The 57,671-nt window shown below is 59.3% G+C and carries 35 protein-coding genes (2 of these 35 cut by a window edge); 13 read left to right on the forward strand and 22 right to left on the reverse strand.

Annotation, left to right across the window (positions count from 1 at the left end; all coding sequences use genetic code 11):
• The 13 genes from ccrA to EII23_RS01055 all read right to left on the reverse strand — a co-directional run.
• Positions 1–1,213, reverse strand: partial view of a crotonyl-CoA carboxylase/reductase gene (ccrA, locus tag EII23_RS00995; protein WP_221620350.1) — the 5' portion only. The gene continues 248 nt to the left of window position 1, outside the view; 1,213 of the gene's 1,461 nt are visible here — the first part of the coding sequence; its start codon is at positions 1,211–1,213; the stop codon falls past the left edge of the window.
• Positions 1,214–1,324: 111 nt separating this feature from the next.
• Positions 1,325–3,034, reverse strand: a complete 1,710-nt coding sequence (locus EII23_RS01000) for an ABC transporter ATP-binding protein (RefSeq protein WP_124791224.1) — start codon at positions 3,032–3,034, stop codon at positions 1,325–1,327.
• A gap of 20 nt (positions 3,035–3,054) precedes the next feature.
• On the reverse strand, positions 3,055–4,803 hold the full coding sequence (locus tag EII23_RS01005) for an ABC transporter ATP-binding protein (RefSeq protein ID WP_185702261.1): 1,749 nt from the start codon (positions 4,801–4,803) through the stop codon (positions 3,055–3,057).
• An 89-nt stretch (positions 4,804–4,892) separates the two neighbouring features.
• On the reverse strand, positions 4,893–5,654 hold the full coding sequence (locus EII23_RS01010; protein ID WP_185702262.1) for a thioesterase II family protein: 762 nt from the start codon (positions 5,652–5,654) through the stop codon (positions 4,893–4,895).
• A complete protein-coding gene (locus tag EII23_RS01015) occupies positions 5,647–14,331 on the reverse strand; it encodes a non-ribosomal peptide synthetase (RefSeq protein ID WP_124791230.1) in 8,685 nt (2,894 codons plus the stop codon). Before EII23_RS01015 ends, EII23_RS01010 begins: the two co-directional genes overlap by 8 nt.
• Positions 14,332–14,334: 3 nt before the next feature.
• Entirely contained in the window at positions 14,335–17,640 is a 3,306-nt protein-coding gene (locus EII23_RS01020) for a non-ribosomal peptide synthetase (RefSeq protein ID WP_124791232.1), read from the reverse strand.
• The gene (locus EII23_RS01025) at positions 17,637–22,034 is read right to left on the reverse strand and encodes a type I polyketide synthase (RefSeq protein ID WP_124791234.1); all 4,398 of its coding nucleotides are present in this window, start codon (positions 22,032–22,034) and stop codon (positions 17,637–17,639) included. Before EII23_RS01025 ends, EII23_RS01020 begins: the two co-directional genes overlap by 4 nt.
• Positions 22,031–25,510 carry a non-ribosomal peptide synthetase gene (locus EII23_RS01030; protein ID WP_124791236.1) on the reverse strand — a complete coding sequence of 1,160 codons (3,480 nt, stop codon included), beginning with the start codon at positions 25,508–25,510 and terminating at the stop codon, positions 22,031–22,033. Before EII23_RS01030 ends, EII23_RS01025 begins: the two co-directional genes overlap by 4 nt.
• Positions 25,503–27,170 carry a (2,3-dihydroxybenzoyl)adenylate synthase gene (locus EII23_RS01035; RefSeq protein ID WP_124791238.1) on the reverse strand — a complete coding sequence of 556 codons (1,668 nt, stop codon included), beginning with the start codon at positions 27,168–27,170 and terminating at the stop codon, positions 25,503–25,505. The genes EII23_RS01030 and EII23_RS01035 overlap by 8 nt, the downstream gene beginning before the upstream one ends.
• A 34-nt stretch (positions 27,171–27,204) precedes the next feature.
• Entirely contained in the window at positions 27,205–28,596 is a 1,392-nt protein-coding gene (locus EII23_RS01040) for an MFS transporter (RefSeq protein WP_260424538.1), read from the reverse strand.
• A complete protein-coding gene (locus tag EII23_RS01045) occupies positions 28,544–29,680 on the reverse strand; it encodes an ABC transporter permease (RefSeq protein WP_124791240.1) in 1,137 nt (378 codons plus the stop codon). The genes EII23_RS01040 and EII23_RS01045 overlap by 53 nt, the downstream gene beginning before the upstream one ends.
• Complete coding sequence (locus tag EII23_RS01050) at positions 29,680–30,633, reverse strand: ABC transporter ATP-binding protein (RefSeq protein WP_124791242.1); 954 nt, start codon at positions 30,631–30,633, stop codon at positions 29,680–29,682. The genes EII23_RS01045 and EII23_RS01050 overlap by 1 nt, the downstream gene beginning before the upstream one ends.
• On the reverse strand, positions 30,630–31,583 hold the full coding sequence (locus EII23_RS01055; protein WP_185702263.1) for an HlyD family secretion protein: 954 nt from the start codon (positions 31,581–31,583) through the stop codon (positions 30,630–30,632). The genes EII23_RS01050 and EII23_RS01055 overlap by 4 nt, the downstream gene beginning before the upstream one ends.
• Before the next feature lie 696 nt (positions 31,584–32,279).
• Between EII23_RS01055 and panC the strand changes: the two genes are divergently transcribed.
• From panC to EII23_RS13315, 4 genes are all read left to right on the forward strand, one after another.
• Entirely contained in the window at positions 32,280–33,128 is an 849-nt protein-coding gene (gene panC, locus EII23_RS01060; protein ID WP_124791246.1) for a pantoate--beta-alanine ligase, read from the forward strand.
• A gap of 9 nt (positions 33,129–33,137) precedes the next feature.
• A complete protein-coding gene (gene metK, locus EII23_RS01065) occupies positions 33,138–34,310 on the forward strand; it encodes a methionine adenosyltransferase (protein WP_124791248.1) in 1,173 nt (390 codons plus the stop codon).
• Between the two features lie 71 nt (positions 34,311–34,381).
• Positions 34,382–34,975, forward strand: coding sequence for a nitroreductase family protein (locus EII23_RS01070; protein WP_124791250.1), 594 nt, complete (start codon positions 34,382–34,384; stop codon positions 34,973–34,975).
• Positions 34,976–35,092: 117 nt separating this feature from the next.
• Positions 35,093–35,218, forward strand: coding sequence for a hypothetical protein (locus EII23_RS13315; RefSeq protein WP_260424539.1), 126 nt, complete (start codon positions 35,093–35,095; stop codon positions 35,216–35,218).
• A gap of 64 nt (positions 35,219–35,282) precedes the next feature.
• On the opposite strand, the gene EII23_RS01075 is transcribed toward EII23_RS13315, so the two are convergent.
• From EII23_RS01075 to nikA, 6 genes are read right to left on the reverse strand one after another with little or no spacing between them, the layout of a single operon-like run.
• The gene (locus tag EII23_RS01075) at positions 35,283–36,074 is read right to left on the reverse strand and encodes a class I SAM-dependent methyltransferase (protein WP_124791252.1); all 792 of its coding nucleotides are present in this window, start codon (positions 36,072–36,074) and stop codon (positions 35,283–35,285) included.
• Entirely contained in the window at positions 36,071–36,895 is an 825-nt protein-coding gene (locus tag EII23_RS01080) for an ABC transporter ATP-binding protein (protein ID WP_124791254.1), read from the reverse strand. Before EII23_RS01080 ends, EII23_RS01075 begins: the two co-directional genes overlap by 4 nt.
• The gene (locus tag EII23_RS01085; protein ID WP_260424540.1) at positions 36,882–37,709 is read right to left on the reverse strand and encodes an ABC transporter ATP-binding protein; all 828 of its coding nucleotides are present in this window, start codon (positions 37,707–37,709) and stop codon (positions 36,882–36,884) included. Before EII23_RS01085 ends, EII23_RS01080 begins: the two co-directional genes overlap by 14 nt.
• The gene (gene opp1C / locus EII23_RS01090) at positions 37,706–38,551 is read right to left on the reverse strand and encodes a nickel/cobalt ABC transporter permease (protein WP_124791256.1); all 846 of its coding nucleotides are present in this window, start codon (positions 38,549–38,551) and stop codon (positions 37,706–37,708) included. Before opp1C ends, EII23_RS01085 begins: the two co-directional genes overlap by 4 nt.
• Complete coding sequence (gene opp1B, locus EII23_RS01095; protein WP_221620351.1) at positions 38,548–39,489, reverse strand: nickel/cobalt ABC transporter permease; 942 nt, start codon at positions 39,487–39,489, stop codon at positions 38,548–38,550. The genes opp1C and opp1B overlap by 4 nt, the downstream gene beginning before the upstream one ends.
• 54 nt (positions 39,490–39,543) lie before the next feature.
• Entirely contained in the window at positions 39,544–41,109 is a 1,566-nt protein-coding gene (gene nikA, locus EII23_RS01100) for a nickel ABC transporter substrate-binding protein (RefSeq protein WP_124791258.1), read from the reverse strand.
• 124 nt (positions 41,110–41,233) lie between these two features.
• On the opposite strand from nikA, the gene EII23_RS01105 reads away from it, so the two are divergent.
• The 9 genes from EII23_RS01105 to EII23_RS01145 all read left to right on the forward strand — a co-directional run bounded on the left by EII23_RS01105 (position 41,234) and on the right by EII23_RS01145 (position 52,788).
• Positions 41,234–42,823, forward strand: a complete 1,590-nt coding sequence (locus EII23_RS01105) for an outer membrane homotrimeric porin (RefSeq protein WP_185702264.1) — start codon at positions 41,234–41,236, stop codon at positions 42,821–42,823.
• Positions 42,824–43,054: 231 nt separating this feature from the next.
• Positions 43,055–44,473 carry a [FeFe] hydrogenase H-cluster radical SAM maturase HydG gene (gene hydG, locus EII23_RS01110; protein ID WP_124791260.1) on the forward strand — a complete coding sequence of 473 codons (1,419 nt, stop codon included), beginning with the start codon at positions 43,055–43,057 and terminating at the stop codon, positions 44,471–44,473.
• A gap of 21 nt (positions 44,474–44,494) precedes the next feature.
• The gene (gene hydE, locus EII23_RS01115; protein ID WP_124791262.1) at positions 44,495–45,472 is read left to right on the forward strand and encodes a [FeFe] hydrogenase H-cluster radical SAM maturase HydE; all 978 of its coding nucleotides are present in this window, start codon (positions 44,495–44,497) and stop codon (positions 45,470–45,472) included.
• The gene (gene hydF / locus EII23_RS01120) at positions 45,456–46,736 is read left to right on the forward strand and encodes a [FeFe] hydrogenase H-cluster maturation GTPase HydF (RefSeq protein WP_124791264.1); all 1,281 of its coding nucleotides are present in this window, start codon (positions 45,456–45,458) and stop codon (positions 46,734–46,736) included. Before hydE ends, hydF begins: the two co-directional genes overlap by 17 nt.
• A 60-nt stretch (positions 46,737–46,796) precedes the next feature.
• Entirely contained in the window at positions 46,797–48,050 is a 1,254-nt protein-coding gene (locus tag EII23_RS01125) for a [FeFe] hydrogenase, group A (protein ID WP_124791266.1), read from the forward strand.
• Positions 48,051–48,062: 12 nt separating this feature from the next.
• Positions 48,063–48,443: an iron hydrogenase small subunit gene (locus tag EII23_RS01130; protein ID WP_124791268.1), complete on the forward strand. Its 381-nt coding sequence runs from the start codon at positions 48,063–48,065 to the stop codon at positions 48,441–48,443.
• 113 nt (positions 48,444–48,556) lie between these two features.
• Positions 48,557–50,653, forward strand: a complete 2,097-nt coding sequence (locus EII23_RS01135; protein WP_124791270.1) for a ribonuclease catalytic domain-containing protein — start codon at positions 48,557–48,559, stop codon at positions 50,651–50,653.
• A gap of 19 nt (positions 50,654–50,672) precedes the next feature.
• Positions 50,673–51,287: a glycerol-3-phosphate 1-O-acyltransferase PlsY gene (plsY, locus tag EII23_RS01140; protein WP_124791272.1), complete on the forward strand. Its 615-nt coding sequence runs from the start codon at positions 50,673–50,675 to the stop codon at positions 51,285–51,287.
• Between the two features lie 55 nt (positions 51,288–51,342).
• Positions 51,343–52,788, forward strand: coding sequence for a threonine synthase (locus tag EII23_RS01145; protein WP_185702265.1), 1,446 nt, complete (start codon positions 51,343–51,345; stop codon positions 52,786–52,788).
• 6 nt (positions 52,789–52,794) lie between these two features.
• On the opposite strand, the gene EII23_RS01150 is transcribed toward EII23_RS01145, so the two are convergent.
• The 3 genes from EII23_RS01150 to EII23_RS01160 form a co-directional block, all read right to left on the reverse strand.
• Positions 52,795–54,207 (reverse strand): sigma-54-dependent Fis family transcriptional regulator, encoded by a 1,413-nt coding sequence (locus tag EII23_RS01150; RefSeq protein WP_124791274.1) that lies wholly within the window; start codon positions 54,205–54,207, stop codon positions 52,795–52,797.
• 78 nt (positions 54,208–54,285) lie between these two features.
• Complete coding sequence (locus EII23_RS01155; RefSeq protein WP_124791276.1) at positions 54,286–55,227, reverse strand: glycyl-radical enzyme activating protein; 942 nt, start codon at positions 55,225–55,227, stop codon at positions 54,286–54,288.
• A gap of 62 nt (positions 55,228–55,289) precedes the next feature.
• Positions 55,290–57,671: the 3' portion of a glycyl radical protein gene (locus tag EII23_RS01160; protein WP_124791278.1), read on the reverse strand. 114 nt of this gene lie beyond the right edge of the window; only the last 2,382 of its 2,496 coding nucleotides appear in the window; the start codon falls outside the window, past its right edge — the gene reads right to left on this strand; it ends in the stop codon at positions 55,290–55,292.

Consider the following 57,671-nt stretch of genomic DNA (forward strand, 5'->3'; position numbering starts at 1 on the left):
GCGCCGCTTCATAATAGTTCGCCCCGTGCGAGCCGATGATCTTTTTTACTGTCTGCCAGAAATAGCGGTTGTCAAAAACATGATTGTACCCTGATGTCGAGCCGCAGGTGACAACCTTTCCGCCCGCCTTCGCCACAGCAACGCTGGCAGCGAAAGTGGACCGCCCTGTATGCTCAAAAACAATGTCACAATCCTCCCCATCGGTCAGCCGCCGGATCAAGGCTTTCAGGCGCAGAACCTGCCGCCCCTTCGTCCGGCCGCTTTCATCCAGAAAAAGGTCTTTTCCGGGCTCTCGCTCCAGCACAATAACGCGCTCGCACCCCAGCTTTCTGACCACGGCCGCTTTTTTTTCGGAAGAAACAATGCCTATGGGCACACCGCCTCCGTTGCGGACCATCTGGATTGCAATGCTGCCCAGACCGCCGGAAGCTCCCCAGATCAGGACATTATCCCCCTGCCGCATGCGGGCGCCGTTGTCCGAAACCAGCATACGGTAGGCTGTGGTCGTCACCAGATTCATGGAGGCAGCTTCTTCCCAGGACAAATGCTCCGCCTTGGGCAGCAACTGGTGTTGCTGGACGACCGTAAAATACGCAAACGCGCCGAAGTTGGTTTCAAAACCCCAGGCGCGCCCGTGCGGGTCCTGTACGGAATCGTAGAACACCGCCGGCTCGGAAACATCGTTCACCCCTCCATGAAGTGTCACGCGATCCCCCGGCTTCCAGTTGTGGACAGATGGGTGCGTGCGCACAACAACACCTGCGGCATCTCCTCCGATAATATGATAGTCTTGCTGATGCTTCTGATTCTCGACCCGCATCCTTGCAAAATCCGCAATATACGAAAAACCGGGCGCGGGCTCGAAAATGGATGACCAGACGTTGTTGAAATTCACGGCAGAGGCCATCACCGCCACCAGCACCTCGCCCGGCCCCGGCACCGGAACCGGAACTTCCTCATAGTGCAGGGCCTGCCGGGGATCCTTCTCGCAAAAGGCCTTGCCGGAAAACATCTCCTGCTCATCCCGGTGCAGCACGACCGCCGCCATGCTTTCAGGCAATTTCAGGTGGGAAAAATCATCGGCCGCGGCTTTGGGGTCCTCAACAAGCTGAACCAGATTTCGGTATTCCGGGGTCATCTCTCTCTCCAGGGCGGATATAAACTCGCGATTTTTGTACTCTGACAACAGGACGCATCCGGATTCCTCTTTCACGCGCCCTTCCTCTGAAGCCGTGTATTTTGAGTGATATGCGTGCTGTGCGCGATGCCCGTTTTCAGGTCCACACACTGTAAATGCCACATGCGCGCGGCAGCAATAGAGTCGCTATATGCCCTGTTGCAGTCCCCACAACCCTGCATACAGCCCCTCTGCCGACAAAAGGTCGGCATGCGATCCGTGCTCCACTATTTTCCCCTTTTCCAGCACAAAGATTTTATCCGCATCGTGGACGGTCCAAAGGCGATGCGCGATCACGATAACGGTTTTTCCGCGGCAAAGATTGGACAGCGCGCGCTGAACGGCCGCCTCATTTTCCAGATCGAGGCTGGACGTGGCCTCGTCAAGGATAAGCACCGGTGCGTCCTGCAAAATGGCGCGGGCAATGGCCACCCTCTGGCGTTCCCCGCCGGAAAGCACCACATCACCGGTTTCAAGTACGGTGTCATAGCCTTCGGGCAGTTGCATGACGCGCTCGTGGATGCATGCCGCTTCGGCCGCCTCAATGACCTTGTCCATGGGGGCCTCGGGCTTCCCGAGGCGGATATTGTCGGCAACGGACATGGGAAAGAGAAATACGTCCTGAAGCACCATGCTCACGGTTTTATGCAGCGTCGGCTCGTCAATATCCCGGACGTCCACACCCCCTATGCGCACCGCGCCCTGCTCCACATCCCACAATCGGGCAACAAGGGACGCCAGCGTGCTTTTCCCGGAACCGGAGGGTCCGACCAGCGCGGCCATGCTGCCGCTTTCGATGCGGAAAGAAACATTATGTATGACCTCGGCATCCCCATAACCGAACGACACGTTCTGCATGTCGACAGAGCCGTCCCGGGGAATCTGCCCCCGAACGGCTTGGGGCATAACCGGTTCGTCAAAAACTCTGCGGATACGGTTGAGAATCGAACCGACAAAACGCATGGCGGCCAGATAGATTCCAATATCGTTGATGCCCATGGCCAGCCGCAAGACCACCAGAATTTCCACAAAATAGGCAACAGCGCCGGCGCCCCCCCCAATAAACCGCAGGCTGGCGACCCCGATGGCCAAGGAAGCCCCGAGAAAAACCACAAGGCTGAAAATCAGCAGCGCCGGAGCTGGAGCCACTTCGGATTTCAGGGATTCGTCACGCAAGAGCTCGAAAGCACGCCGTGCGGCCGCAACGCGTTGGCCGCGGGGGTCAAAAAAACGAAGATCCCGTGCCCCGGTAACAATCTCCAAAGCATTCACCGCCGCCATCTGCCGGGACGAGGCGACTTTTTCCGACGCCCGATCCAGCAGCCGGTAGGCCAGAGGCACGCTCAACATGGCCAAGGGCATGGCCGCCAGCATGACCAGCGCGCAGGCCCAGTTGAGCCAGAGCAGCAACAGCCAGAGCAGAAGGGGAAAGGCCGTGCCCGCCACCACGCAACCCCAAATATTGGTTACAATATCCTGATACATGGTGAATTGCGCGGTTACAAGCTCGGCCCAGGCTCCGTCCCGCTGGGAAAGCACGCGTCCCAGCGGCAGCCTTGCAAGATGGTTTGCAAGACGGAGCCGCGCGTTTGAAACAACAGCGTAGGTTGCGTCAAAATTGGCGTTAAGCGCCTGTGTTTTCAAAAAAACCCCCAGGACAAAGCCAACAACGGACACGGCCAGCGCCACAGCAGAAGCAAAACCATTTCCCCCGCCAAGCACATAGGGCAGCCCAAGAGCGACCATGAACCAAGGCAGGGCATCCACACAGGCTCCCAGCGACCCGTACACGACTCCCTTAGCCATGTTGCCGTCACGATATTCAGACAAATCAAACCCGAGGTATTCCCGTATCACACCCGTTCTCCCTCTGCGCGTTACCCGCCGAGCCGCCACACGCTCGACTGTTTTTGCAGCGCCCAAAGTCGTTGATATATTGCGGAGCGCGCAAGCAGATCTTCATGCGTTCCCTTGTCTTTCAGACAGCCTCCCTCAAGAATGAGCGTCACGTCGGCATTTTCGATTTCATGAAGCCGGTGGGAAATCGCGAGCACGGTTTTTCCACCCATAAGCCTGCCCAGGCTGCGCGAAACGCCTTTTGCCGCAACGGGGTCAAGAAAGGCTGTGGCCTCGTCAAGAATCAGAATGGGGGAGTCCTTGAGAAAAGCCCGTGCAATGGCAATGCGCTGCTTTTCCCCGCCGGAAAGGCCAAAGCCCTTGTCGCCCACGGGAGTGTCCAGGCCAAGGGGAAGCCGCTTGAGCATTTCCGCGCAGCCAGAGGCTTCGACAGCGTGCATGAGCGCATCTTCCGTGGCCTCCGGCCTGGCCAGCAGAATATTTTCTCTGATAGTGCCGTGAAAAAGAAAGGCATCCTGAAAAACAATGCTGACAAGGCGCTGAAAAGCCTGCTGTGGAATGGAACGGATATCCTGCCCGCCGATGGTGACCCTGCCGTCTGACACATCGTCCAAGCGGGCCAGCAGCCTCGCCAGCGTGGTTTTTCCCGAACCGGACGGCCCGCTGACCGTTGTGATGCTCCCGGCGGGAAGCGTGAAGCTTATGCCCTGTAGCACCGGAATGTCCTTGCCTGTGGCGGATCGCACACTGTAGGAAACATTTTCGAAAACAACAGTGTTGTCCCCAGCCGGTTTTACCGCAGGCGGTTCAGCAAACACGGGCAGATCCCGCACCGCCTGTACATGCGCGGCCCCGGCCTGAAACGTGCGCAGTGCAGGCAGGCACATGGCCACCTTGGTAAGGGGAAGGAACATCATGCCGCCTATGGCCGTTGCGTACAGCAGGTCGGAGACTGCAAGGGTCTGCCGCGTAAAAAACCACAGGCCGCAGGGCAGGATCATCAGCAGGGGAACCGTCATGGACAGATTGAAAATGGAATAGGGTTTTGAGCAGGCCCTTGTGATGTCGCTCGCCAGTTTCCCGATGGCGAAAATGCTGTCCCTCACTTCATGGAGGGAGTCCGCCTGCCGGTTGAACGCCCGCAACGTAGCCAAGCCTCTGACATAATGGATCAGGGCCGAGGTGGCCCGCCCGTCCGCCGCCACCCAACGCGCGAAGGGTTCGGGCGCAGCCCGCACAATGCGCCCCTGGGCCCCCAGACCGAGCACAAGCATGCCCAGAGCAGCCAAGAAGAGCCGCCCGTCGATCCAGAACAGCAGCCCCATGCAGACCAGGGACAGGAACAGGCCCGAAATCGCGTCCGGAACAGTATGGGCCAAAATGGAGTTGAAACGCCCGACTTCGTCCATGACGGCGCGGCTCAACTGACCGCTTTTCCCCTCCACGGAGGCTGGCACAACATGACGCATCCGCTCCACAAGATCACTGCGCAAGCGGCACTCGGCCCTGAAGCCCGCCATGTGCCCGAGCACCGTCACACCCCCCTGCGCCATGAACCGCAGGATGACCGCAACGAGGACGCCTCCCGTCAGCCGGAGTATGGTCCCCGTTTCGGGCGAACCGCTCCGGGCCTCTTCTGCAAGACGCCAGATCAGGACAAAAGGAGCGACTTCAAGCAGCGCTGCCAGACAGGCGAGCAATATGGCCAGTGCCAGCTTTCCCTTGTCCGGCATTGCCGCCCGCCAGAAGATGTGCATGGGGTTTTGCATGTTCCGTGTCTTCGTTGGCATCACCGCACCTTTGCGTAAAAAATCGGGTTTCCGGCCTCTCCACAGAAACTGGCTGCCGACCCCTTCATTCAGGCCATCCCTTCGTGAAGAAATTCTTTCAGGCGCTCAAAAACCGCAGACATCACAACCGTGGGATGAGCCTGTATGAAAAAGTGCTCTCCCGGCAGCTTCAACATTTCCCATGAAGACGCGGCAAAACGCTGCCACTCCGCGACAATTTCCTCGGGAACCACCCGGTCGTCCCGGTAGGCAAGCGCAATCATCGGCGCGTGAACAGGACGAACGGGCTGGGGCGCCCACGTTTCCAGCACGGTATAGTCCGCACGAAGGATGGGCTCGAAAACCGACATCAGTTCCTCATGTTCCATGACCTCCTGCGGCAACCCTCCGGCTTCAAAAACAAGAGCCCTGAATTTGTCCTCCGGAAGGTTTCGGCAGGGGGGCAGCCAGTTTTTGTGCGGAGGCTCGGAAGCACTCACAAACAGGCATACCGGAGGGGGGAGATTTTCTTGCTGAATGCGTATGGCCCATTCGGCGGCAATGGTTCCTCCCATAGAGTGGCCGAAAAGCGCGTATCTGTGCCCCATCCATCTGGCGGCGGCGGAGTGCAGTCCGGCGAGCAGCGTGGGCATGTCCAGCAAAAGGGGTTCGGACATGCGCGTCCCGTGTCCCGGCAACTGAACGCGGCAAATGCTCACCCCCGCCGGGGCGTGCTCCTGCCATTGCCGGAACAGGGCCGCATGCCCGCCCGCGAAATGAAGGCAGAACAGAATCACGTCGCCCTGCTCCGGTTCCCGATCAAAAATAAGCCAAGGGCTGGACTTAGGCATGATTCTCGTCCCCGCCTGTTTCATACCAGTCGACCATCCGCGCTATCCATTCCAGCAACTGCTTGCGTTTCAGGCAGTTGGCGTGATTTCCGGGAGCGGAAATTCTGTGGACGCGGCTCGCCCTGGCCTTCCAGAAGGCCAGGCCCATCTCGTGCCCCACAATTTCGCTGCTCTCCACAAAGGCAAAGGGCACACTGATTTCCGGGTACTCCACATTTTCAAGAAGCACGCACAGGGCCGCAAGATTTTCGATCAGTTCCGGCGAAGAGCTTCCGGACATACCGATGACGACACCTTCCAGCATGTCGCGCTTCTCATGAAGGCCGGGGGGAATGGGCGTGCAGTCGATGAGAACAAGGCGATCCACAACGCGGCCGATCTGCCGCAGGCGCTCTGTGACCAACCAGGCCAGCAGCCCTCCCGCGCAATAGCCCACGAGCTTCAGGGCCCCCTGCGACTGCGCGTTGGATATCTGGCCGCTGATCCGGTCGACAAGGGTATCCAGCGTGTCTTCCTTTTGTGGCAGCACGGAAATGGTAGTGACGTTGCCCAACGGCCAGTACCGGGAAAAATCGTGGAAGCTGCTTCCATCCGTCACGGCATCGCCAAGACAAAACAACGTCTCCCCGAAAGCGGGCGTGCCCATAACGGTCACGCCGGACACGGAGTGCATATCCATGGATTTTGCCATATCGCATATTATGGGGTTGTCGAACACGGTCTGGATCGAAAGCTTGAGGCCGTAACGGCGCTTCAGCAACATTTCCGCCCGTACCGCTGTCAGGGAATCCGCTCCCAGATTGAACACATTGTCCCCGGCTGTGACGGGCGCTTCAAGCAGTTCTCCCCATACGGCGCAGAGCGCCTCTTCCACCTGTGATCCGGGCAGGGATTCCTTTGCCGCCAGCCGTCTTTCGAAGCCGCCGCTTTCAGACAATTTCTGGCGATCTACCTTTCCATTGGGAGTGAGCGGCAGAGATTCCACCACGTCAATGAATGCGGGGACCATGTATTGCGGAAGCCGCTCTTCAAGGAAGCGGCGCACCGCTTCCGCAGAGAGGCGGCTATCCCGGTTTTCGGACACGACGAAGGCTGCCAGTTGGCGGCCTTTTGCCAGAACAACGGCGCAACGGGATACCCCCGGCATGCCGTCGAGAATCGCCTCTATTTCTCCAAGCTCAATGCGGAAGCCGCCGACCTTGACCTGAGAGTCTGTCCGCCCGAGAAACTCTATGTCGCCGCCGGGCCTTCTGACGCCCATATCCCCTGTGCGATAGATTCTTTCCCCCGTGTCCGGATGCAGGATAAAGGCTTCCGCTGTTTTTTCCTCATTGTGCAGGTAACCGAGGGCAAGGGCCGCGCCGCCAATGCACAACTCTCCGGGAACCCCCACGGGGCAGGGGCGAAGATCCTTGTGGAAAACGTGGAAGCTTTGCCCCGCAAGCGCCTTGCCGTAGGGGATACTTTGCCATCCTGGCTGGGGGGAATCCGGCGGAATCTCGTGGCAGATGGACCAGATGCCCGCCTCCGTGGCTCCGCCCAGGCTCACAAGAGATGTGGAAGGCAGAACCCCGGCGCACTTCCGGGGCATCTCCACGGGGATGCGGTCCCCGCTCAGCAGGGCCAGACGGGGAGGAACAGCGGGCAACTCGCCCGATTCCAGCAGCATCTGCCAGAACGTGGGGACAGAGTTCCACAAGGTTACGCCATGCTTCTCCATGAGCTGACGCCAAGCCCGGGGATTACGGATATCGTTTTCCCGGGGAATGACCGTAACGCCCCCCGCTGCCCATATGCCGAAAAAGTCATATACCGAAAGATCAAAGGTCAACGCGGACAAGGCCAGTACCCTGTCGTCCCGCGTGACGGCAAAACGCCGATTGATTTCCCCCAGGGTGGCCGTGGCCCCGGCATGGCTCATCATGACGCCCTTGGGCGTTCCCGTTGTGCCGGAAGTAAAGATGACATAGGCGAGGCTATCGGACGCTGCCTGAAGGAACTTTTCAGGCTTGTCCGTCCGGACTGCATCTGTCTCGCCCACCGGAAAGAGCGGCAGGCCGTCCCAGGCGCCGGTTTTTTCCATGCTGTGGACGACAACGCATGCCGGCTTTGCTTCCGCAAGCACGGCCTGACGCCGCAGAAGAGGCCAATGGGGATCCACAGGCACATAGGCCGCCCCGCCGAACAAGACACCGAGCACGGCAACAGCCTGCCGCCAGCCTTTCGGCACAGCCACCGCAACCAGGGGTTTTTCTGTTCCACTGGTGGCAAGCGCCCCGGCAAGCCTGTCGGCAAGGCTGGCCGCCATGCTGAAAAGTTCCCGATAGGAAAGAACGCGCTCCACGTCAATGACCGCCGGGCGATCCGGCTGCTCCAGAACATTGCGCAAAAAGCCCGCGTGCAGAAGTTCAGCAGTTACAGATGCCGGAGCGCCGTCGTCCGCCGTATCTTCGATCCTGACAGGCGAAGGGGAGGTCCAGGCCAATGCGTCTTCGGCAAGCCGTTCAAGAAGTCCTGTGTAGGCGCTGAACATCCTGCCGATCATGCCTTCGGGAAACAGTTCTTCAACTGTATCCCAATAGATGCTCAATGTTCCGTCGCGGTCGTGGACATGATTGTCGATCCAGACCTGGGGCGTCTGGCTGATATTGAAGACCTCGCGGCCCAGTGTGGAAAATCCCGCAATAGATGAGGCGAAGCCGCTGTCCGCCATTTTTGCCAGCCCGAATGTGCTGGTAAACACAATGGGCATCCTGACGGCATCGGCGGGAGCGCCGTCCCGGATTTTACGCCTCATGACCTCAATGCCGCTTACCTGGCAGAATTTCAGTCCATCGAAGATACGCTGCTGGGCCTTCTTCACTTTTTCGGCAAAGGGTTGCTCTCTGCCTGTCTCGCAACGGATCAGCACGCTTGAAGTAAATTCGCCCACGGCGTTATTGATGTCCGGGTGGAAAGGGAGGCGCGTGAACACCGGGGCGTTCACCGTGAGTTCGGGGGAGCGGCTCCAAAGCCCCAGCACTTCCGCATAGGCGGCCAGCAGTGTGGAGGAAATGGTCACGCCGTTACGGCCGGACGCTGCCTTCAGGGCCTCCCAGAGCCGGGGGGCCATCGTATGGTTATGCCGCACAAAACGCGGTTTCCTGATGGAGGCAGGGTCCTTCGACAGAGGGAGGTCCGGGGCAGGGGGCAGGAGCTTGCCCTCCTCCTGCCAATACGCTTCCGCTTCACGGAAAGCTCCGGTTTCCCGATAGCGGTCCAGTGCCGCTATGTAGTCGCGGAAAGAAACAGCTTCCGGAGGCAGGATTTTTCCCGGATCATGGTAAACGGCCGCCCATTCCGCAAGCAGCATGCTGATGCTCCGGCCGTCCATCACCACATTGTCCATAAGCACGTGCAGCCGACACATGTTGTCCGGCAACAGGGAAACCTCAAGGTCAAAAAGGGGCCAGACGGCGGGATCGTGCACCTTGTGCGAAAGCCGGTCGCGCACATCCTGCAGCTTTGCGCGCCGTTCCTCCTCGGGCAGGCCCGTCAGATCATGCACTGTGATGCGGAACCGTGGTGTCTCTTCAAGCACCCGTTGCAGCCCTTCCTCCCCGATCACTGTCCGCAGGGCGGCATGCCGGTCGATCACCCGAAGCCATGCATCCTCCAGCCGCGGCACATCCATGTTTTCGCAGTCAAACTCTATGTATCCCTGGCAGGCGGTATTTCCCAAGGCCATTTCCTGACGACGGCCGACCCAGTAGGCTCTCTGCACATCCGTCAGCCGGAAAGGCTCATACCTCTTGTCCGGTTCGGGAATGAACAGTTCCGCCAGAGAGGCAACGGCATTTTTTTCCAACTTCAGATCAGGCAGCAGCTTCGCCGCGATCTTTTCGACACAAAAATCCTGCAACAGGCTGCTTGGGGATATTTTGACGTCCAAGGCCTTTTCAAGCCCATCAACCATTTCGATGAACATCAGGGAATCGACGCCCAGATCAAAAAGGCTGGCCGCACTGTCTATTGCTTCCGGCGAGATTTTCAGCAGTTCGGCAAAACGCCCCTTGAGCCATTTTTCCAGCACGTTCCGCTGTTCCGGCGCGGTGGGTGCGCTCCGAAGGCTGTCCAGGATGCCGTCCCGCGAGGAGCTCCCGCACTCACCGGCAGTTTGCACGCCGCTGTCCTGCCGCCCGGCAACGGCCCCGGAAGCAGGACGGGCAACATTGCTGAAATAGGCCGGAACGCGATGGCCGTACTGGCGCAGCAGCCGTGCCCAGTCAACTTTCATCACGGCCAGATGTGGCACATTCCTTTCCTGAACGGCCGCCAGCATTTTCAGGCCTTCCAAGGGTGAAAAACTGTGCAGTCCGCCGTTTTTGAGGTGATCTGCCTGCGCCGGATCGGCCACTGTTCCGATATCGCGCCAAGCCCCCCAACTGACAGAAAGTGCGGGCAGCCCCTGCTCTCCGCGCCAGACCGCCAAAGCGTCCAGATACGCGTTGGCTGCGACATAATGTGGCAGACTGTAGCTGGGGACCACGCTTACGGAAGAGGAAAACAGCACCATCTGGTCCAGATCCATCTTGCGGGCTACGGAAATGCGATGGAGATTCCACGCGCCCAATACCTTGGGAGCCAAAATTTGCCAGAACGCACCCCAAGGCTTGTTCTCGTCCACATTGCTGACCCGTTTGACCACGGCGCAGTGATAGATGGACCGCACCGGAGCTGTTTCTTCCAGGGCAGCGACAGCCCTCTCCAACGCCTGATAATCCGTCACGTCCGCCTGTATGGTTGTGACGGTGACCCCGCTTTTTTCAAGCTCGCGGAGCAGTTCCTTCTTCTCCGCGTCAGGGCTGTGACGGCTGAGCAGGGCTATCTTGCGAAAACCTCTGGCGACAAGGTCTTCGGCAAGAGCGAGCCCTATGCCCCCCAGTCCCCCGACAATCATCTGCCAGCCATTTTTGTCCGGCGAAAGCGCGCGCAGAGGTATTTCGGCAAGGGCACGGCGTTCAAGACGCGGCGTCTGCCATTCACTCCCGGATACGGCGTTGAGTTCCTCGCCGGAGCCGCTCAGAAGAAGATCAAAAAACCTACCCACAGTCTGCGCAGTTTTGTCCGCAAGGTCGTATTGCCTGAGGTGCAGTTCGGGATGCCCCATTTCCACCACGCGGTTCATCCCCCAAAAAGGAGCCTGCTGCGGATGCGTTATCTTTCGGGCCGCACCGCACGTTACAGAGGCCCAGTGCCATTCCACATCCGGCAGATCCGCCGCCTTGATTTCCGCGAGCAGTTGCAGCAGCCCGCCGCAAAGGCGCTCCTGTTCCGCGCAGTCGTCGGAATGCTCCGTCTCTCCCAATGCCCTGGCGTCCACAAGGGTGCAGAGAGGCTGCCCTTGCAGCCAGACCCGCAGATCCGCCGCCGTCAATGTTGCCGGAACATGCAGCATGTCCAGCCCGCGTTCCCGCGCCGCCCCTTCAAAAAGCGGGGCGTCGCCCGCGTCGGCCAAAAGCAGGATCCTGCCCAAGGGAACACGCCCTTCGCCTGCCTCCCTGCTTTCCCATACGGTCGCATAGGTGCAACTGCGGGGAAGGGCCATGGCACGTCCGTCCTGTGGCCGGAACCGGGCCGAAATAACCCTGTCGGGCAGCTGGGCGGAAAGGCTTTTTTCGTGCGGCAGAATCTGCACGTCCACAAATCCCTCGGCAGCCAGGATATCTTTCCAGATCGTATTGGACGCCATGGGCTGGATGCCGCGCACGTCCTTGTCCGTAATATTCGGCAGCAGAAGGCCGGTTGTGATTTCTCCAAGAAAATTGGCCCGCGTGATTTCATAGAGCAGCAGCAGGCCGTCGGGCCGCAAAAGGGAAGAGGCATGGCGCACCGCTACGGAGAGGTCTTCCGCAGCGTGGAGCACGTTTGAGGCGATGACAATGTCATGGATGCCGGCTTCAAAGCCCTGCTCCTCCGGCGGCACGCTCATGTCGTACCGGCCCGCGCGCAAAAAGCCGTATTCGGCAAAACGCTGCATGGCTTGGGTGAGAAATACGGGGGAAACATCCGTAAACGTATACGATGCGCGGTCCGGCGGAAGAAGGGGCAGGATGCGTTCCGTCGTGGCGCCGGTTCCCGCGCCTATTTCAAAAATGCGCACGGCTTCGCCGGACGCCGTACGATCAAGCCACTCACGCACATGCTCCCGGACAAGAGCATTGAAGTATGCGGAATTGGGCAACTCCGAATAGATGCGCCTGGCTCCGCCCAGATCGCCCTTGGACATGAAGGTTTCACGCAGATCGCGCTCGCCCCGCAACAGTTCCGGCAAGCTGTCAACCGTTGAAAGCAGCAGGTTCTCCATAGCTCCCCAGACGTTCCATACGGGGGCGGCGCGTTCTTTGAATTCCTGAAGACGGGCATCGGAAACAGACTCAAGCGCCAGATAGGCATCGCCTTCACGCTGCAGCAACCCCTTGGAGTGCAGCGCGTCCAGCAGCCGTTCCACAAGCTGCGCGAATTGCGGCGGAATGCGCATGATTTCAAGGGCCTTGTCCACTGTCGCTGGGGCGGCAAAGCCCAAGACGGCAAAAGCGCGGGCCACGGCGGCGGCACAAAGGTCTTCCAGCAGGGCCTCCCGCTCCGCCAGCAGTTCAGGCTCCAGTATGTGCCCGGCCGCAGCGGCCATGCGGGCCGCGGCGTCCTGGGAAGCGCCCACCGGGTCCACAGGCGGGCGCTCCCTGCGCTGTGCCAGGGCATGGCAGTGCTCGACAGGACGGAAAGGCGTCAGGGGTATTCTTGTCCGCTCTCCCGCAAGAAAGGCTTCCCATACGATGTCCGCTCCGGCCTGATAGGCCTTTGCCGTTACGGACAAAAAATGAAGAGCCATGCGCCGGGAATCTCCTCCCTGCAGAATATCCGGCTTTTTGTCGTCAATGCCAACTGTCCGGAAAATTTCCGCCAGCACCTTGTCGCAAAAATCCTGCTGCGTCACAGCCGAAGCCAGAGGCAGCGAAATCGCCGCCGCACGGCATTCCACAATTTCGCGAATTTTTTCAAATGATTCGCAAAGTGCGCTCAAAAAGGCATCCCGGCGGGCCGGAACTTCCGGCCCGGCTGCCGCCTTCGAGCCGTCGGACTTTTCTTCCGCCGTGCCTCCGGCCAACTCTTTTCTGATGGCGGTCAGAAGCTCCGCCCGTGTTGCACCCACCAGAGCCTTGCGGCAGGCAAGATGCCTGCGGCGGCTGGCGGCTGTCCAGCATGCATTGGCAATATCGGGGCAATGCTCAAGATGCGTCTGCCATTTCTTCAGAAGCAGTTCCAGCCCTTCCGGGGTGGATGCGGAAAGGGGCAGGATGAACGGCCCTTGTGCGGCAACGGATTGACGATTTTTTTTCGGGGCTTCCTCCAGAATGACAGACACGTTGGTTCCACCAAAACCAAACGCGTTCACCATGGCGAAACGCCTGTCGGAATCCCAGGGAGCGCTCGCGGTCCGAATAACAAAGGGGGTTGCGTCCAGCCGCAGATCGGGGTTGGGAGTGTTGAATCCGGCAATGGGCGGAAGCTCCTTGTGTTCAAGGGCGAGCATGCCCTCCAAAAAACCGGCTATCCCTGCGGCAGCGTCCAGATGACCGATATTGGCCTTGACCGCGCCCAAGGTGCAGAATCCTGTTCTTGCCGTGCCGAAGGCCCGCGTGAGCGCCTCGACTTCAATAGGGTCACCTATGGCTGTCGCTGTGCCATGCGTGGACACGAATTCCACCATATCCGGCGGCACATCGCTTACAGCCAATGCCTCGGAGATGACCGAAGCTTCTCCCTGAACCGAGGGGGCCGTGTAGCCCATTTTGTCGGCCCCGTCATTGTTGACAGCGGTTCCCCGGATAACAGCCCGGACAACATCCCCGTCCCTGAGCGCCGCATCCAGTGGTTTGAGAAGAACGATGCCGACGCCGTTGCCGTTGATCGTTCCGTCGGCCTGCGCATCAAAGGGACGGCAGACTCCGGTTTTGGAAATGATAAGCCCCTCACGGTACCGATAGCCATCCGTCTGGGGCAGGGTAATGGACACGCCTCCGGCGAGCGCCATGTCGCATTCGCCGGAGAGCAGGCTCTGGCAAGCCAGATGGACGGCTGTAAGCGACGAGGAGCAGGCTGTCTGCACGGTAAGGCTGGGTCCCCTCAGGTCGAGGACATTGGAAATACGCGTCGCAAGATAGTCACGGTCATTGCCTATGGCCATTTGCAGGGCTTCTGTCGCCCGCCCTGTGCCTGCCCCCAGAATGGCGGAGGGCAGGTACGAACTGTGGCTGGCCGCCACATAGACCCCCACCCGGAGATCTGACATGCCGGAAGAATAGCCCGCATCCTCAAGCGATTCATAACCGCACTCCAGAAGTTTCCTTTGTTGTGGGTCCATCAGTTCGGCTTCGTGCGCGGTGAGCCCGAAAAATGCGGCATCAAATTCCATGACGCCGTCGATGCGTCCCATCGCCGTGATGTAGGTGTCTGTCTCAAGATCCGCGTCCGGAATGCCGCTGGCCTTCAGTACCTCAAGGCTGATGGTATCCGTGCAGTTTTTGCCGCTCCTCAAGGCTGTCCAAAAATCCTCAAGTGTGGCCGCTTTGGGAAAACGCCCCGCGGCCCCGATAACAGCAATGGCATCCACCAATTTTTCAGTATCATTATCCATCAGTTACTTCCCCATCTTTCCTCGGCGTGAAGCTCTTGCAGCCAGCCTTTTTTCCGCATGAGCGCGTCCTTCGTCAGCGGCATTGCTCTCTTTCCCGGAGATGAGCCGGGCCAAAGCGCGGACACTCGGCGCCTCAAAAAGCTGGATGAGAGCTATGGGCTTTGACAAAACCTGACAAAGATCACGATGGATCTTCACCATCAAAAGCGACGTTGCCCCAAGATCAAAAAACCTGTCATCAAGGCTGAAAAGCCTCGTGCCCAGATGCTTCGCCACGACATCGCGGATCTGTTCCTCAAGTTCCGTCCCTTTTTCGTCCGCTCCGGATTCTTCCCGCCCCGGCGGCGGCAGCCGCTTGCGGTCCACCTTGCCATTGTCGGTAAGCGGCAGGCGATCAAGAAATACATAGCGCTGCGGAACCATATAGAGGGGAAGCCTGTTGCGGAGAGCCGCGCGTATATCTTCTTTGTCGGGGGGAGATTGCGCGTCTTGCGACACAATGTAGCCCACCAGACTGCCCGCCCCTCCTGTGGGCATGACGGCGGCTACCGCGGCCGCCACGCTGTCCAGGGAGAGCAGGGCTTCTTCGATTTCGCCAAGTTCTATACGAAAACCGTTGATTTTGACCTGCGTATCCTGACGCCCCAGAAATTCGATCTGCCCGTTGCCGCGCCACCGGCCCATGTCTCCCGTACGGTAAAGTTTTTCACCGCTCCGGGGGTGAGTAATGAACCGGCTGTCTGTCAGCGAGGCATCCCCTATGTAGCCAAGGGCTACCCCGCGGCCTCCTATGAAGATTTCGCCGACAACGTCGTCGGGGCATGGGCTGAGGTCTTCGTGCAGAACGTCCACACTTTGATGGGTTAGGGCACGGCCATAAGGAATGGATTTCCACCCGGGCGGCGGATCTTCACGCGATATGTCATACGCGATGGACCAGATGGCCGCCTCGGTTGCACCACCAAGGCTGACAAGCTTCGTTTCCGGCGAAAACCGGTACGATTCTGCGGGCAGCCGGGTTGGGACCCAGTCCCCGGAAAGCAGGGCCAGCCTCGGCATCTGCTCCAGGGCTTCTCCATATTCGATGAACATCTGCCAGAGGGTTGGCACGGAATTCCATATGGTCACAGGATGTGCGGCAAGACGTTGCAGCCAGACAGAAGGATCGCGCCGTTCGGAATCTTCGGGCAAGACAAGATGCCCCCCCACGGCCAGCACTCCGAAAATGTCGTACACCGAAAGGTCAAAAGAAAGGGCGGACAAGGCAAAAACACTGTCCGACGCGCAAACTCCGAACCGCGTATTGATGTCGCGAATGGTGTTCTGCGCCGCCCTGTGCGTCATCATCACGCCCTTGGGCGTTCCCGTTGTTCCGGAAGTGAATATCACATAGGCCAGCCTGTCCGGCGAAAAACCCTGCCCTTGTGAAAGAGCGTCACCTCCGGCCGTGTGGAGCACACCGTTGCTGCCGGGAACAACCAGCGGAAGCCCCGCCCAGTCCCGAGAATCGTCCTCCGGGGCTGCCACCACGGCGCGGATGCCCTGCCGCAGCACAGCGCTTCGCCGCGCCAAGGGCCAGGTGGGGTCCACGGGCACATATGCGGCACCGGTCAAAAGCACCCCGAAAACAGCGGCCACTTGCCGCCACCCTTTGGGAAGCCCCACAGCCACAAGCACACTCTCCGTGTCCTTTGGCAACACCTCCCGCAGGCGGCGGGCTACCGCATGGGCCTCCGCAAACAGTTCACCGAAGGTCAGCACCCGGTCCGGCGCAAAAATGGCGGTTTTCTCCGGAACGTTCCGGACCTGATCCAGAAAGCCTTGATGGAGCAGGCTGTCGTCCCTGTCAAAGGAGGGTGGAGGTGCTTCACGCCTCAGACGCTGTTCCTCCGGCAACGGCATGGCAACGGGCAATCGCCAGTCCGTTTGGGGCTGTGAAAGCGTTCTGATGAGCCGGGCGTAGCTTTTGAACATGGCTCCGAGCACAGCCTCATCAAAAATACCGTCCACAACGTCCCAGTTGAAGACCAGCCTTCCCTCCTCTTCAAGCACCTGATGGTCCAGCCATATCTGGGGCGTCTGTGTGATGGTGAAAGCCGGCTTGCCGAACACGGCATTGTCTGTATTCAGTACCTCTCCTACATCGCCCGCGCCTATAGCGCTGGTGAAGACAATGGGCATCAGGACGGAATGCTTCAGCTTTTCTGACAAAAGCTGAAGAACCTTGATACCCGAAAAGGTGCTGTGTTCAAAATCCTTCCAGAAGGTGGCATCAAGCGTGCGGGCATAGTCAACAAAATTTTCGTCGGGCCGCATCTTTCTGGCGGTTGAAAGCATTGTGGCGGTAAAATCACCCACGACTTCCTCAATCGCCGGGTTTTCCGAATCTCTGTTAAACACCGTTACATTGAGACAGAACTCCGGCTTGCTCGCCCACTGCCCGATGGTCGCGGCAAAGGCGGCGTAAAGCGCCACCGACGGAGTCAGGGCATAGCGGCCGCATGAAGCCTTGAAAGAACGCCATTCTTCCAGTTGAAGGCCGTTTCGCAGACGCTTGAAGCGCTGCGTCGCGGGCTGGTTTTCCCTAACGGGCAGCAGGGGTGCTGCGGGAAAGTCCTTCAAACGGTTCTGCCAGTATTTACGGCAGTTCTCATAAAAAGCGGTCTGCTCCCGGCGTTTCAGCTCTTCGGCATACTGCCCGAAGGTCATGCCGGGGGCAGGCAGGTCCGCATGGGGATTGGTGTAATAGAAGCCCAGTTCCCGCAGGCAATTGCCTATGCTGTACACGTCTGCCATCACAGCGTCGCAGCTCAGGTGGATGCGCACGAAGTCGTCCGTGACGATGCTTGCGCCCAAGGTGATCACCGGCCAGACCGAAAGGTCCGGTACCCGGTGGGAAAAGGCCTGACGTTTGTCCTCAAGGCGTTGCGCTTTTTCTTTTTCGTCCAGCGCGCGAAGGTCATCAACCTCCCAGGGCAAGGGCGGCACAACGGGCTGCACGCGGAACCGCCCTTCACGGCTCACTGTGGCACGCAGCATGTCATGCCGGGCAATGACCTTGTCCCAAGCGGCCTGAAGCCGATCCGTATCCAGCGCCCCGCAGTCGAACTCCTGATAGCCATGGCTTGCCACGCCACCCAGGTTCACGCCAGCCGTGCGCCCAACCCAATATGCCCACTGGACGTCGGTCATGGGAAATTCCAGCGGCGCAGTGTCCCCTGAGGCATTCTTTTCCGTCACCGGGCTGGACAGACCTTTTTCTTTCGCCATCCGGGCAAACAAGTGCAACTGGTCCGCTGTCAAACTCACCGGGACACCTCCAGAGATTTTGAAACCTCTTCCGGCTCCATTTTCTTGATCTTCTCAAACAGCTCGGCTAATGCGAACAGACGCTCTTTTTCCTCAGCGGATTCAGTCAGACTGTCCGCAATGTTCGCGACATTTCTGCGCCTGAAGATCAGCGCCACGCTGAACGCGGGAAGGGCAAACAATTCACGTATTTCTTTTGCCAAAGGCATGGCCATGAGGCTATCGCCGCCCAGTTCAACATAGTCGTCGTCAATGCCGATCCCGCGCAGGCCAAGGCGGGCCTCAAAAAGCTCAAGCAGCACGCGGTCCAAGGCGTGGCGGGCTCCTCTCCATTCCACAGCCAGCGCAGGGCGCGGCGCTGCACCTTCCACTTTCAGGTCCGCCGCCTCCAGCGCGTCCGTCGCCAGCCCGCGCTTGCCGCGCGCTTCTTCCAGCATGGAAAGGAGGCTCCGCCCGCTCACCACGGGCAGCGGCGTTTCAAGCTCCAGGCAGAAGCCCAAAGCACGCCTGGCCTCGGCCGGCGTAACTCCGCCCACCAGTTCTTCTCCCGAAAGACGCTCGTGCAGCGAGGCCATTTTGTTGATCATGCCCACCTGTTTCCAGACATCCCAACGTATGCTCAGAACGCGCGCCGCTCGCCGCGACTGTTGCCGTGAGGCCCATGTGTCCAGCAGGATGTTCGCCGCGGTATTGTCCAGTTGGCCCACTGAACCGCACAACGCGCCGATGGAGGTATTGATGACGACAAAATCTACCTCCCTGCTGTCCATGATTCGCTCCATGCCAGACAGGGGAACGATTTTCGCCTTCCAGTTGTCCGTATCTTCAATGTTTGCGGTCTGCGTCTGCATCAAGCCGCCGCCGGTGACCCCAGTGGCGTGAACGATGCCGCCGATGTCATCGTGCGCTTTCAGAATTTCATCGATCACCTTCAGAAAAGCGTCACTGTCGTTACTGTCCGCGGTGTACGGCAATATCGTTGTCCATTCGTTTGCGGCCTGCTCCCAGAAACCGGAGGGGCGGGGATGGCGTTGCAGCGGCAGAAGGGTGATGTGACTCCGCTGCTCTTCGGCAAGCGCAGCCAGATCTTCCATAAAGGTGCGCCCAATTCCGCCGCTGCCGCCCAGCACAAGATAGGCGGCACCATCACGCAAGCGTACGGGCGAAGAGGTTTCGGACTCCCGTTGCAGCGTCACGGGAATTTCCTGCCAGAACATGCCGGAACGGACAGCCACAAGCGAAGTCAGGGCTGAGGCCGCCAAGCTGTTGGTTACGGCATGTTCCAGAATGTGCGCCATGGTCAGGTCTGACAGTCCTTTTTCCACATCCAACACGCAAGCCAAGGTATTTTTGGCTTCAAAAGGCAAAACGCGGGCCGGAGCCAACAGAATGCTCCTTTCGGCGCAGAGCTCTTCCGCTCCGAAAGTCGCTGCCCCGGAAACGGGCCAGTATACGCTCAGCGGGCGCTCCCCGGACAATTCCGCCAGCCGGGCGCAGAATGCGACCGCCTGCCGGCAAACGCGGGCGGCAGTCGCAAGGTCATTGCCCCCTTCGCCAAAGAAGCGGCAATCCACCAGCACATCGGGGATGGTTTCGCAACGCGTGAAATCCTCAAGCGCAGGGAACAGAACAACTTTCCAGCCCCGCCGCTCCAGTTCTGCGGCGCAGCCAGAACCCGCAACGCCAAGGAAGCCGATGACCCCGGAAAATGTGGAGGGGCGCGCCAAAAACATCTGCTGCCAGCACAAGGTTGAAACTTCCGCGCCTTCCGCCGACAGCGCGCGCACATGCCCTTGCAGAGCGGGTTCCACCCGCAGGGCTTGCCGTTCAAAGGGATAGCCCGGCAGCGCGACAGTGCGTCCGCCGCCGTTCAGGGCATCCACTTTTTCCCAGTCTGCCTGGCCACCCTGCTGCCACAACTGGCCGATGGCCTCCAGCAGGGCGGCGTTTTCTCCAGTTCTGCCCTGTTCGGACGGCATTACCGGAATAACGGGGGGCCTTCCCTTGAAAGCAGGATGACGGCGTAGCATGGCGCTCAGCTTGCGTGACGGGCCCACCTCAAGCATGATGACGTGCCCGCTCCCGCAGAGCGTGGAAATTTCATCCGAAAGGAGCACCGGCTCACACATCTGGCGCACCCAGTACTCTGGATCCGTCATCTCGTCGCCTTCGAGCAGGCCCCCGGTGACGTTGGAAAGGACGCGCAGCCGGGGCCTGTGCAGCGTAACACCCTGCAAAACCTTGCGCAGATGCGGCTTGGCGCTTTCGAGCAGGCTGGAATGCCCGGCCTTTTCGGAGGAAATTCTGGACACGGGCACATTTTCCGCCTCCAGGGCGGCCTGCAGATCGTCAATGCCTTGCACTGCCCCCGAAGCCACGCAGCCATTGGGGGAAATGACCGCGCCGACGGAAATGCCTTCAGGCAGTTTTTTTTGCAGGGCATCGCGCCCCATCTGCACAAAAAGCATGGCCCCCGGCGGGGATGCGCCGATCAACCGCGTGCGCGCCACATACAGGCGGACGGCGTCCTTCTCGGAAAAAACTCCCGCTATGGTCGCAGCGACATATTCTCCGGCGGAATGCCCCATCACATAGGACGGCCTTATCCCCAGAGCCTCCAGCAAGCGAGCCAGAGCGTACTCCACCGCAAAAAGCGCAAACGGTCCGGCCTCCACCAATGCTTCGGAATTTTCCGGCGCGGAAATCGCGTCCAGCACGTCAATACCCGCTTCTTCCCGGAACAAGGCGCAGATGCCGTCAAACGCTTTCCTGAAGGCGGGCTGTCCTTCATGCAACTCCAGCGCCATACCCGGATACTGCGAGCCAAACCCCGGAAAAAGAAAGGCCACGGGCGCGGCACTGGCCGCATCCTCAAGGCGTGTTGCCCTGTGCAGCAGTCGGGGCGACTGCAACAATCTTTGCAGCGAGGGCGTGTCCTGGCAGGCCAAGCTCAGGCGGAAGGCGTGCATGTCCCGTCCGAGAAGCAGGGTATGCGCCACATCGGCCAGCGGTTCGGGCCGTTCGCGCAGCCAGTCGTTCAGCTCTTCCACACGTTTTGCCAGGGCCATTTCCGTCTTGGCGGACAGGACGACAAGCGCTGCCCCGGCATGTGGCGAAGCTGCCGGAACCACTCCCTCCTCCAGAATCAGGTGCACATTGTTCCCGCCGATCCCCAGAGAATTGACGGCGGCCTTGCGGGTCTTCCCTTCTGCAACCACCCAGTCCACGGTGCTGTCGGCTATGCGGAAGGGGCTTTTTTCAAGATTCAGACGAGGATTGGGCGCGCGAAAATCCAGCGAGGCGGGAATGATCTTGTGGTGAAGCGCCAGAACGGTTTTGATCAGGCTCGCAACACCGGCGGCCGCATTCAGATGCCCTATGCCCGTTTTGACAGACCCCAGCAGGCAGTATTGCTTCGGCGCGCCGTCCGGTAGGGCCCACGCCTGTGTGAGAGCCGCCACTTCCATGGGATCGCCGATGGGCGTTCCCGTGCCATGACCTTCAACATAACCTATTTCAAGAGGATCAACGCCGGACATGGCCAGAGCATCGGCCATGACTGCGGCCTGTCCGGAAACGGAGGGGGCATAAAAACCGGTTTTGTCCGCTCCGTCGTTACCAACGGCAAAACCGGAAATAACGGCATAGACCACGTTATTATCACGCAGGGCGTCCTCAAAACGCTTCAGAACGACCACAGCGGCCCCTTCCCCTTCGTTCACGCCGCTGGCATCGTCACTGTACGCCCGGACGTGCCCGTCCATGGAAAGCGCGCCTTCCGGCTCATACCTGTAGCTGACGTTTTCGCTGGTTTTCAACCCGGCGCCACCGGCCAGCGCCATATCGCACTGACCGGAAAGAATCGCCTGGCAGGCCATGGCCACCGCCGCAAGCGAAGAGGAGCAGGCGCACTGCACCGTCAGGGCCGGACCTTTGAGGTTCAGCTTGTAGGCAACGCGTGCGGCCAGATAGTCCTTATCGCTGGCCGCGAGCAGATCGACCAGATCAAGAGGCGTTCCGTGCAACAGGCTATCGGCAAAACGCAACGCATAACCGTTGAAGTTGCAACTGCCGAACACGCCAACAAGATCGCGCGAGGCGCACGGAGGAACGCCTGCGTGCTCCATGGCCAAATAGGCACATTCCAGAAAAAGCCGCTGCTGTGGGTCCAGCAATTTGGCCTCACGCGCGGAAATGGCAAAAAAGTTGGCGTCAAAGTGGTCGGCGTTGTCGAGCGAAAATCCGTAGCTGACCCGTCCGTTTTCGGCTGGGGCCAGCATTTTTCCGCCGGATACGCCCGAACGCAGGTTGTGCCAGAAGGCGTCCAGATTCTCCGCTCCAGGAAAGCGTCCGGCCATGCCTATTATGGCTATTTTCAAGGAATTTTCGTTCATGCGGATCTCCTCTGGCGGGCACGCGCTGTCAGAGCGCCGAGTTTTTGTGAGCGAAGCCGGCCACGCTCGGCATCCTCCGGCCGGAATGCTTCAGATTCGAGAAAATGCTTCGCCTGGCTGGCAATGGTGGTGTACTGAAAAACGGACACTACCGGGACAGGCCGTTTCAAAGCCTTTGTCAGCTTGGCCGCCAGCTGGATGGCAAGAAATGACGTGCCTCCCGCCTCAAAGAAGGAAACCGCCACTCCGGGCCGCACGCCGTTCAGAACCGCTGCCCATATGTCAGCTATCATTTTTTGCCCTTGCGTTTCCGGAATCGCGGCATCATCTCTTTGCGCCGTGCGCAGCGCGTCCCCGGCCCTGGAGGTCAGCGCACGGCGGTCAATCTTGCCGTTGACGGAAAGAGGGAGGGCGGATTCGATGCATATGGCGGCGGGCAGCCAAGAAGCGGGCAGCTTTTTTTTCAGCGCATCGCGCATTGCCGAGGCATCAAGATTCTGCCCGATCCGGGGCACGGCGTAGAGAACAATTTTGTGGACTCCTTCATCGTGCGCGATTACGGCCACCGCCTGTCTGACTCCGGAAATTCCGACCGTGGCGGCTTCAATTTCGCCCAGTTCTATGCGCATGCCGTTGATTTTGACCTGCGTGTCCTCGCGGCCGAGAAACTCGATATCGCCATCGGGCAGCAAGCGCCCCCAGTCGCCTGTCCTGTACAGCCGCTCGCCGCTTTCGGGGTGGCGCACAAAGGCGCTGGCCGTCAGTTCTGGCCTGTGGAGATAGCACTCCGCAAGCCCAACGCCCGCAATGTGGATTTCGCCCGGCGTCCATTGCGGGCATGGCCGCATTTCCGTATCAAGAACATACAGCGCCTGCCCGGAAAGCGCTTTCCCATAGGGAACAGTCTTCTGACCAAGAGCGACGCCTTTCACGACTTTTTCGACCGACCAGATCGCGGCTTCTGTTGCCCCTCCCATGCTGATCAGCCCTGGTTTCTGGGGAAGGGCGAGGATATCCCGCGCAAGCTCCACCGGAAGCCAGTCCCCGCTCAGCATGAACAACCGCAGCGACTCCAGGGAGATGCCGGAGGCCCGCGCGGCTTCCAATAACAACTGGGCCAGCGCCGGAACGGAATTCCACACGGTCACGCCCTCACGGGTGACCAGCCTCGCCCATTCATGCGGATCGGGCAGGGCGGCGTGCGGAGGAATCACCAGGCATGCCCCGGCAGCCAAGGCGCCGAAAATGTCGTACACGGAAAGGTCAAAATTGAGCTGTGACGCCGCAAACAGCCTGTCTTCAGGGCCTACACCGTTTCTGGAATTGACATCCAATATCGTATTAAGGGCAGCCTTGTGGGAAACAGCGACTCCTTTGGGTTTTCCGGTGGAACCGGAAGTAAAGATCACATAGGCCACCTCAGCAGGGTCTGCAGGCAGAAGTGTGGTATCGGGGAGCGCCTCTTCCCCGGGAAAGGCTGTGCTCACCACAATCTTTTTGAGTGCCTCCGGCAGTTCCAAAGCCCGCTCTGCATCACACAGGACGGCATCCACCCTGCCTTCTTCAAAAATCGTGGCAACACGGTCTGCGGGATCACTCACATTCACCGGCAGATAGGCTGCGCCGGCCCGCAATACGGCCAGAACCGCCGCCACCTGCCACCAGCCCCGCGGCAAGGCAATCCCCAGCAAACCGCCATTCCGGGCCAGACCGGACGTCGCAAGCCTGTGGGCAAGCATGCGGCTGGCGCGTTCAAGCTCCGCATAGGTAACTGTTCTTTCAGGGGTAACCAGCGCGGGCGCATGGGGCGTTCTGGCGGCACTTTTCAGGAAGGGTTCCACAAGATTCCGGTCCGCGCCCGGCAGAAGCTCCAGCACCGCCGCCTCTCTCCTTTTCAGGCACAGAGACTGGGCCGGGCAGTACCAAGCGTCGTCCCGCGTCAATTCACGGGCCAGTTGCAGGAAAAATTCGAATACCCCGGCAAGAAAGCCCTCAGGAAAAAGCCCGTCCACATAATCCCAGATAATGGAAACACCCCCCCGGAAATCCACGGCCTGAACGTCAATCCATGTCTGTGGGGCCTGATTTCGGGCGAAAACCAACCTTCCGAAACGGGAGGCCACATCCAGATAACTGTTGACCCCGCTGCCCGCCGCGCACGTCAGCACCACAGGCAAAGGATTTTCGTTAGTTATGCCATGGGCCCGCGCGATTTCCAGGTTTACCTCCGCGCCACTTGTTCCGGCATGGGAAAGGGCCTGAATGATCTCCGCGTATACCGCGCGACAAAGCGCGGCAAAATCCTGTCCACCGCCAGTGCGGACAACCACAGGAAGCATGGAGGTAAAATCCCCCAGAACGCCATCATATCTAGCCCGCTCGCCCGACCGGTCAAAGAGCGTCAGGTTGATGGTCATCTCCGGCTTGCGGCTGAACCGGGAAAGCGCCACAGCCAGCATGGCCGTAAACAGGCCGGCCGGAGTCACGCCGGTTTTGGCGGCATGGGCCTTAAGCAAACCCCAGTCTTTTGCCTCAACGAAGGACTCCATCCGCAGAATTGTGGGAGGAGTGACTTCCCTGGGCTGCCGCGCCAGCGGCAGTTGCGGAGCGCGGGGCATCGCGGCGGCCCTGTCGCTCCACCAGGTTTTGTGCTCCGCTGCCGCCTTGCCCGTTTTTCCCGCTTCCACTTCAGAAATATACTGTGAAAAAAGGCGGCCAGGAGCGGAAACGTGCCTTCTTCTGCCACTGTAAAGCTCTTGCCACTGGCTCAGCCACAGGGCCAAGGAGGCAATGTCGAACAGCAGGATGTCAAAGCTGATATGCAGGAATCTGTCAGGAGAGTCCTCGCTTCCGGTGAGGCAAATCCTGAAAAGCGGCCACTCTCCGGCGGGAAGGATCTCCGCCTGCATTTCCGCCCGGCGTTTTTCCCGTTCGCCCGGTCCGTTGGCGCGGCTGATGCCGTAGCGCGGCACATGTGCGAGAACTTTCTGACGGCCATCGGGCGTCAGGACAACGCGTAACACACTGTGAACGGCTATCGTTGCATTGAGGGCCTCCTCCAGCCGCGCCGGATCAAAGCCACCTTCCGTGGCTTCAATTTCCAGATAACCATGGGCTGCGATGCCCCCCAGGGGAAAAAACGGCTGACGCCCCATCCAGTAGGCTCTTTGCATGTCCGTCAAGGCAAAGGGTTGCCCATCCGTGGCCGCTGTTACGGCGGGTTCTTCCGCATATTCCCGCCCGCCCTCCATGAGGCGAAGCCAACCGCCGAGCGTCGCCTCCCGGAGCAGGTCCGCCAGTTTTACGCTGATCCCCGCTTTCTTGAGCATGGCGGGAAGGCGCATGATCATAAGTGAACTCATGCCCATTTCGATCAGGGAGTCGTCCTCGCCGATATCCTGGGGGGAGCAGTTCAGTGCGGCCGCCACCCATGCGCGCAAGCCTTCACGCGAAGTGACCGGCAGTTGGTCAGACATGCTTTTCCCCTCCAGACGTATCACGGTCCCGATAATACTGTTCAAGCAGATGCTCCCGTAACTTGCGGCGGTTGTTTTTGCCCACGGCGGTGCCCGGAAAGGACGTGACAAAAACAAACTGGTCAGGAATTTTGAACGTGGTCAACCCCGCATTCTGAAGGAAGCGCCGGAGCACCCGGTCGTTGAGCTCGTTCTCATTCCTGCTTTCATGAACCAAAACAAACGCGCAGATACGCTCGCCGAGATGTTTGTCGGGCATGCCCACAAGCACAGCGTCGCGCACGCCGGAGCAGGACACCAGCATGTTTTCGACTTCTTCGGGAATGATTTTTTCGCCGCCGCGCTGGATCTGGTCCTTTTCACGCCCTTCGAGCACCAAGCATCCGTCGGCTCTGCGCCGCGCCATATCTCCGGTGCAGAAAAAACCGTCTTTGGTAAAAGACCCGGCATTGGCGTCCGGGTGCTTGAAATAGGCGTGGATGGTGTACGGACCACGGATCTGCAAGCCCCCTACGGCATCGTCGGGCATTTCACGGCCCGAGGCGTCCACAATGCGGAATTCATCGGCCGGGCAGACGGGTATTCCCTGGGTATTGCAGACTTTTTCTTCGTCCATATCCATGCGGGTCATGCTGACCAGTCCTTCGGACATGCCGAAAACGTTTTGAAAGCGGCAGCCGAACACCGAAATCGTGCGGCGGGCAAGGTCTTCACCCACCCGCGCCCCGCCTACCTGTATGCTCCGCAGACTGGAGAAGGTTCTGCTGCGCTCCAGCAGTTCCGCCATGTCGCACCAAAGGATGGCTGCAGGCGGCACGAGGGCTGTGTCCGTAACTTTGTGTGCATCTATGAGGTCAAAGCACATGCTTGGCTCGGGCGTTTCAGCCATCACCAGCGTGCCACCGCACTGCAGCGTGCCCAGCACCCCCGGAGCCGCCAGAGGAAAGTTGTGCGCCATGGGCAGTGCGACCAGATAAACCGTTGACTCCACAAAATTATTCGCAATGCCGCAGTAGCGGGCTGCGCACAGATATTCGCAATGAACGCGGGGAATCAGCTTGGGGATACTGGTTGTTCCGCCGGAGAGCAGGAAACAGAAAAGAGAATCAGGCCTGACAATATCTTCCGGCAGCGCGGAACCAAGCGACAGAAGCGATGTGACACAAAGAAATTCTTCCGCATCGCCGTTCACAATCACATGCTTCAATTCCGGGTTGCGCGCCCGCAGTTCGCGCGCCATTTCCCGGTAGTCAAAACCGGCGACAGTGTCTGCGCAGATGTATGCCTTGGCCTCCACGGCCTGTACGAACGCGGAAACTTCCGCAATGCGGTGTGCCGGCAAGGCCAGCACGGGAACTACACCGATCCGGGACAAGCCAAAAAGGACGACCAGAAATTCCTTGCCATTGGGAAGCTGCACCACCACGCGGTCACCGGCCGTCAGGCCGAGAGCCGTAAAGCCCGCCCCTGCCTTTGCGGCTTCCATCTCCAGTTCGGCATAGGAATAACGGGTGTCGCCGTCTATGACAGCCGTCTTGTTTGCATACTTTTCCACAGAGTCGCGCAGGGCAGAATGTACTGTACTGTCGCGCCAGTACCCGTCCGCACGATATTTTTCGATCATGTCCTGCGGCCAACCCAAATCTTGCGCATACAACATAGACACTCCCTCCTCAGACATTTGCACGGCATTTTCAGCGACAGCAGGACATACCCTTCTCCTTTTGTTGCTCGGCAGTTCCATATGCGCCCGCTCCGGACGGGCATTTCAACGACGCATAAAGGTTTCTTCGATTCCGCGGGCCGCCTGCGGCCAGATAGAATTTCGCGATCACTCCCGCGAGCAAAGCCAGGGCTATTGCCACATACAGCATACTGTTATAGCCCACCCTGCCCGCCATCCCCATGCCCAATCCGGCCAACCCCATAGAAAAAAACTGGTACAGGCTGAACTGGACCGTATAGTCTGTTGAAGGGCTGGCCGCAGATGTATTGTCCATCATCAACGTCGTCAGCATGGTGACTGAAGGCACATAACCCCAAAAATGTACCAGGGTCGCCGCAATAACTACGGGCTTTGACGTATGCGCGCTCGTTATTGTGAGGACGGCGCAAATGCTCAACACCTGCATGATAATGCAGTACGGCATGACGGCTCCGCGCCCCAGGCGCGAAATCATCCACCCGGCGGCAAGACTGGACACAACTCCCAGCGCCGACCCCAAAATATTTACGGTAAGCCCGATCTGCTCCAGCGACCATCGACTGTCCACCAGCGCGGGCGTCAAAAGACTGGAGGCCAGAGTAATTCCTGCGGGAAACAGAAGAAGCATTGCCACCCACCGTACGGCATGCGGCTGCGCCCAAAAGTTGATCAGCCTTGCCGCCGCCCGCCAGGCGGGTTCGTCTTTTGCTCTGTATTGAATTTTACTTTGAAATTTATTTTCATTCAAGAGGAAAACCTGCACCAAAGTAAACATGGTTCCGGCGGCAAGAATCATGACAGCCTTTCCCCAACCAAGGTCCGGATACACCATCAGCACAAGCCCGGCCCCTATCATGAAACCGAAAAACCCTCCCGCGGTCTGTATGCCGTTGCCGATACCCCTTTCTTCCCTGGCGAGCAGCGAACAAACCAGACCGTCCGTGGCAATATCCTGCGTGGCCCCGCAAATGGCCATAATGATGCAGAGCAGATAAATTGTGCTGAAATCAACCGCCACATCCAGACTGGCCATAAAGCAAAGAACCATGACAAGCAGACCCTGCATCAGGAGCAGCCAACCCCGGAAATGGCCGATTCTGGGGGAAAACCTGACTCTGTCCACCAAGGGTGCCCACAAAAACCTGCAGGCCCCGATCATACCGATCAGATAAAGGGAGCCGACCTGCTCAAGGGACGCGCCCTGTTCGCGGAGGATGGCGACCAGCGCCACAGAAAAGAAGCTCAACCCCAGAAATTGTGTTGTATACAGGCTTGCGATCAGTGCCCAGAGGGAAAAAGGCTTGCGAGAAAAGATGTTGCGCATGATGCTAGTCCAGTGTGCGGCGATAGCAGCGTACGGAAAGAGTGCAGAAAACAACAAGAATAAAAATGAGTGCCCAGAAATCCCACCATATTTCGTGCAGTGTATTCCCCTTGAGAAGGATGCCGCGTATGATGCGCAAAAAGTGTGTTATCGGCATTATTTCACCCAGCCATTGCGCCCATTCTGGCATCCCCCGGTAGGGAAACATGAATCCTGACAAAATGATGGATGGCAAAAGATAGGCGGACGACGCCTGGTTGGCCTGCATCTGATTTTTGGCGATGGACGAAAAAACGAAGCCCAGCGCCAGATTGGCGCAAATAAAAACCACGCACACGGCGAACAGCAGAACCATAGAGCCCATCATGGGCACATGAAAAAGCACTTTTGCCGCGGTCAGGATAACCAATATCTGACCGAAACCTATCAGAATGTAGGGCGAAATCTTGCCCAGCAGCATCTCCATGGGCCTGATGGGGGCTACAAGAAGACCTTCCAGCGTCCCCCGCTCCCGCTCACGGGTCATGGCAATGGACGTCATCATGACCATGGTGGAAGAGAGCACCACCCCAAGAATGCCGGGAATCACGCTGTACGCGGTTTCATTTTCCTCATTGTACCGGCGATGCACCAACAGCTCATACGGGGCGGGGCCCTGCTTCAGTCCGGTGAGCGGCCCGGTCAGGTCCGCATCGATGGCCTGATTCGCAAGGCCGGATAAAGCGCCAATAGCTGCGGAGGTGGCGGAGGGATCGGTGGCGTCGGCTTCGATCAGAATCTGCGGCCGCTCGCCACGCACAACCCTTCTTGAAAAATCCACCGGGATATTCACCACAAACTGTGCGGAACCGCTTGCCAGGGCCTGCTGAGCATCTTCTTCTGTAACATTCCGGCCGGTGACCTTGAAATAGTCCGAAACCTCCAGCGCGGCAACGAGCGACCGGCTCATAACCGACTGGTCTGCGTCCACCACCAGCGTCGGCAGATGCTTCGGATCAGAATTGATAGCATAACCAAAAAGAAGAATTTCCATCAGCGGTACGCTCAGCAGCATGGAAAATGTCGCCTTGTCCCGCCGCATCTGGATCAGCTCCTTGCCGAGCAAGGCAAAAAAACGGCGGAAGGAAAACCCCCTGAACATCAGCACGTCTCCAGCATTTTTTGCTTTTCCAACGCCTGGTTCATAAGAAGGATAAACAGATCCTCAAGCGAGGCATGCGCGTCAGACCAGACCAGCGCAGGATCATCCCGCCATGGGGCTATGGCCGCATCCAGCAATTCGGAGTTCGCGCCCCCAACATGCAGGTCGTTTCCGAAAGGAATGACCACATCAATATCCTTCTGCGCTTCAAGCCGTTGGGCGATCCGCGTCAGAACAGACGCCGGAAGACCCGGCCGCAGGCAAACCGAATACATTTTGAGGGGATGCCGGGCGATAAGCTCGCGGCTGGTGCCGCAGGCAAGCAGTTCACCATACGCGATATAGGCAATACTGTGGCAGCGCTCTGCTTCGTCCATGTAATGAGTTGATGCCAACACGGTAATTCCCTCTGCCGCAAGGGCATGTATTTCTTCCCAGAATTCTCTTCTCGCCGCGGGATCTACACCGGCCGTGGGTTCATCCAGCAGCAGAAGTTTCGGCCTGTGCATCACGCAACTGGCCAAGGCCAGACGCTGCTTCCAGCCGCCCGACAGAGAGCCGGCCAGCTTTTTGCGTTGTTCCCACAGCCCGAGCTTGTGCAGGACACGGGAGGTCTCCCTGCGCACGTTGTCCAACCCGTATATGCGGGCCGTGAAGGTCAGGTTCTCCTCAAGGGTCATGTCTTCATAAAGAGAAAATTTCTGGGGCATGTACCCCACTTGCAGCTTGATCTGGTCCGATTGGGCAAGGATGTCATACCCAAGGCAGGAGCCGCTGCCGGAATCGGGCGTCAACAGACCGCACATCATCCTGAGGGTCGTTGTTTTCCCGGACCCGTTGGGGCCCAGGAACCCGACGATCCGGCCTTCGGGAACATCAAACGACAGGGACTTCACTACGGGCACATTGCCGAATTTTTTGGTGAGCCCGCGTACTTCTATGGCGTTTTTCATCTGGGAAATACAACCGTCAACGGTTGGCCGGGGTGGAGGCGCTCCACCGAGGATTGGGGGATGGCCTCAACCAAAAAAACAAGTTTTTCCGACTGATTGCGGGAATAAAGAATGGGGGGGCGGTAGGAGGCCCTGGGTGCGATATAACTCACCCTGGCTTCTATACCCTCGCCGCAGCCCACGCACTGCAAAAGCACCTCCGACTCCGCCGCCACCCAGCCGACCTGCTCTGGCGAGAGAAAAAAGCGGACCTTGACGTTTTCGGGCGGCAACAGTTCCACCACGGTCTGCCCGGCGCTCACGGTTTCGCCGGGACGATAGATGACATCGTTAACCACCGCGTCTGCCGGAGCAACAGCCCGGCGCAAAGCCAGCTTGGCGGCAGCCTCGCGCATGGCAGCCGAACGGTATTCCCGCGTCTGCCGGGCCGCCTCGATCTCGCCGTCGCGGCCTATGCTGTTTTGCGCAAGCCGCAGACGGCTTTCAGCCGCGCGGATCTTCGCTCGTGTGATCTGTTCTTCCGATTGCAGGCGGTCCACTTCGTCAACGGAAGCGCCGCCTTCCCTGCTCAAGCCCCGCTTGCGGCGGTGGGAGGCGGATGCATAGGCAAGATGGGCCTTCAATTCATTTATTTCCGCTTCCAGCACGCGTATTTCATCGCTTCTTCCGGAAGCGCGAAGATTGTCCAGTTCTGCCTCGGCCACGGCAAGCTCCGCCTCGGCCATACTCAGGGCCGAGGCTTCCCTTTCACTGTCGAGGGTAAAAAGAAGGTCTCCCTTGGACACACGATCGCCCCGATTTACCCGGACGCTTTCAACCACCCCGCTGGAAGGAAGCGAAATCCGGACAAAATCTCCCTCAACATACCCTTGGACCTCTCTCTCCGAACGCCCGTCGCAGCCAGACAGCATCATCAGCACAACAGCCGCCGTCAAAAACGCGCTCTTCATTGCATTCCCCATCACGACACGGGCCCCTGCGGGTATCCTTTCAAGCAGATGCCACACAAAAAATGCAGTACCGGAGAGAGTCCCCACAGAATTGCACTCCCCATCATCAGGGGATGAAGCACCGTTACAGGAATTTGTCTATATGGGAAATGAATTTCACTGTCAATTATTTCTCAATTTTTTTGGCCTCTATGCGCACACGGAGCGCTTCGTGTGTACCGCGCAGTTCATAAATCTCCCAAGCGCCGTCCGGCAAAGCGCCATTACGGGAACACCGTCATCAAAGCCTTTTGCCGTGCGGTCGGCATTGCCGTGGCGCAGGTTGTTTCCCTGCCTGAAGTAACGGAGTCAGCCGCCCGGCGGCGTCCGCGAAAAAAGCACTGTTCGAAAGCCTACTTCGTGAAGGCTGCATACCGCGTTCTGCCGCTGCCGGGAAGTTCCTCCCCGGAAACAGCGTACTGCCCCTCCATACATGGACAAGCTGCGGTCTGATGGTCGGACGGGGATATCAGTGCGGCGAGGCTGTGGCGCACGCGGCATGAACACGCGCATCACCGTGATTACGGAACCGTAATTGCAAAGAACCGGTTGCGCGGATGCCGGCGCGATGCCGGGGCATAAAAAATTCCCTCTCTTTACAAGAACTTTTTCTGCGCGTATAAATAGGCTTCCGTAACCATATCACAATACCTTGATATGCAGATATTATCTACTCCACAGGAACTGGCGGCCCAATGCCGGGCATGGCGCGCTGCCGGTGAAAGCATTTCGCTGGTGCCCACCATGGGCTATTACCATGCCGGACACGAAAGCCTCATGGAGCGCGGCCGCGCTCTGGCGCAGCGCATGGTGGTCAGCCTTTTTGTCAATCCCACGCAGTTCGGGCCGGGGGAAGACCTCGCCGCCTATCCCCGCGACCTTGAGCGCGATGCGGCCATTGCCCGCAAGCACGGGGCGGACGTTCTGTTCGTGCCGGAGCCGCAGTCCATGTATGCTCCGGATCATGCGACCTGGGTCGAAGTGCCGGAACTTGCCAAAAACCTGTGCGGCCTGTCCCGGCCGGTGCATTTTCGCGGGGTCTGCACGGTGGTGCTCAAGCTTTTTCTGCTCACCGGCGCGGATGTGGCTGTTTTTGGCGAAAAGGACTGGCAGCAGCAGGCCATCATCCGGCGCATGGTGCGTGACCTCAATGTGCCCGTGCGCATTGAGACCTGCCCCACCGGGCGGGAGACCGACGGCCTGGCGCTCTCCTCACGCAATGTTTACATGACCCCGGAAGAACGCGCGCAGGCTCCGGAAATCCGCCGTGGCCTGCTCCATGCCCGCACGCTGGCGGAGAAAGGCGAAACCAGCGCCGCCCTGCTGCGCGAGGCCGTTCTCGGGCACTGGGCGGAACATCTGCCCCTGGGCAGGCTGGACTATTTGAGCGTTGTGCACCCCGAATCCCTGGAACCTCTCGAAGGCATTGCCGGTCCCGCGCTCATGGCCTGCGCCGTGCGTCTGGGCAAGGCCCGGCTCCTCGACAACATCCTGCTGCATCCGTAAGGAGAACTCATGCAACCCAAGGGAAAATACTTCTTCACTTCCGAATCTGTCACCGAGGGGCACCCCGACAAGGTGGCTGACCAGATTTCCGATGCTGTTCTGGACGTGCTGCTGGCGCAGGACCCTGACGCCCATGTGGCCTGCGAAACCCTGGTGACCACCGGCATGGCCGTCATCGCCGGAGAAATCACCACCCGCGGCTATGCCGACCTGCCCCATGTGGTGCGCGAAACCATCAAAAATATCGGCTACAACAGCTCGGAAATGGGCTTTGACTGGCAGACCTGCGCTGTCATCAACGCCATCGGCCACCAGTCTCCGGACATTGCCCAGGGGGTGCTGCGCGCCAATCCCGAAGATCAGGGCGCGGGCGACCAGGGCATGATGTTCGGCTATGCCTGCAACGAAACCTCCACGCTCATGCCCGCACCCGTCTACTGGGCGCACCAGCTTTCGCAGCGTTTGAGCAAGGTGCGCAAGGACGGCGTGGTGGACTTTTTCCGCCCTGACGGCAAGACACAGGTGTCTTTTGAATATCAGGACGGCAAGCCCGTGCGCATCAACAACGTGGTTGTTTCCACCCAGCATGCCGCCAGCGCCAGACAGGCCGATGTGGCCGAAGCCGTGAAAAAGCACGTTATCCGCCCTGTGCTGGAACCTTCGGGCTATTTTTCGGAAAAAGACTGCGAAATCTTCATCAACACCACCGGGCGTTTTGTGGTGGGCGGCCCCATGGGCGACTGCGGCCTCACCGGGCGCAAGATCATTCAGGACACATACGGCGGCAGCGGACACCACGGCGGCGGCGCGTTTTCCGGCAAGGATCCCTCCAAGGTTGACCGCTCCGGCGCGTACATGGGCCGCTATATTGCCAAAAACGTGGTGGCCGCCGGGCTTGCGCCCGTCTGCGAAGTGCAGATCGCCTATTGCATCGGCGTGGCCCAGCCGGTCAGCGTGCTCGTGTCTTCACGGGGCAGCGGGGAAATCCCCGATGATGTGCTGACAAGGGCGGTCAGGGAGGTTTTTGACCTGCGGCCCTACTTCATCACCAAACGGCTGGATCTCAAGCGCCCCATCTACCAGAAGACCTCCTGCTACGGTCACTTCGGGCGCGAACTGCCCGAATTCACCTGGGAAGCCACCGACGCCGTGGCCGATCTGCGCACTGCGGCCAAGGTCTAGCCCGCGCGGCTATCCGCTTCTCGTCCGGCAGCCGGTACACCCGGCTGCCGGGGGAGGATTGAGGAAAAAGCATGAATACACATGAAGCCATCAGAACAAGACGCAGCACCCGCAAGTACAGGCCGGAAGCCGTTGAGGACGACAAACTCGAAAAAATTCTCGCGGCTGGGCGCGTAGCGCCTTGTGGAGGAAACAGTCAGACCACGCACTTTTTGGTGATCCGGAACCAGCAGGTGCTGAGAGAACTGGCAACACTCGTGCGCGAAAGTTTTGCCAAAATGGAAATCCGGCCAGATATGTGCAAAGCGCTGCAAGCAGCGATTTCTGCCTCAAAAAAGGGACATTCTGCCTTTCATTTCAATGCCCCGATCCTCATTGTAGCGGCCAATAAAATTGGCTATGGCAATGCCATGGCTGATTGTGCCTGCGCTGTCGAAAACATGCTGCTGGCAGCCAATGACCTTGATCTTGGCAGTTGCTGGGTAAATCAGTTGCGCTGGTTGGACGAGGACGCTGCTGCCAGAGAGTATATGATGAAATTGGGCCTGGCGGCTGATGAGACGATTTGCGCTTCAATGGTTGTCGGAAAACCGGATACCAAAGACGGTCTGCCCAACCGTTCTGAACGAAAAATTACAGGAAATCCGGTAACATATATTGATTGAAGCGTTACGGCAGGCAACGGACTCTTTTTCAAGCGTACAGAAAGCTTTGCGCATGTAACCAGAGAAGCTGTCCTGCCACACGCTCCGGCCTGCCCAAGACTTGCCAGAAGGGGAAAAATGGAGGAAAGTCCCCTTTTCAGCACTGCCGCGCACAGCGGCAGTCAAGGAGACGGCATGTCGGAGTGTGTGCGCTGCCCCGTTGTGGGCTGCGTGGTGGAATATCTGGAAGGCAACGCCGTGTAGATTGCCCTGGTGACCGAAGAGGTTGCCCGACGCCTGCGGTCCCTGCTGCCCGGCCGCGCATCCGTCATTTTACGGCCCGCAGGGCAAACATGGGCACAGGATTGTAGAGGCCGTCCCGCACAACGTACACGCGCTCGCTGAGCGCGCTGTCGTGTACAACAGAAGAAAAACCTGCCCTGCGCAAAGCCCCCACATCCCATTCCGGCCGCTTTTCGCCGCTCAGGGGCAGGCATCGCCGTATTTCCTCTCCCTCCTGTAGAAGGGCCGCATCCATATCCGCGTGCGCATGCCTTCCCCGTGCGCGGGGAAACGCGGTAAAGTCCACAGAGCCATAGTCTGCATCAAAATTGAGCAGCACCCCGCCGGGACGCAGCACCCGCAACCACTCGGCATACGCCTTTTCCGGCCGGAGCAGAGTCCACGTCAGGTTGCGCGCGACCAGGCAGTCAAAGGAGGCATCCGCAAAGTCCAGCACCGTAGCGTCCATCTGCAAAAAATGCGCGTGGCAGCGGCATTCACGGGCAAGGCATTTGGCTTCAAGCAGCATGTCGGGGCAAAGGTCGATGCCGGTCACCTTGCAGCCAGCAGCCTGCGCCAGCAGCACGGCGAAAAAACCCGTGCCCGTGCCCACATCCAGCACACGCGGCGGGGCGCCGTCACGGGAGACAGGCAGATAGGGAACAATCTCCTCGCTCCAGAGGCGCATTTTGTCGCCGCGCAGTTCTTCCCGGCGCATGCGGCCGAATTTTTCGGCACGCTGCGACCAGTACCCGTGAATGCGCCGGAGAAGCCCCTTGCCACAAGGCTCCGACGGACAGGACACCGTGACTGCGGCGCTTCCCGAAGAGGCTTTCATGTGCGGCTCTCCCAAGATACCGCGTCTGTGACATATTTTGCGGCATCCTTTGCGGCATACTCTGAAGAAAAGACCACCGCAGAATCAACAAGATCACGCAGGTACGGCGAAGACAGTGCATCCCCGCAAGACAAATCCACCGTATCCTCAAGCTTTCCGTTGTGCAGCAGGAGGAGCCTGTCGCACAGCAGGGCTGCCACCTGAATATCGTGCGTGATGAACAGATAACTCATCTCTCCCCTGATATCACGCAAGAGCTCCAGAACCTGCGTCTGAACGGACACGTCCAGTGAACTGAGGGCCTCGTCAAACACGAGAAACGCGGGTTTTGAGGCCAGCGCCCGCGCAATGCATACGCGCTGCACCTGCCCGCCGCTCAACTGGTGCGGCAGTCTTTCGGCCAGATCGGGGGACAGTTGCACGCGCTCCAGAAGCGAAGGCACAGCATCGGTACCCCGGCCGCGAAGCCCTTCGGCAATGATATCCCGCACGCAAAACGCGGGATTGACCGAAGTCACATAGTCCTGAAAAACAACGCTGCACTTGCCGACATGCGTCGCGCGCCAGCGGTGCGCGGCCTGTCCTTCAAACAGGATTTCCCCGCTGTCAGGCTCTTCCAGCCCCAGGATGCACCGCGACAGCGTGCTCTTGCCGCTGCCGCTTTCGCCCAGCAGCCCAAGCACTTCCCCGCGCCGCAGGGAAAAACTGATATCCTGGAGCACGGGCCGCATGCGCCTGCGCCAGCCGAACTGGCTTCGCTCCGGATAGCTTTTGCAGAGATTTCTGACCGCAAGAAAAGGAGCAGCGTCAGGCACGGGCATGGTGGCCTCCAAGCATGCGGTAAAAACCGCGCGTCAGGGCGAGGCGGGTGCTGACAAGATACTGCGTGTACGGATGGCGCGGAGAGTTGAACACGGCATGCGCGTCCCCGGCCTCCACACAGCGCCCCCGGCACATGACCAGCACGGAATCGGCCAGCATCTGCACTGCGCCCAGATCGTGGGAAACAAAGATCAGCGTGGCCTGATGCTCCTCCCGCAACTGCCGGAAACGCTGCAACACGTCATGCTGGTTGCGGGCGTCCAGCGCCGTGACAGGCTCATCGGCCACAACAAGGCGGGAGCGCAGGCCCAAGGTAACGGCAATCATGCAGCGTTGCAGCATTCCCCCGGACAACTGGTGCGGATAGCTCTTCATCACGCTTTCCGGCAGATTTACTTTTTGCAGGCTGGCGCGTGCCCGTTGGTCCGCCTCTGCCTTTGTCAGGCGCATTTTTTCCCGCAGGGTTTCCGTGATCTGCGCGCCGATGGTGTAGAGCGGGTCAAAGGCCGTCATGGCCTGCTGCAAAACGGCTCCCATGCCCGTTCCCCGCAGATGCCGGGCTTCTGCAAAAGACAATCCCGGCACATCAATCCCCTCGAAGCGGATCATGCCTTCGGCATGGAGCGCCGGAGGCAACAGGCCCAGCAGGGCGCGGCAGACAAGGGTCTTGCCGCTGCCGCTTTCGCCCACGATACCAAGGCAGCGGCCTCTGTCCAGCGCAAAGCTGATGCCGCTGACAATGGGCTTGCCCGAATCCGTGTGCACAATGCGCACGTTCTCCATGAGAACAGACGGCGTTTCCCGAGAGCTCACAGCGCCCCCTCTTTTGCGGGATGGTGCCAGGGGTCCAGGGCATCCCGCAGGCTGTCGCCAAAAAAGTTGAACGCGGCCACCACCAGCAGGATGGTGATGCCTGGCGGCAGCATCTGCCGGGGATACAGGATCATGATGTCCTTGGCCTCACCCAGCATCATGCCCCATTCGGGTGTGGGCGGCTGCACACCAAGGCCAAGAAAGGACAGGGCCGAAATCATGAGGATCACGGCTCCGGTATCCAGCGTGGCCAGCACAACGATTTCCCCGGCAGCGCAGGGCAGCAGGTGCTTCCGTATGATATGGAATGTGCCGTAACCGGCCACCCGCGCAAAGCGGATATGGTTCATGTCCGCATACTGGCGCGTCACTGTGCGGATCATGCGCGTATACCACGGCCATTTGGCAATGACGCAGGCCAGAACCACATTTTCCAGACCCGGCCCCAGCATGCCCACAATGGCGAGAATCATGACCTCGCTGGGAAAGGACATCATCACATCGCACAAACGCATGAGAGCGCTTTCCACCCTGCCGCGCAAAAAGCCCGCCAGCATTCCCAGCACCATGCCGATGCTCACGGTCACTCCCATGGTCAGCAGGGAAAAGCCCAGCGAGGCGCGTACCCCGAAAATCAGGCGTGAAAGAATATCCCGGCCAAGGTGATCCGTGCCCAGCCAATGCTCCCAACTGTACGGGGCAAACTTGTTCCGCACATTGATATCCACGGGATCATGGGGCGCAACAAGCGGCGCCAGTAGCCCGGCCAACGCCACAAGCACCAGAAAACACAGGCAGGCCATACCGGGCCTGTCCTGTTTCAGGCTTCGCCAGAATCTCACCGGACCCCCCGTTCCCGCAGGCGCGGATCCACCAGAGCGGCGCAAATATCCATGCACAGGTTGCAGAGCGCAAACAGCACTGCCATGAGCAGTACATAGGCCTGAATGACGGGAAAATCGCGGTTGAAGATGGCGGTGACGCACAGTCGGCCAAGGCCGGGCCAGGCAAAAATGCACTCTGCCACAAAGGTTCCGGCCACCAGCTTGGGCAGGCTCATGCCCAGGCCCGTGAGGGTGGATTGCAGCGAATTGCGGAAGATATGGCGCAGCACAGCCCCGCGGCTGCGGCCGCAGGCCTTGGCGTAGAGGACAAAATTCTGCTGTTTGGTCTGCACCATGCTGTTGCGCAGCAGGCGCGCATAGGTGGAAATATAGGGCAGGGCCAGCGTGCATGCGGGAAGAATCAGGGAAAGGGGGCCGGAAAGTCCGCCGGTGGGCAGAAGGTCAAGGTGCACGGCAAACAGCCAGACAAGCAGCAGCCCCGCCCAGAACGCGGGCACGGACGTGCCGAGAAAAACAAGGCCCCGCAGCAGCAGATCGGGCCAGCGCCCCTCAAAGCATACGCCCACAAGGGCCGCCGCAATGCTGCATGCCAGCATGAGCACCGCCGCCACTGCCGCCAGCAGCAGTGTGGGCGGCAGGGCCTTGAGCATTTCTTCCGATACGGGCTTGCCGTCCACATACCGTTTGCCGAGGTCGCCCTGCACGGCATTGCCAAGCCACGTCAGGTAGCGCTCCAGAAAAGGCCTGTCCAGCCCCATTTCCTTTCTGACCTCTGCGATCAGTTCCGGCGAAGTGCGCAGGGCATTGACGCGAATGACCACTTCCGCCGGATCGCTGGGGCTCAACTGGATGATCACAAAGGAAAAGAAGGAAATGGCCAGCAGCAGGGGCGCCAGCCCCAGCAGCCTGCGCAGGATGTACGTCCGGATACTCATGCCGGTTCCTTGTTCCCCGCCGGAAGCACGTTCCGGCGGGGGCAGGCACAATAATCAGAAATGCATGTTTTCAAAGGGAATTTCATACTGCGACAGACCGAACTCCACTCCCTTGAGATCGCTGACGTGCACAGCCTTGGTGCGCGAATACGACAGGGGAATGTAGACGCCCTCGTCATGAATATACGTGAGCACCTCCTTGTAGGTCTCACGCCGCCGGGCTTCATCCGGCTCCGTCATGAGCGCGGTGACGGTTTTGTCCAGCCATTCCTTGCGCTCCATGCCCACCTGCGCCTGATAGTCGCCGTGGGCCGGAACACGCCAGGAGGAAAGATAGGACTGCGGGTCATAGGGCGTCCCCCATGACAGGGAGTATTGCAGTTCGAAATCGCCTGTTTTCTGGCGATCAAGAAATGCCTGCTTTTCCTCGCCGATGATTTTCATTTCCACGCCGATCTTTTTCAGATTGCCCTGCATGAATTCGCTGATGGTGCGCTCCTGGGCATTGTTGGAATTGTAGTACAGGCGCACGGACGCTTTCTGGCCGTTCTTGGAGCGCCAGCCGTCCTTGCCCAATATCCAGCCCGCCGCGTCCAGCAGCGCTGCCGCCTTTTCCGGATCATAGGCGCGTTTTTCCAGCGGAATGTCGCAATACTGCACGTCAGGCGCCATGAGGGTGTCTGCCACTGTTTCCGAGCCATTGAGCACACCCTGTATGATCCCTTCCTTGTCCACGGCATGTTGCAGGGCGATCCGGACTGCCCGCTCCCCGGTGAACGGCTGGTGGGCATTGAGCAGGATTGCCCGCGATGCGATGGGCTGGCTGATGGCGGTCACATACTTGCCCTGGCGGCGCAGGGCGTCAAAACTGTCCAGGTTCACCATATCGCCGTCAGCCCCGAAAATCAGATCCACTTCCCCTTTTTGCAGAGAAAGCAAAATGGCCTGGTGGTCGGGCATGACTTTCCAGCGCACGGCGGAGAGTTTGGGCTTTTCTCCCCAATAGGAGGGATTGGCCGCAAACAGGGCGTACTGGTTGGGCTTGTGCTCGGCAAGCACCCACGGGCCGGTCCCCGCAAGGCCGGAAACGCCGTTCTTTGTCTGCCCGTCCACAAAGCACCTGGGCGAGATGAAGCGGAAAGGACGCAGCAGACCCAGTTCGATGAGCGTCGGGTAATACGGATGCTTGAGCGTGAGCCGGAAGGTATGCTCGTCCACGGCTTCGGTCCGGTCGATTTCGTTGATCATGTCCAGCCAGGCATGCCGGACGCGATTGGCAATGATGGCGTCAATGTTCCTCTTGACGGCTTCGGCGTTGAACGGAAAGCCGTCTGTAAACACCACCCCCTTGCGGAGATGGAAGGTATAGACCTTGCCGTCTCCGGAAATTTCCCAGCTTTCCGCCAGCCAGGGCTTGATGCCGTCTTTGGTGTTCATGACCAGAGGCTCGAAGACCATGCCCTGCGCAGCCATTTCGCCGCCGTACAAATGCGGGTTGATGTCGCGGATGTCCTTTGTGCTGGCATAGACCAGCTCCGACCTGGGCGCGGCTTCGCCCCACACGGCAAGGGCCAGCGCGCAGATACACGCGGCCAGACCCGTCAGAAAAATTTTATGCATGCCAGCTTCCTCCTTGTTTTGCGGAGAGCACTTTTGTTCGTGACAAAAATATAAATATCGTGCTACTGACTTCCACAGTAATACAAATTTTCAAAAAGTGCCACACATTTTTCAGGAGGAGCGCATGGGCACAACACATTTCTGGTCACCCGCAAAAAAGGCAAAAACGCTGCTGGCAGCAGCAGCGCTCTGCGGCCTGTGCTGTCTGCCCGCCACGGCCGGGGCTGTGGAGTTCAAAATCAAGGGCGTGTGGGTAACCATGTTTGAATACGGCGATGGCGGCAATTTTGTCAAAAAGAACCGCAATGGCAGGAATCAGCAAGGCTGGGGCCGCTGGAACGAAGACCGGTTCGAGGCCAAAAACCGCGTGCGCCTGCAACTGGAAGCTGTGGCGTCCGAAAACCTTTCCGGTACCGTAAACTTCGAGATCGGCACCATACAGTGGGGGCGCGCCAACCGGGGCGGAGCCCTGGGAGCGGACAGTACCATCGTCAAAATCAAGCACAGCTATCTGGACTGGACATTGCCCACAACCAGCATCCGCACCCGTATGGGCATCCAGCGCATCTTCCTGCCGGACTTTGTGACAGAAGCCTCCCAGGTCTTTGATGCCGATACGGCGGGCATCAGTCTGTCCGTACCCTTCAACGAGCATGTTTCCCTTGCGGCTTTCTGGGCGCGCCTTTTCAACGACAACTGGGACGGGAATGCCAACGCCGCCCGGGCCAACTACCTTGACAACGCGGACCTGTTCGGCCTGACGCTGCCCCTGCGTTTTGAAGGCTTTCGCCTGACGCCGTGGGCCATGGTCGGCGCTTTTGGCGCCAATGCCTTCCGCACGCACAACCGCACAAACACTGCCTCCTGGTATTATGGAAATGCCGAGGGCACGGGCACAGATTACGGCCTTGGCCTTTCTCCCTCGGCCTACGCCAACGACGGCAGGGAAAATGTCTTTGCCTTTGCCACGGCATTCTGGGCGGGGCTGACCGGCGAACTCACCGCCGCAGACCCTTTCCGGCTGGCCTGGAGCTTCAACTACGGGACGGTCAATACCGGCGAGAACGCGCTCAACCGCCACGGCTGGTACGCGGCCCTGCTGGCGGAGTACAAATTTGACTGGGGCACGCCCGGCATCTACGGCTGGTACAGCAGCGGCGATGACGACGATCCGGCCAACGGCTCGGAGCGGCTGCCCAATATCGAAAAAAACAATGAAAGCACCAGCGGCCTTGCCACCATTGCCACTCTGGGCACATGGACGCTGGGGCGCGATGCCGCGCTCGGCTCCACATTGGCCGGAACATGGGGGCTTGGCCTCCGCCTGCGCGATTTCAGCGTTCTTGACCGCCTCAAGCACACGCTGCATGTCAACTATTATCAGGGCACCAACAGCTCCGGCATGGTCAGATACATCAAGGGAGCGCCGTCCCGGCACAACATCGTGCGCCCTTATGGAACGGACTTCAACAGTGCCGACTACTACGGCCTCTACCTGACAGACAAAGACCGCGCGCTTGAAGTGGGCCTCATGTCACAGTACCAGATCTACGAAAACCTGCGGCTGCTGGTGGAGGCCAACTACATTGCCCTGTGGCTCGACCAGTCATCGGGAGTGTGGGGAGGCTTTACGGACAGAGGCGGCGTGCGCAGACACGCCAACAGCACCGAAGACCTCTGGAACGTGAATCTGAGCTTCATATACCGGTTTTGATGCATGCACGGAGCCTGCACCGTGGCGTTTGCCGCCAGCGGCAGACGCCACGGAAATATTCCGTACGCACCCCCAAAGCACATGCAGAAATCTTGCTTGTCTGCCCCACAAAAAAATGCATAAAAAAATTTTTTCTCTGGTAACACGATTTTTTGAAAGGTGTTATAAAAACAGCGCCCGCCTCCTTCCCGGGAAACCCTGACAGGGCAGCGCAGCCAAGGACAGAACACCATGTACAATCCGTCATCATTGCACGCAGAAGAATTCATATGCCACAATGAAATCATGGCATCCATCGATTATGCCAGCAAAAACAGAAACAATCTTTCCCTGATAGACGAACTCATTGAAAAATCAAAAGAAAAAAAAGGCCTTTCGCACCGTGAGGCATCTCTCCTTCTATCCTGTACAGATACAGAAAGAATACAAAAAATATACGCTGTCGCGGAAAAAATAAAAAATGACATCTACGGAAATCGTGTTGTCATGTTTGCACCTCTTTATCTGTCAAACTACTGCATAAACAGTTGTATGTATTGCCCATATCACACAAAAAACAAAAACATGAAAAGAAAGAAACTGACACAGGAAGACATCGCAAAAGAAGTAATGGCCCTTCAAGACATGGGGCACAAACGCATAGTCATAGAATCGGGAGAGGACCCCATAAACAACCCTGTGGAATATATTCTGGAAAGCATCAAAACAATATACGGAGTCAAACACAAAAACGGGAGCATTCGCAGAGTAAATGTCAACATTGCAGCAACAACCGTCGACAACTACAAAAAACTGAAAGAGGCTGAAATCGGAACATACATTCTGTTTCAGGAAACATATCACAAGGGAAGTTACGAAAGGCTTCATCCGCAGGGGCCAAAACACGATTACGCCTACCATACCGAAGCCATGGACAGGGCCATGCAGGGAGGCATTGATGACGTGGGCATTGGTGTCCTGTTTGGTCTCGAAAAGCATGCCTACGAATTCGCCGCACTGTTGATGCACGCCGAGCACCTCGAAGCCGTGCACGGCATCGGCCCCCATACCATAAGCGTCCCCAGAGTGAAAAAAGCCGACAATATTGACTCCTCTGCCTTCGATAACGGCATCGACGATGCAACCTTTGCCAAAATCTGCGCCTGTCTGCGCCTTGCTGTTCCCTACGCGGGAATGATCATCTCGACCCGCGAAAGTCAGGCTGTCCGCGAAGAAGTTCTCCGGCTCGGAGCATCCCAGATCAGCGGCGCATCAAAAACCAGTGTCGGCGGCTATGCCTCGCAAGAATCCGGAGCAGAAAATTCGGCCCAGTTTGACATCAGCGACAACAGAACTCTTGACGAAATCGTCAGATGGCTTCTGGATCTCGGGTTCATTCCGAGCTTTTGTACAGCCTGCTATCGGGAGGGCAGAACGGGCGACCGGTTCATGGCGCTTTCCAAAAGCGGAAAAATTGCCGACTGCTGTCATCCCAATGCGCTGATGACCCTGAAAGAATATCTGGAAGATTATGCCCCGGAGCAGACACGGCATGCCGGTTCTGCATTGATCATGAAAGAACTGGCCAATATTCCGAGCGCAAAGGTCAGGCGCATTGCCGCCGATCGTTTGAAAAAAATCGCAAGCGGGCAGCGGGACTTCCGGTTTTGACACCTGTTCGCGGGAGGCGGCATGCGCCGGGAAGATATTCTCAAACTGCTGTTTGAAACGCCCTATGCGGAGCTTTGCGCCCGTGCAGACGCGGTGCGTCGGCGCGAAAAGGGAAGGCATGTTTTCGTTCGCGCTCTGATTGAGTTCTCGAACCACTGCGAGCGCAACTGCCGCTATTGCGGGCTGCGCGCAGCCAATACCGCGCCACGCCGCTATCACCTTGCAGAAAAAGATATCCTTGAAGCTGCAGAATACGCCGCAAATCTTGGGGCAGACACCATTGTTCTCCAGTCGGGCGAGGTTCATGACAATCCACAACGGCTTGCCCGCATCGTGGACGCCCTTCGTTTTCGCCTGCCCACAACGGCCCTTGCCCTCAGCGTCGGCGAACACCCGGCGTCTTCCTATGCCCTGTGGAAAGAAGCCGGTGCGTCCCGCTTTCTCCTGAAACACGAAACGGCAGACCCCGCACTCTACACATCCCTGCATCCGGGGCGCTCCCTGCAACAGAGGGTTGAGGCCCTGCATGCGCTGCGAAAGCTGGGGTACGAGGTTGGATCCGGCTTTATGGTGGGCCTTCCGGGGCAAAAACCGGAAAGTCTCGCAGACGATATCCTGCTGGCCAGATCTCTCCGCGTGGACATGTGCGGAGCAGGCCCATTCATCCCCCAGGCCGATACTCCGCTGGGGCATGAGGCCAGTGGATCCGCCCGTCTGTCCCTGCGGGTCATGGCAACGCTCCGCATTGCCCTCCCTTGGGCCAATTTGCCCGCCACCACGGCTCTGGCGACCCTCAACCCTGTGCAAGGGCAGCGGGAAGGGCTGCTCGCGGGCGGAAACGTGCTCATGCCGGGCTTTACCCCTCAAGCATACCGGCAAGAGTACCGCCTGTATGACAACAAGCGCCATATCGGCATGGAAGAAGTCCGACAGGTCATCGAATCCGCCGGGTACACACATTCCCTGCCGCAAAAGGAGGAATATGCTGGACACGCCTAAAGCCCTCAGGCTGCACATTGGCATCTTTGGACGCCGGAACGTCGGCAAGTCCTCATTGCTCAACGCGCTGACACGCCAAGCGGTTTCCATTGTTTCCGACACTCCGGGAACAACCACAGATCCTGTGGAAAAAACACTGGAACTGGCGCAGTTGGGGCCTGTTGTGCTTGTGGACACTCCAGGGCTGGACGACAGCGGAGATCTGGGCGCGCAGCGTATGGAACGCGCCCTTGCAGCCCTGCCCCGAATGGATGTCGCCCTGATCGTGACTGAAGGCGCCCTGTGGGGAAATTGCGAACAGTGGATCGCAACAATGCTCAAGAGTCAGGGCATCCCCTTTTTTGTGATCATGAACAAGGCAGACATCTTCCCCGCAGAAGCCGACAGCCTGCCCAACGGGCTCACAGGAGTGCCCCTTTCCACCAAAACAGGGCAGGGACTGGATGCCGTTGGCGACAAACTGGCCCTCTACGCCCAGGATGCGCTTTTGCACGAAACACGCCTGGTGGGGAATCTCCTCCCCAAAAACGGGCTGGCCGTTCTGGTTGTTCCCCTTGACCAGGGAGCCCCCAAGGGGCGACTCATCCTGCCCCAGGTACAAACTGTCCGCGATGTTCTGGACGGGCGGGGGCTTTGCCTTGTGACCACAGAAAAAGATTTGAAGACGGCCTTCTGCGCTCTGAAAAATACGCCGGATCTGGTCATATGCGATTCGCAGGCAGTCGGTCAGGTTGTCGCCGAAACGCCGCCCTCCGTCCCCCTCACGACATTTTCCATTCTTATGGCCCGGCTCAAGGGCGATCTGCCCACACTGGCCGCCGGAGCCGCAGCTATCGGCAGTCTCCGGCCCGGATCCGGCGTGCTCATGATGGAATCCTGTTCGCATCACCCTCACAAAGACGACATCGGGCGTGTCAAAATTCCCCGACTTCTGCAAGCGCAGGCCGGAGGCATGCTGCGTATCGGCATGTGCGCGGGCAAGGCCAACGGCAAAAACCTGAGCCAATGGGATCTCATTGTTCATTGCGGAGGCTGCGCCATCACGCGCAGGCAGATGCTCTTCCGGTTGCGGGAAGCACAGGAGTCCGGTGTTCCTGTAACCAATTACGGCATCGCCATTGCCTTTGTACGGGGGGTTCTGGAACGGGTGCTTGCACCCTTTCCGGAAGCTCTGTCGGCATATCGAGATGCTCGCCAGCATGCACCGGCACTGGCAAAAATCGGCATTTCACCCCCGAAGTGCCGGAAAGTCCAAAGAGAATAGCCTTGTTGCCCTGAACAAGGATTCCATTCTTCCAGAAGACGAACAAAAGGAGGATCAGCAATGGCACGCGTTATCATGGAACATGTGGAGTATGAACTCAACGTGCCCGAACCGGGGGTACAGCCTGACAGTTTGCACTTTGTGCAAATTGATCAGGAAAAATGCATCGGATGCGACACCTGCCAGCAATACTGCCCCACCGGGGCCATCTATGGCGAAACCTTCGATCCGCATGTCATCAAGCATCCGGAGAGTTGCATCAACTGCGGGCAGTGCCTGACGCACTGCCCTTCAATGGCAATCTACGAGGTTCGCTCATGGATTCCCGAACTGGAAAAAAAGCTCAAGGACAGCCATGTGAAATGCGTGGCCATGCCGGCTCCGGCCGTACGCTATGCGCTCGGTGAAGCATTTGGCATGCCTGTCGGAACCGTAACCACAGGAAAAATGCTGTCTGCTCTCAAGGCGCTGGGCTTCTCTCACTGTTGGGACACGGAATTTGCGGCAGACGTCACCATATGGGAAGAAGCCTCCGAATTTGTGGAACGCCTGGAAGGGCAAAAAAATCTTCCCCAGTTCACATCCTGTTGCCCTGGCTGGCAAAAATATGCCGAAACATTCTATCCGGAACTGCTGCCGCATTTTTCTTCCTGCAAATCCCCCATCGGCATGAACGGCGCTCTGGCAAAAACATATGGCGCGCAGCGGATGCAGTATGCCCCCAAAGACATTTACACCGTCTCGATCATGCCGTGTATCGCAAAAAAATACGAGGGATTGCGTCCGGAACTCAAAGCCAGCGGGCAACAGGATATTGATGCCACCCTGACAACCCGTGAACTGGCCTACCTGATCCGCAAATCGGGCATTGATTTCGCTGCTCTTCCGGACGGCGAGCGTGACAGCCTGATGGGAGAATCCACAGGCGGAGCCACCATCTTCGGTGTGACCGGCGGCGTCATGGAAGCGGCACTGCGTTTTGCATATCAGGCTGTTACCGGAGCGCGTCCGGACTCATGGGACTTCAAGCAGGTTCGTGGTCTGGATGGACTCAAGGAATATACCGTAACCATCAACGGAAAAGAGCTCCGCCTGGCTGTTGTGCACGGCGCCAAAAGATTCGCCGGAATCTGCGATCAGGTGAAGTCGGGAAATTCGCCGTACCATTTCATCGAATTCATGGCCTGTTCCGGCGGGTGCGTCTGTGGAGGAGGCCAGCCGCTCATGCCGTCCCTGTTGGCCTCGCTCGAACGCAAGGCTCTCGGCCTCTTTGCCGGGTTCAAAAAACGTCTTGCCCAAACTGCCAGAGTCTGAAGGAGAAAAACCATGTCACTCGCCACTGTAAGCCGACGCTGTTTTCTCAAGGGAGCATGCATGCTCTCGGGAAGCATTTTTTTCGGCATTCGCATGACCGGCAAGGCTGTTGCCGCAGTAAAGGAATTCAAGGAATACATGGGAGACCGCATTGGCAGCGTCTACGGTGCCGACAGGCAGTTTCTCAAACGAGCTTCCCAGGATAACGCGCAAGTACAGGCGCTGTACAAGTCCTTTCTGGGCAAGCCGCTCAGCCACAAATCAGAAGAACTGCTGCACACCCGATGGTTTGACAAGTCCGGCGCAATCAGGGAATTGACCGCCACAGACGCGTACCCCAACCCCCGACACATCAAGGAGTTTGCCAAGTACGGCTATCCATACGAAGAATAAGGCCAGAGCCTGCCCAAAGGGAGAAGCGGCCCGCCACACGCTCCGGCCTGCCCAAGACTTGCCAGAAGGGGAAAAATGGAGGAAAGTCCCCTTTTCAGCACTAAGGAGACGGCATGTCGGAGTGTGTGCGCTGCCCCGTTGTGGGCTGCGTGGTGGAATATCTGGAAGGCAACGCCGTGCAGATTGCCCTGGTGACCGAAGAGGTTGCCGGACGCCTGCGGCTTCTGCTGCCCAACCGCAGGGAAGTGCGGCTCAATGCCGCGCGCCTTCTGCCCTGGCTCGGACCGGTGCTGCCTGCCGGGCTGGGCCGCGACGATGCCGTGCGGGCGCTGGAGGCGCACAAGAAACTCCGGGAGGATCTGGCCGGGAGCATTCCCCTGCTGGAAACGTGGGAACTGGCCCAGGGCGAAGTCAGCGCCGCCCCTGCCGCCTGGTTTGCCGAACTGGCGCAAACCACCCCCTCGCCCGACCAGGTGTCCGCCTACGGACGCGCCCTTTTGTCCTGCAAGAGCCATTTCCGTTTTCAGCCGCCGGACTTTCAGGTCTTTTCCCAAGACATGGTGGAAAAACGCCTGCAGGAAGAAAAAATCCGCACGGAGCGCGAAGAACTGCTGGGCGGGGGCAATGCCTTTTTGCGCCTTCTGTGGGATGCGGCCTGCAACAGACGCCCGCTGCCGTCCGACCTGCCCGCGCTCTCTCCGCAGTTGGCCGAAAAAATGGAAAAAATGCTGCGGGAGCGCATGGCCGATCCCGAAAAAACCCACGACGACACCGAGTGGCGCCTGCTCTCCAAGGGGCTGCCCGATGAGCCGCACCTCCCCCTGCAACTGCTGACAGCCTGGGGCAAGGTTCCTCCCCACTACAATTTCTGGCTGGAACGCGCGGGATACGCGCCGGGGGACGCCTGGTGGGAGGATTTTCGCGCGGAAGTGGAATCCCTTGCCGCCCCCCTTGCCCCCGAAGAAGCCCAGCCATGCTCCCTGCCCTTTTTCAGCATCGACAGCGCCAGCACGCGCGATGTGGACGACGCCCTGCATATCTGCAACGACGGTGACGGCCATACCGTCACCCTGGCTCTGGCCCTGCCCGCCCTGCACTGGAATTTCGGCGGCCCGCTGGACAGGGCCGTCCTGCGCCGGGGCACCAGCATCTATCTGCCCGAAGGCGACTGCCACATGCTGCCGGAAATTCTGGGCACACGGGCCTGCTCGCTGCTGGCGGGCGAAAACCGCCCCGCGCTCTGCATCCGGACCCGCATTGACAGCGCGGGCGGCTTTTCCCCCTGCGAAATCCGCATCGCCTCGGTGCGCCTGGCCGCCAACCTGACCTATGAAGACTGCCAGGCCGTGCTGGACGCGCAGGCCCAGGGCGCTCCCCTGCCCCAAAATCCCGCCACAGCCCATGCTGCGCAACTTGCTCTGGGGCTGGAAGCAGCCCGCAAGCGCCAAGCCGCCCGCATTGCCGACGGCGCGGTGGTCATGGACAGGCCGGAACCCCACGTGACGCTGACAGGCGAAGGCGCGGACATTCGTGTAGACATTGAAGAAAACAGCCATGCTCCCGATGCCCAGATGCTGGTGGCGGAAATGATGATTCTTGCCAGCGCTGCCGTGGCCGACTGGGCCGTAGCCCAGCGCCTGCCCCTGCTCCACCGCGTGCAGGACGTGGCCCTGCCCAGGGAATATGCCGGTGTCTGGAGCAGCCCGCAGGACATGACGCGCATCATGCGCGCGCTCGTTCCTTCCGGGCTGAGCGTGCAGGCGCGGCCGCACGCGGCTCTGGCCCTGCCCCGCTACGCCCCGGTCACGTCCCCCCTGCGGCGCTACCCGGATCTGGTCAACGAGGCGCAGATCATCCACTTTCTGCGCGCCGGAGCCCCCCTGTGGGACGAGCCCGGCCTTGCCGCCCTTCTGGGGCTTCTCTCCCCTGTGCTGGAAGCCGCCGGGCAGGTGCAGCGCTTCCGCCCGCGCTACTGGAAACTGCTGTATTTTCGCCAGCAGGGGGACAAGACATGGTGGCCGGGTGTCATCACCGAAGAAAATGACGCCTTTGTGAGCGTCAGCCTGCCGGATCAGGGCATTTTTGTGCGCGGCAGGCGGCGTCTGTTCGACGAAAGGGCCTGCCCCGGCATGGCCGTGCGGGTGCGCGTGGGCAAGGTGGTTCCCCTGTACAACGAGATTTCCGTTCTGGAGGCCGCTCCGGCGGAATAACCGCGCCCTCGGAGAAAATATGCAGGAATTCTTGTGGATCGCGCTGGCGTACGGAGCAGGCTCCGTACCGTGGGGGCTGCTCATCGCCCGCACATTCTGCGGCATTGACCCCCGCACAAGCGGCAGCCGCAACACCGGAGCCACCAACGTGGCGCGGCTGTGCGGCTTTGGCTGGGGCGTGGCCACTCTGGCCTGCGATGTGCTCAAGGGTGCTGTGCCCGTATGGCTGGCCCTGCGCGCCGGTCTGCCCCCCGTCTTTGTGAGCGCGGTGGGCATGGCCTGCATTGCGGGGCATGTGTTTTCCTGCTTCATGAAGTTCCGGGGCGGCAAGGCCGTGGCCACCAGCATCGGGGTATTTCTGCCCCTGGCCTTCTGGCCCCTGCTGGCGGCCTGCGTTCTCTGCCTTCTGGTCATCTGGCGCAGCGGCTATGTGTCGCTGGGTTCCATGACCCTGGTGACCGCGCTACCCGCAGCCCTGGCCGTGGGGCAGGAATGGGCGTGGCTGCCTCTGGCGCTCTGCGTCTGGGTTCTGGTTCTCTGGAAACACCGCGAAAATATCGCCCGGCTGCGCGCCGGGACGGAAAAAACCTGGAAAAAAGCCTCCCCCGCCTCCAAGGACGGTTCCGGTTCGTAGGCTTTTGTTTTTCACCATCTCACGCGGCGCCGTCCGCACCCAAGGAGCTTGAGCCATGAGCCATCCGGATTTTCCGACCTATCGCGGCCGCATGGAATATGTGTGTCTGGAATGCAATGCGCGCTATCCCGGTGACGACCTGCTGTACACCTGCCCCTGCTGCGGGGGCGTCTTCCTGCTGGAAAATCTGGACTTCGACCGCCTGAAAGAACGCAGCGGAGCGCAGTGGCGGGAACTTTTCGACGCCCGCGCCACCAGCCGCAGCACTGCCCTCAGGGGAATTTTCCGGTACTACGAATTGCTGGCCCCCCTGCCGGATGAAGAGGACATTCTCTACCTTGGCGAAGGATTCACCCCTGTTGTGGAAGCCGCCCCGGCCCTGCGCGACCGTGTGGGAGTGCCCTTTGCCTACAAAAACGACGGGCAGAACCCCAGCGCCTCCTTCAAGGACAGGGGCATGGCCTGCGCCTTCAGCTATCTCAAATGGCTCTGCCGCCACCGCCAGTGGGATGAAGTGCTCACCGTCTGCGCTTCCACGGGCGACACCTCGGCTGCTGCCGCCCAGTATGCCGCCTATGCGGGCGCGCCGCTCAAATCCGCCGTGCTTCTGCCCCACGGCAAGGTCACACCCCAGCAGCTTTCCCAGCCTTTGGGCAGCGGAGCCGTTGTGCTGGAACTGCCGGGAGTGTTTGACGACTGCATGAAGGTGGTGGAGCTTCTGGCCGAAAACTACCGCGTGGCCCTGCTCAACTCCAAAAACAGCTGGCGCATTCTCGGCCAGGAGTCCTACGCCTATGAAACCGCCCAATGGTACGGCTGGGACATGACCGACCTCTGCCTCTTTGTGCCCATCGGCAATGCGGGCAATATCACGGCCGTCATGTCGGGCCTGCTGAAAATGCTGGATCTGGGCATCATCACATGCCTGCCCCGCGTCTTTGGCGTGCAGTCGGCCCATGCGGACCCTGTCTGGCGCTACTATGACGCGCCCGTCGGCACACGGCACTGGGAACCTGTAACCGTCACGCCCAGCGTGGCCCAGGCCGCCATGATCGGCAATCCCGTGTCGTTTCCGCGGGTGCGGCAACTTGCGGAAACTTTTGTGGAAAAGGGCGGAGAAAAGGCGTTTCAGGTGCTCCGCGTCAGCGAGCAGCAGATCATGGACGCCACGATTCTGGCCAACCGCCACGGGCACATTGCCTGCACCCAGGGGGGAGAATGCCTGGCCGGTCTGCTGAGCGCCAGACAACTGGGGCTGATCAGCGGCAACGAGCGCGCGGTGCTGGACGCCACAGCCCATATTCTCAAGTTTTCCGGCTTTCAGGACATGTATTTCGGCAATACCTTCCCGCCGGAGTACGGCATTACGCCGGACACAAGCCTGGCCAACAGGCCGGAACTCCTCCTGCCGCAGGACGCCCGCACAGGGCGCGATGTGGCGGAATTCGCCCGCATGGGGGCCGAAGCCGTGGTGCGCCGCCTGGGCCTGAACCCCAGATAGGCAACGTCAGGCGTCCTGCCCGCTCCTGCGGTCAGCCCCTTGCAGTTTGCGGAACACTGTGCTGCGGTTGATCTGAAAAAGAGCGGCCACCCTCTGCACGGAGCCGTGAACTTCAATGGCCTTGAGCAGGAAATCCCTTTCCAGTTCGGCCATGATCTCCTTGAGCGGACGACGTGCAGTGAGAATTTCCTCGGGGTAGCGTGCGGCGGACAAGCTGATTCCGGACAAATGCGCGGGCAGGTCACGCGGGGCAATGAGCGGGCCGGTATGGGTGATGACCAGACTGTGCACAAGGTTCTGCAGTTCACGCACGTTGCCCGGCCAGGAATACGCGGCCATCATGTCCAGGGTAACGCCCATGAAGGCGATACTCTTGTGGTATTTGGCCGTGTATTGCCGCAAAAACCTTTCGGCAAGAACGCGCACATCCTCCGGCCGCTCGCGCAGCGGAGGAATGGTGACTGTGACCACATTGAGCCGATGGTACAAATCCCGCCGGAACGCCCCCTCCGCCACGCTTTGCGCCAGATCACGGTTGGTGGCGGCAATGACGCGCACGTCCACCTTGCGCGGGCTGGCCCCACCCACACGCATGATCTCTCCGTCCTGCAAAACGCGCAAAAGACGCGTTTGCATGGTAAGCGGCAGTTCGCCCACTTCGTCCAGAAAAATCGTACCGCCGTCGGCCATTTCAAAGTACCCGGCCTTCCCCTTGCTGGACGCTCCGGTAAAAGCGCCCGGCATGTAGCCGAACATCTCCGATTCTGTCAGCGCCTCGGCAATCCCCCCGCAGTCCACCTTGAGAAAAAGTTTTTCCCCGCGCGCGGAAAGGCTGTGGGTCAAGCGCGCGAAAACATCTTTTCCCGCCCCGGTTTCACCCAGAATCAGCACTGTGGCGTCCGTACCGGCGACCCTGTGCAACAGGGAAACCACATCGGCCATGACCGGGCTGGCAAACGTCGGCTCGTCGCCCTTGTTGTTCTCCTGGGTAATGTAGACCAGCCTGTCGTTGATCTGGTCAAGGAGTTTGCACTGCTCCGTTACCTGATCCTGAAGGCTGGTCAGAAGGGTGATATCGCGGGCCAGGGTGACCACAAGGCAGAGAGTTCCCCCGGAGTCATAGACGGGAAAGCCCGTGAGCGCCAACCTTTTGCCGTTTTTCAGATTCTGGACATGGGTGACGGATTTTCCCGTGCGCACAATCTCGGGATTGAGGATATGGTCAAAAATCCCCTCCTCCAGCAGATCACGGACATTTCTGCCCTGCACATGCTCCTGCCTGAGTCCTGTAAGCTGCTCATACATGCGGTTGACGCGCAGGGTAACCCCAGCGGCATCGCTGATGAACACGCCATCGGGCAGGGCGTCGAGGATGCGCTCCACATGCAGCGCAAGAATGTCGGAATGTCTTGCGGCCATCACGTTCACCGGGAAAAAGGAGCCCGCCCGCAAATCCGCGCTTCTGACGGGGCAGCGACCGGGGCACCGGCCTCCCTGTCATCCGGGGATCTGCACGCGCTCGCCCAGAATATCCAGGGCAACGCCCTGCAGGGCACGGAACAGATCCTTGCCCAGTTGCGCGTCTCCCAAGGGTGCTTCGCGCCCCAGAAAGTGATATTTTTGCGTTCCCAGCCGGTGGTAGGGCAGAAGCTCATACCTGATCCGCCCGAACGGCCTGACGAAATCCGCTATGGCTGCAATGGCCTCCGGCGTGTCGTTGACGCCGGGAATCACCGGCGTGCGGGCCAGGACGGGAACCTCCGGAAAATCATCGGCCAGAATACGAAAATTGTCCAGAATGCGGGCATTGGAACACCCGGTCTGCGCTTTGTGGACCGCGGCATCCATATGCTTGAGATCAAAAAGAACATGGTTCAGGCAGGAGGCAGCCTCACGCACAACGTCCGGTGCGACCATGCCGCAGGTTTCCACCGCGGTCTTGATGCGGCGCTTGCGGGCTTCGCGCAACAAGGCCAGGGCAAAGCTGCCCTGCAACAGGGGCTCGCCGCCGGAGAGGGTCAACCCTCCCCCGGAACGGGAATAAAAGGCCATGTCCTGCTCCACCACCCGCAGCACTTCGTCCACGCTTTTTGGCTGGCCGTAGGCGAGCAGGCCCTGGGCCGGGCAGGCCTGCACACAGGGCAGGGAACATCCCGTGCAGTGGCTGCGGTCAATGGAAGGCTTTCCGTCACTTCCTTCCGCAATGGAGCCGTGAGGACAGGCAGGCAGGCAATGCCCGCACTTGCCCAGCGAAAGACAGCGTCCGGCATTGTAGGCCAGTTCGGGAAAGCCGCTCTGCGATTCGGGATTGCTGCACCAGCGGCAGGCAAGACTGCATCCCTTGAGAAAAACAATGGTTCTGATGCCCGGCCCGTCGTGCACGGAATACTTCTGGATATTGAACACCATTCCCTGCTGCCGGGCATCTTCCTGTTCCATCTTCTTTTCCTCTGGAGTGTGCAAGAGGTGCAGGGCGCAGGCCCTGCACCTCTTGTTGTGTATTACATGACGTCGTGTTCCGTACGGGCGATGAGATCATTCTGCAGATCAGGCGACAGATCCACAAAATAGGCACTGTACCCGGCAATACGCACGATGAGGTTGCGGTATTTCCGGGGATCTTTCTGCGCGGCCAGCAGAACGTCCTTGTTCAGCACATTGAACTGCACATGCCAGAGTTTGAGATCGCAGAAGGTGCGGATGAAGGAAACCAGCTTTTCCGTGCCCTGTTCCCCTTCCACACATTTGGGCGTGAACTTGATGTTCAGCATGCGGGCGGCGCGGTCACGCATGCCCATGTTTTTGGTATTGTGATTGGACAGCAGCACCGCCGTGGGACCGTTGACATCGGCACCGTGCGAAGCGGACGAACCGTCAGACAGGGGAAAACCGCTCACGCGCCCGTTGGGCGTGGCCGAAACCACCTTTCCAAACGGCACATGAGAGGTAAAGGGCACATAACGCACATCATTGTGCATGCCCAGATCGCTCATGGCGTACTTGTTGCCATATTCCACGGACAATCTGTCGATCTCGCGGCCAATGGCATCGGCATACGGATCATTGTTTCCGTAGCAGGGCGCGGAGCGCAACAGGGCCTGCACGTCCTCATAGCCTTCAAAATCGGCATCAATGGCGGCAAGCAACCTGTCCATGCTCAGCCTTTTCTCCTCAAAAACCAGCTTTTTTACTGCTGCCAGAGAATCCACCACCGTACCAAAGCCCATATACTCGAAATATCCAAGATTGATACCTTCGGGAATCTGCTCCTGATGCAGGTCAATGCAGTGCTTCATGCACAGATCGTGCATGGCGGATCCCATGGGCTGGGCAAAATGCCCGGCGCGCAGCTTGTTGATGAGGTACTGCTGGGTAAAGGCCGTCTTGAGAAAAAGCATGTGCTGGCGCACGTATGCATTCCAGAATTCGTCCCAGGTTGTGAACGTGCGGGGGTCGCCGGTTTCCACGCCGAGCAGTTCGTCGCCGTATTTCTTCATGCGTCCGTTGCGCAAAACCATTTCCACGGCAGCGGCGAAATTGATGTAGGCGCCGCCCGACGTATAGGTATCGCGGTTGGGCATACGGGCTTCGGTGCAGCCGGAAACCGCGTAGTCCAGCGCCTCCTCGAAGGTGGCACCCTTGGAAACATAGAGAGGCACGACCTCCTCGTCGTTGATGAGCTTGGGAAAGCCCGATCCGTACTTGATGGTTTCGGCAACTTCCCAGAGGTAGCGTTCCGGCGCGCGGGAATGGATGCGGGCCGCCAGATCGGGATAGTGCAGAGGAAATTCCCGCTTGGACTTGAGGATGAGATAGGTCAGATCATTGGCCGCATCGCGTCCGTCAGGGGTCTGTCCGCCCACGGTTACTGCCTCCCAGTGGGCATAACCTTCGTTGAAAGCTCCCCCCGTGGGAGAAATGTACATGTCAATGAACTCGGCCATGCCCACCCACATGCACTCCAGAAGCTCCATGGCCTGAGCTTCGGTGATCTTGCCCGCAGCCCGGTCCTGGCTGTAGTAGGCATAAAAATACTGATCCATCCTGCCGTTGGAAATGGTTGTGCCGGTTTTCTGCTCAAGGCGCGAAAACATCTGCGTAAACCACTGGCTTTGGCAGGCTTCCCAGAAATCACGGGCTGGTTCCCCCGGCACACGCTCGGCGTTGTCTGCCATGCGCAAAAGCTCGGCTTTGCGCACGGGGTCGGCTTCTTTCTGCGCCTTTTCACGGGCAAGCTCCGCATGACGTCGCGCCCAAAGCACAATGGCCTCACACACAATGACCACAGCCTCAAGAAAGGGGCGCTTTTCGCGGTCATCCCTGGCGCTCAAGGGATCAAGGGCCGCCAGCCTTTCCCGGGCTTCCCTCCTGATGTCATTGAATCCGCGCCTGAGAACCTTTTCGTAGTCGTGTACCCACTGGATGGACGAACGGAATGAAGACGTTTCGTTGACAATAAAGCGGGAAACAAGGCCCTGCGGGTCATCGTAGGTCAGCTTGTGGACTTCGGGCGGCAAGGCCGCATTGAGGGCTTCATGATATGTTTTTCCTTTCCAGTAGGGGGCGATTTCTTCCACGACACGCCTGGCGTCCTCGGGGGTGATGGTGGCCGGAGAGGTTTCGCGTGTGGGCAGATCGCGCACGGCAATATCCAGAAAATCTCCGTCCAGTTCGGGATACAGGATGCCGTAACGACCATCGCATCCGGCACGCCCCAGCAAAAGCTGGCCGTCCTGCACATGGACAGTAATGTTTTTGGCAATGTGCATGAGCGCCTTGGCCCAGCGCAGAACCAGCGGCTGCCCCTCGGTTTCGCGCATGGATTGGGTGAAGTACAGCGCCCGTTCAATATCAATGCGCGGTTTCTGCCCTTCAAAACGTTC

The organism is Desulfovibrio sp. OH1186_COT-070, assembly GCF_003860215.1.
GTDB lineage: Bacteria > Desulfobacterota > Desulfovibrionia > Desulfovibrionales > Desulfovibrionaceae > Desulfovibrio.

Coding starts and splice junctions, on each gene's coding strand:
- EII23_RS01050 (WP_124791242.1), bottom strand. CDS start 30,633: ATGAAAAACGCCATAGAAGTACGCGGGCTCACCAAAAAATTCGGCAAT.
- EII23_RS01145 (WP_185702265.1), top strand. CDS start 51,343: ATGAGCCATCCGGATTTTCCGACCTATCGCGGCCGCATGGAATATGTG.
- opp1B (WP_221620351.1), bottom strand. CDS start 39,489: ATGAGTATCCGGACGTACATCCTGCGCAGGCTGCTGGGGCTGGCGCCC.
- panC (WP_124791246.1), top strand. CDS start 32,280: ATGCAGATATTATCTACTCCACAGGAACTGGCGGCCCAATGCCGGGCA.
- EII23_RS01150 (WP_124791274.1), bottom strand. CDS start 54,207: ATGGCCGCAAGACATTCCGACATTCTTGCGCTGCATGTGGAGCGCATC.
- EII23_RS01075 (WP_124791252.1), bottom strand. CDS start 36,074: ATGAAAGCCTCTTCGGGAAGCGCCGCAGTCACGGTGTCCTGTCCGTCG.
- nikA (WP_124791258.1), bottom strand. CDS start 41,109: ATGCATAAAATTTTTCTGACGGGTCTGGCCGCGTGTATCTGCGCGCTG.
- EII23_RS01105 (WP_185702264.1), top strand. CDS start 41,234: ATGGGCACAACACATTTCTGGTCACCCGCAAAAAAGGCAAAAACGCTG.
- EII23_RS13315 (WP_260424539.1), top strand. CDS start 35,093: ATGGAGGAAAGTCCCCTTTTCAGCACTGCCGCGCACAGCGGCAGTCAA.
- EII23_RS01030 (WP_124791236.1), bottom strand. CDS start 25,510: ATGTCTGACCAACTGCCGGTCACTTCGCGTGAAGGCTTGCGCGCATGG.
- EII23_RS01080 (WP_124791254.1), bottom strand. CDS start 36,895: ATGCCCGTGCCTGACGCTGCTCCTTTTCTTGCGGTCAGAAATCTCTGC.
- EII23_RS01025 (WP_124791234.1), bottom strand. CDS start 22,034: ATGAACGAAAATTCCTTGAAAATAGCCATAATAGGCATGGCCGGACGC.
- EII23_RS01125 (WP_124791266.1), top strand. CDS start 46,797: ATGGCACGCGTTATCATGGAACATGTGGAGTATGAACTCAACGTGCCC.
- EII23_RS01010 (WP_185702262.1), bottom strand. CDS start 5,654: ATGCCTAAGTCCAGCCCTTGGCTTATTTTTGATCGGGAACCGGAGCAG.
- hydE (WP_124791262.1), top strand. CDS start 44,495: ATGCGCCGGGAAGATATTCTCAAACTGCTGTTTGAAACGCCCTATGCG.
- EII23_RS01070 (WP_124791250.1), top strand. CDS start 34,382: ATGAATACACATGAAGCCATCAGAACAAGACGCAGCACCCGCAAGTAC.
- EII23_RS01155 (WP_124791276.1), bottom strand. CDS start 55,227: ATGGAACAGGAAGATGCCCGGCAGCAGGGAATGGTGTTCAATATCCAG.
- EII23_RS01005 (WP_185702261.1), bottom strand. CDS start 4,803: ATGCAAAACCCCATGCACATCTTCTGGCGGGCGGCAATGCCGGACAAG.
- EII23_RS01055 (WP_185702263.1), bottom strand. CDS start 31,583: ATGAAGAGCGCGTTTTTGACGGCGGCTGTTGTGCTGATGATGCTGTCT.
- hydG (WP_124791260.1), top strand. CDS start 43,055: ATGTACAATCCGTCATCATTGCACGCAGAAGAATTCATATGCCACAAT.
- EII23_RS01045 (WP_124791240.1), bottom strand. CDS start 29,680: ATGTTCAGGGGGTTTTCCTTCCGCCGTTTTTTTGCCTTGCTCGGCAAG.
- EII23_RS01135 (WP_124791270.1), top strand. CDS start 48,557: ATGTCGGAGTGTGTGCGCTGCCCCGTTGTGGGCTGCGTGGTGGAATAT.
- EII23_RS01015 (WP_124791230.1), bottom strand. CDS start 14,331: ATGGATAATGATACTGAAAAATTGGTGGATGCCATTGCTGTTATCGGG.
- metK (WP_124791248.1), top strand. CDS start 33,138: ATGCAACCCAAGGGAAAATACTTCTTCACTTCCGAATCTGTCACCGAG.
- EII23_RS01130 (WP_124791268.1), top strand. CDS start 48,063: ATGTCACTCGCCACTGTAAGCCGACGCTGTTTTCTCAAGGGAGCATGC.
- plsY (WP_124791272.1), top strand. CDS start 50,673: ATGCAGGAATTCTTGTGGATCGCGCTGGCGTACGGAGCAGGCTCCGTA.
- EII23_RS01035 (WP_124791238.1), bottom strand. CDS start 27,170: ATGTTGTATGCGCAAGATTTGGGTTGGCCGCAGGACATGATCGAAAAA.
- hydF (WP_124791264.1), top strand. CDS start 45,456: ATGCTGGACACGCCTAAAGCCCTCAGGCTGCACATTGGCATCTTTGGA.